Annotated in this window: 53 protein-coding genes (2 of these 53 running past the window's edge); 29 read left to right on the forward strand and 24 right to left on the reverse strand. The window is 64.5% G+C overall.

The window, feature by feature from the left end:
- Nucleotides 1-341, forward strand: the 3' portion of a protein-coding gene (locus tag F562_RS0114720; RefSeq protein ID WP_156822680.1) for an NPCBM/NEW2 domain-containing protein. The gene continues 286 nt to the left of window position 1, outside the view; the window shows 341 of its 627 coding nt (coding positions 287-627); its start codon lies beyond the left edge, outside the window; it ends in the stop codon at nt 339-341.
- A gap of 6 nt (nt 342-347) precedes the next feature.
- Here F562_RS0114720 and F562_RS0114725 read toward each other — a convergent pair whose 3' ends face one another.
- Nucleotides 348-659: a hypothetical protein gene (locus F562_RS0114725; protein ID WP_018157738.1), complete on the reverse strand. Its 312-nt coding sequence runs from the start codon at nt 657-659 to the stop codon at nt 348-350.
- On the opposite strand from F562_RS0114725, the gene F562_RS0114730 reads away from it, so the two are divergent.
- Nucleotides 643-972, forward strand: a complete 330-nt coding sequence (locus F562_RS0114730; protein ID WP_156822681.1) for a hypothetical protein — start codon at nt 643-645, stop codon at nt 970-972. The genes F562_RS0114725 and F562_RS0114730 overlap by 17 nt on opposite strands.
- Before the next feature lie 112 nt (nt 973-1,084).
- Here the strand turns inward: F562_RS0114730 and F562_RS0114735 are convergent, their stop codons facing one another.
- Nucleotides 1,085-1,984, reverse strand: coding sequence for an alpha/beta fold hydrolase (locus F562_RS0114735; protein WP_018157740.1), 900 nt, complete (start codon nt 1,982-1,984; stop codon nt 1,085-1,087).
- Entirely contained in the window at nt 1,977-2,264 is a 288-nt protein-coding gene (locus F562_RS0114740; RefSeq protein ID WP_018157741.1) for a YciI family protein, read from the reverse strand. The genes F562_RS0114735 and F562_RS0114740 overlap by 8 nt, the downstream gene beginning before the upstream one ends.
- A gap of 52 nt (nt 2,265-2,316) precedes the next feature.
- Here F562_RS0114740 and F562_RS0114745 point away from each other — a divergent pair, with 52 nt between their 5' ends.
- Complete coding sequence (locus F562_RS0114745; protein WP_026181308.1) at nt 2,317-3,540, forward strand: NAD(P)/FAD-dependent oxidoreductase; 1,224 nt, start codon at nt 2,317-2,319, stop codon at nt 3,538-3,540.
- A 409-nt stretch (nt 3,541-3,949) separates the two neighbouring features.
- Here the strand turns inward: F562_RS0114745 and F562_RS20365 are convergent, their stop codons facing one another.
- The gene (locus F562_RS20365; protein ID WP_018157743.1) at nt 3,950-4,693 is read right to left on the reverse strand and encodes a hypothetical protein; all 744 of its coding nucleotides are present in this window, start codon (nt 4,691-4,693) and stop codon (nt 3,950-3,952) included.
- A 57-nt stretch (nt 4,694-4,750) separates the two neighbouring features.
- On the opposite strand from F562_RS20365, the gene F562_RS0114755 reads away from it, so the two are divergent.
- The 5 genes from F562_RS0114755 (at nt 4,751) to F562_RS0114775 (ending at nt 9,957) form a co-directional block, all read left to right on the forward strand.
- Nucleotides 4,751-6,421, forward strand: a complete 1,671-nt coding sequence (locus F562_RS0114755) for an FAD-binding dehydrogenase (RefSeq protein WP_018157744.1) — start codon at nt 4,751-4,753, stop codon at nt 6,419-6,421.
- A 17-nt stretch (nt 6,422-6,438) separates the two neighbouring features.
- Nucleotides 6,439-7,560 carry an AI-2E family transporter gene (locus F562_RS0114760; protein WP_018157745.1) on the forward strand — a complete coding sequence of 374 codons (1,122 nt, stop codon included), beginning with the start codon at nt 6,439-6,441 and terminating at the stop codon, nt 7,558-7,560.
- A complete protein-coding gene (locus F562_RS0114765; protein WP_018157746.1) occupies nt 7,557-8,069 on the forward strand; it encodes an NUDIX domain-containing protein in 513 nt (170 codons plus the stop codon). Before F562_RS0114760 ends, F562_RS0114765 begins: the two co-directional genes overlap by 4 nt.
- Before the next feature lie 124 nt (nt 8,070-8,193).
- Entirely contained in the window at nt 8,194-9,027 is an 834-nt protein-coding gene (locus F562_RS0114770; protein WP_018157747.1) for a S1 family peptidase, read from the forward strand.
- Between the two features lie 120 nt (nt 9,028-9,147).
- Nucleotides 9,148-9,957 (forward strand): S1 family peptidase, encoded by an 810-nt coding sequence (locus tag F562_RS0114775; RefSeq protein ID WP_018157748.1) that lies wholly within the window; start codon nt 9,148-9,150, stop codon nt 9,955-9,957.
- 91 nt (nt 9,958-10,048) lie between these two features.
- Here the strand turns inward: F562_RS0114775 and F562_RS19470 are convergent, their stop codons facing one another.
- Genes F562_RS19470 through F562_RS0114815 form a run of 8 tightly spaced genes read right to left on the reverse strand, consistent with a single transcriptional unit; the run spans nt 10,049 to nt 18,227 of the window.
- Nucleotides 10,049-10,597 carry a bacterial proteasome activator family protein gene (locus tag F562_RS19470; RefSeq protein ID WP_018157749.1) on the reverse strand — a complete coding sequence of 183 codons (549 nt, stop codon included), beginning with the start codon at nt 10,595-10,597 and terminating at the stop codon, nt 10,049-10,051.
- Nucleotides 10,594-11,295, reverse strand: a complete 702-nt coding sequence (locus F562_RS0114785) for a sirohydrochlorin chelatase (RefSeq protein WP_018157750.1) — start codon at nt 11,293-11,295, stop codon at nt 10,594-10,596. The genes F562_RS19470 and F562_RS0114785 overlap by 4 nt, the downstream gene beginning before the upstream one ends.
- Nucleotides 11,292-12,191 (reverse strand): sulfite exporter TauE/SafE family protein, encoded by a 900-nt coding sequence (locus F562_RS19475; RefSeq protein ID WP_018157751.1) that lies wholly within the window; start codon nt 12,189-12,191, stop codon nt 11,292-11,294. The genes F562_RS0114785 and F562_RS19475 overlap by 4 nt, the downstream gene beginning before the upstream one ends.
- A 34-nt stretch (nt 12,192-12,225) precedes the next feature.
- Complete coding sequence (gene cobA, locus F562_RS0114795; RefSeq protein ID WP_018157752.1) at nt 12,226-13,449, reverse strand: uroporphyrinogen-III C-methyltransferase; 1,224 nt, start codon at nt 13,447-13,449, stop codon at nt 12,226-12,228.
- Entirely contained in the window at nt 13,446-14,807 is a 1,362-nt protein-coding gene (locus F562_RS0114800) for a sulfate adenylyltransferase subunit 1 (RefSeq protein WP_018157753.1), read from the reverse strand. Before F562_RS0114800 ends, cobA begins: the two co-directional genes overlap by 4 nt.
- Nucleotides 14,807-15,811, reverse strand: coding sequence for a sulfate adenylyltransferase subunit CysD (gene cysD, locus F562_RS0114805; protein WP_018157754.1), 1,005 nt, complete (start codon nt 15,809-15,811; stop codon nt 14,807-14,809). Before cysD ends, F562_RS0114800 begins: the two co-directional genes overlap by 1 nt.
- A complete protein-coding gene (locus F562_RS0114810) occupies nt 15,808-16,527 on the reverse strand; it encodes a phosphoadenylyl-sulfate reductase (protein ID WP_018157755.1) in 720 nt (239 codons plus the stop codon). Before F562_RS0114810 ends, cysD begins: the two co-directional genes overlap by 4 nt.
- Nucleotides 16,524-18,227, reverse strand: coding sequence for a nitrite/sulfite reductase (locus F562_RS0114815; RefSeq protein WP_018157756.1), 1,704 nt, complete (start codon nt 18,225-18,227; stop codon nt 16,524-16,526). Before F562_RS0114815 ends, F562_RS0114810 begins: the two co-directional genes overlap by 4 nt.
- A gap of 574 nt (nt 18,228-18,801) precedes the next feature.
- Here F562_RS0114815 and F562_RS0114825 point away from each other — a divergent pair.
- The 7 genes from F562_RS0114825 (at nt 18,802) to F562_RS20370 (ending at nt 24,872) form a co-directional block, all read left to right on the forward strand.
- The gene (locus F562_RS0114825) at nt 18,802-19,167 is read left to right on the forward strand and encodes an endonuclease domain-containing protein (RefSeq protein WP_018157758.1); all 366 of its coding nucleotides are present in this window, start codon (nt 18,802-18,804) and stop codon (nt 19,165-19,167) included.
- 78 nt (nt 19,168-19,245) lie between these two features.
- Nucleotides 19,246-19,896 (forward strand): CPBP family glutamic-type intramembrane protease, encoded by a 651-nt coding sequence (locus F562_RS0114830; protein ID WP_018157759.1) that lies wholly within the window; start codon nt 19,246-19,248, stop codon nt 19,894-19,896.
- 1 nt (nt 19,897) lies between these two features.
- A complete protein-coding gene (locus F562_RS0114835) occupies nt 19,898-21,352 on the forward strand; it encodes a tryptophan-rich sensory protein (protein ID WP_018157760.1) in 1,455 nt (484 codons plus the stop codon).
- Between the two features lie 5 nt (nt 21,353-21,357).
- Nucleotides 21,358-21,843 (forward strand): SRPBCC family protein, encoded by a 486-nt coding sequence (locus F562_RS0114840; protein ID WP_018157761.1) that lies wholly within the window; start codon nt 21,358-21,360, stop codon nt 21,841-21,843.
- 268 nt (nt 21,844-22,111) lie between these two features.
- Entirely contained in the window at nt 22,112-22,789 is a 678-nt protein-coding gene (locus F562_RS0114845) for a response regulator transcription factor (protein WP_018157762.1), read from the forward strand.
- Nucleotides 22,779-24,185 carry a sensor histidine kinase gene (locus F562_RS0114850; protein WP_018157763.1) on the forward strand — a complete coding sequence of 469 codons (1,407 nt, stop codon included), beginning with the start codon at nt 22,779-22,781 and terminating at the stop codon, nt 24,183-24,185. The genes F562_RS0114845 and F562_RS0114850 overlap by 11 nt, the downstream gene beginning before the upstream one ends.
- 57 nt (nt 24,186-24,242) lie before the next feature.
- A complete protein-coding gene (locus F562_RS20370) occupies nt 24,243-24,872 on the forward strand; it encodes a PepSY domain-containing protein (RefSeq protein WP_018157764.1) in 630 nt (209 codons plus the stop codon).
- Nucleotides 24,873-24,874: 2 nt separating this feature from the next.
- Here F562_RS20370 and F562_RS0114860 read toward each other — a convergent pair whose 3' ends face one another.
- The gene (locus F562_RS0114860) at nt 24,875-25,852 is read right to left on the reverse strand and encodes an NAD(P)H-quinone oxidoreductase (RefSeq protein WP_018157765.1); all 978 of its coding nucleotides are present in this window, start codon (nt 25,850-25,852) and stop codon (nt 24,875-24,877) included.
- A gap of 210 nt (nt 25,853-26,062) precedes the next feature.
- Between F562_RS0114860 and F562_RS0114865 the strand changes: the two genes are divergently transcribed.
- The 4 genes from F562_RS0114865 to F562_RS20380 all read left to right on the forward strand — a co-directional run bounded on the left by F562_RS0114865 (nt 26,063) and on the right by F562_RS20380 (nt 30,676).
- Nucleotides 26,063-26,911 carry a serine protein kinase RIO gene (locus F562_RS0114865; protein ID WP_018157766.1) on the forward strand — a complete coding sequence of 283 codons (849 nt, stop codon included), beginning with the start codon at nt 26,063-26,065 and terminating at the stop codon, nt 26,909-26,911.
- A gap of 70 nt (nt 26,912-26,981) precedes the next feature.
- Nucleotides 26,982-28,229 carry a threonine ammonia-lyase IlvA gene (ilvA, locus tag F562_RS0114870; protein WP_018157767.1) on the forward strand — a complete coding sequence of 416 codons (1,248 nt, stop codon included), beginning with the start codon at nt 26,982-26,984 and terminating at the stop codon, nt 28,227-28,229.
- A 72-nt stretch (nt 28,230-28,301) separates the two neighbouring features.
- The gene (locus tag F562_RS20375) at nt 28,302-29,348 is read left to right on the forward strand and encodes a phosphatase PAP2 family protein (protein WP_018157768.1); all 1,047 of its coding nucleotides are present in this window, start codon (nt 28,302-28,304) and stop codon (nt 29,346-29,348) included.
- A 245-nt stretch (nt 29,349-29,593) separates the two neighbouring features.
- Nucleotides 29,594-30,676: a trypsin-like serine peptidase gene (locus F562_RS20380; RefSeq protein ID WP_018157769.1), complete on the forward strand. Its 1,083-nt coding sequence runs from the start codon at nt 29,594-29,596 to the stop codon at nt 30,674-30,676.
- A 231-nt stretch (nt 30,677-30,907) separates the two neighbouring features.
- Here the strand turns inward: F562_RS20380 and F562_RS0114885 are convergent, their stop codons facing one another.
- The 3 genes from F562_RS0114885 to F562_RS0114900 all read right to left on the reverse strand — a co-directional run bounded on the left by F562_RS0114885 (nt 30,908) and on the right by F562_RS0114900 (nt 39,208).
- Nucleotides 30,908-32,686 (reverse strand): DUF262 domain-containing protein, encoded by a 1,779-nt coding sequence (locus tag F562_RS0114885; protein ID WP_018157770.1) that lies wholly within the window; start codon nt 32,684-32,686, stop codon nt 30,908-30,910.
- Nucleotides 32,683-37,560 (reverse strand): DEAD/DEAH box helicase, encoded by a 4,878-nt coding sequence (locus tag F562_RS0114890; RefSeq protein ID WP_040385350.1) that lies wholly within the window; start codon nt 37,558-37,560, stop codon nt 32,683-32,685. The genes F562_RS0114885 and F562_RS0114890 overlap by 4 nt, the downstream gene beginning before the upstream one ends.
- A 1,036-nt stretch (nt 37,561-38,596) precedes the next feature.
- Complete coding sequence (locus F562_RS0114900) at nt 38,597-39,208, reverse strand: TetR/AcrR family transcriptional regulator (RefSeq protein WP_018157773.1); 612 nt, start codon at nt 39,206-39,208, stop codon at nt 38,597-38,599.
- Between the two features lie 119 nt (nt 39,209-39,327).
- On the opposite strand from F562_RS0114900, the gene F562_RS0114905 reads away from it, so the two are divergent.
- Entirely contained in the window at nt 39,328-41,070 is a 1,743-nt protein-coding gene (locus F562_RS0114905; protein ID WP_018157774.1) for a CocE/NonD family hydrolase, read from the forward strand.
- Nucleotides 41,071-41,340: 270 nt separating this feature from the next.
- Here the strand turns inward: F562_RS0114905 and F562_RS20835 are convergent, their stop codons facing one another.
- A complete protein-coding gene (locus tag F562_RS20835) occupies nt 41,341-41,493 on the reverse strand; it encodes a hypothetical protein (protein ID WP_018157775.1) in 153 nt (50 codons plus the stop codon).
- 34 nt (nt 41,494-41,527) lie between these two features.
- On the opposite strand from F562_RS20835, the gene F562_RS20965 reads away from it, so the two are divergent.
- The 3 genes from F562_RS20965 to F562_RS19495 all read left to right on the forward strand — a co-directional run bounded on the left by F562_RS20965 (nt 41,528) and on the right by F562_RS19495 (nt 44,034).
- Entirely contained in the window at nt 41,528-41,923 is a 396-nt protein-coding gene (locus tag F562_RS20965) for a hypothetical protein (RefSeq protein WP_169333394.1), read from the forward strand.
- Nucleotides 41,924-42,048: 125 nt separating this feature from the next.
- A complete protein-coding gene (locus F562_RS0114920; RefSeq protein ID WP_156822682.1) occupies nt 42,049-42,807 on the forward strand; it encodes a hypothetical protein in 759 nt (252 codons plus the stop codon).
- Between the two features lie 165 nt (nt 42,808-42,972).
- Entirely contained in the window at nt 42,973-44,034 is a 1,062-nt protein-coding gene (locus F562_RS19495) for a trypsin-like serine peptidase (protein WP_018157778.1), read from the forward strand.
- Nucleotides 44,035-44,049: 15 nt separating this feature from the next.
- On the opposite strand, the gene F562_RS0114930 is transcribed toward F562_RS19495, so the two are convergent.
- Both F562_RS0114930 and F562_RS0114935 read right to left on the reverse strand, forming a co-directional pair.
- On the reverse strand, nt 44,050-44,313 hold the full coding sequence (locus tag F562_RS0114930) for a hypothetical protein (RefSeq protein WP_018157779.1): 264 nt from the start codon (nt 44,311-44,313) through the stop codon (nt 44,050-44,052).
- Nucleotides 44,314-44,388: 75 nt separating this feature from the next.
- The gene (locus tag F562_RS0114935) at nt 44,389-45,150 is read right to left on the reverse strand and encodes an IclR family transcriptional regulator (RefSeq protein ID WP_018157780.1); all 762 of its coding nucleotides are present in this window, start codon (nt 45,148-45,150) and stop codon (nt 44,389-44,391) included.
- Between the two features lie 173 nt (nt 45,151-45,323).
- Here F562_RS0114935 and F562_RS20385 point away from each other — a divergent pair, with 173 nt between their 5' ends.
- The 6 genes from F562_RS20385 to hutI all read left to right on the forward strand — a co-directional run bounded on the left by F562_RS20385 (nt 45,324) and on the right by hutI (nt 54,033).
- Nucleotides 45,324-46,796 carry an HNH endonuclease signature motif containing protein gene (locus tag F562_RS20385; protein ID WP_018157781.1) on the forward strand — a complete coding sequence of 491 codons (1,473 nt, stop codon included), beginning with the start codon at nt 45,324-45,326 and terminating at the stop codon, nt 46,794-46,796.
- Nucleotides 46,797-46,871: 75 nt separating this feature from the next.
- Nucleotides 46,872-48,437: a histidine ammonia-lyase gene (hutH, locus tag F562_RS0114945; protein ID WP_018157782.1), complete on the forward strand. Its 1,566-nt coding sequence runs from the start codon at nt 46,872-46,874 to the stop codon at nt 48,435-48,437.
- A 242-nt stretch (nt 48,438-48,679) separates the two neighbouring features.
- Entirely contained in the window at nt 48,680-50,335 is a 1,656-nt protein-coding gene (gene hutU, locus F562_RS0114950) for a urocanate hydratase (RefSeq protein WP_026181309.1), read from the forward strand.
- Between the two features lie 4 nt (nt 50,336-50,339).
- Nucleotides 50,340-51,557 (forward strand): allantoate amidohydrolase, encoded by a 1,218-nt coding sequence (locus tag F562_RS0114955; RefSeq protein WP_018157784.1) that lies wholly within the window; start codon nt 50,340-50,342, stop codon nt 51,555-51,557.
- Nucleotides 51,554-52,870, forward strand: coding sequence for a formimidoylglutamate deiminase (locus tag F562_RS0114960; protein WP_018157785.1), 1,317 nt, complete (start codon nt 51,554-51,556; stop codon nt 52,868-52,870). The genes F562_RS0114955 and F562_RS0114960 overlap by 4 nt, the downstream gene beginning before the upstream one ends.
- Complete coding sequence (hutI, locus tag F562_RS0114965; protein ID WP_018157786.1) at nt 52,870-54,033, forward strand: imidazolonepropionase; 1,164 nt, start codon at nt 52,870-52,872, stop codon at nt 54,031-54,033. Before F562_RS0114960 ends, hutI begins: the two co-directional genes overlap by 1 nt.
- A 22-nt stretch (nt 54,034-54,055) precedes the next feature.
- Here the strand turns inward: hutI and F562_RS21340 are convergent, their stop codons facing one another.
- From F562_RS21340 to iolD, 5 genes are all read right to left on the reverse strand, one after another.
- Nucleotides 54,056-54,262 (reverse strand): TIM barrel protein, encoded by a 207-nt coding sequence (locus F562_RS21340; RefSeq protein ID WP_342661921.1) that lies wholly within the window; start codon nt 54,260-54,262, stop codon nt 54,056-54,058.
- Nucleotides 54,241-54,474, reverse strand: coding sequence for a TIM barrel protein (locus F562_RS21345; protein WP_342661922.1), 234 nt, complete (start codon nt 54,472-54,474; stop codon nt 54,241-54,243). The genes F562_RS21340 and F562_RS21345 overlap by 22 nt, the downstream gene beginning before the upstream one ends.
- A 234-nt stretch (nt 54,475-54,708) precedes the next feature.
- A complete protein-coding gene (locus F562_RS0114985; protein WP_018157789.1) occupies nt 54,709-55,707 on the reverse strand; it encodes a Gfo/Idh/MocA family protein in 999 nt (332 codons plus the stop codon).
- 22 nt (nt 55,708-55,729) lie between these two features.
- Nucleotides 55,730-56,629 carry a sugar phosphate isomerase/epimerase family protein gene (locus tag F562_RS0114990; protein WP_018157790.1) on the reverse strand — a complete coding sequence of 300 codons (900 nt, stop codon included), beginning with the start codon at nt 56,627-56,629 and terminating at the stop codon, nt 55,730-55,732.
- A protein-coding gene (gene iolD / locus F562_RS0114995) for a 3D-(3,5/4)-trihydroxycyclohexane-1,2-dione acylhydrolase (decyclizing) (protein ID WP_018157791.1) crosses the window boundary here: on the reverse strand, nt 56,626-57,258 show its end. The gene runs 1,428 nt beyond the window's last position; the window shows 633 of its 2,061 coding nt (coding positions 1,429-2,061); its start codon lies off the right edge, out of view; its stop codon occupies nt 56,626-56,628. The genes F562_RS0114990 and iolD overlap by 4 nt, the downstream gene beginning before the upstream one ends.

The raw sequence follows: 57,258 nt of genomic DNA on the forward strand, positions 1-57,258 counted from the left end.
CAATTTCTATCGCGGGGACGCGCTATCCGAACTCGTTCGCCATCAGTGCCTGCACGATCTACTCCGAGCAACCGACCTACGCCTTCCCCTTGAAGGGGCGTTACCAAAGGCTGTCGGCCACGGTCGGACAGGACGACGCCTCCGAATCACAGCAGGCAGTGCTGCGCGTGACTGTTAAGGGTGACGGTCGGACGCTCGCGTCCAAGACGGTGCGCTTTGGCCAGCGGGCCGAACTCGCGGTGGCCGTGAGTGGCGTGCGTACGCTCACACTGGTCTTCACGGAGATCAGTTGCGGCTCAGGTGGTGCCGCGTTCGCCGTCGGGAATGGCCAGTTGAGCTAGCGAGAACTATGGCTTGATCTGGTCGGTGCACCAGGTGCGAAGCGTGCGGTAGGTGGAGTTGAGGCCGCCGGAGTCCACGCTCTTGTTGTTGTCGTGCGAGCCCTTCATGTCGTCCATTTCATTGGCGACAGCACGGGTACGTGAGGTGAAGCCCTTGTTGGTCGACTTGGACGCCATCGTGCGCAGATCGGCGGCCGTACGCCCCAGCAAGCCCGCGGCGTTGTCGCGCTGAGTTGAACTACCGCTGCTGACCGCCGTGTTCCATGCGCGGATGGCGCCGTTGACCTTGCTGCTCGCCGAGATGCACGACGCGATCAACTTGCCGTCCAAGGTCTTCGGTGTGGAGGCGGACGGCGTTGCCGAGGACGAACCTGACGTGGACGGCGTGGGCGAAGTCTGCGTGCTCGACGGCGACCCGCTGGTGGTGCTCGTCGAACTTGGCGGGGTGCTGGTGGAGGTTTCCGAGGTGGTCGTCGAACTCGACGAGGTCTTCGAAGCCGAGGGCGTCGCAGACGTTGAACTGGACGGAGTCGAGGTCGCCTTGGGCTCACCGTCGTCCGAGCAGCCAGCAAGGAAAACCGGCAAGATCAGCGCAACGGCAGCGAGTTGCCGAGCGGGGCGCGAGGTGTGATTCATGGGTCCTTCCAGCACAGTCCAGGGCCCCGCCGAGGGCAAGGCCTGATACCAGAGTGCCCCGCGCTGCTGGTCGGCGCAAAATTTCGGGCCTCAGGCCTACCTGTGATTTAGGCCTGGCCGAAGGCCAGAATGTGGTCTCGAACCCACTCTGGGTCCTCGAACATGGGGCAGTGCCCCAGATGTGCACCCTCGGCGTACGCCCAGTTCGGATGGCTGTGCGCCATCGCCCGTGCAGCCCCCACACTGACAAGGCGATCGTGCGCACCGTGCAGCAGTAGCACCGGACGATCGATGGAGTTGAAGACCCGGGTGTAGGACGGCTTCTTCAGGATGGTCTTCACTACGGACTTCGCCGCAGCGAGAAAGGCGGTGTCGGCATCGGCCCCGAACTTGGCCGCCCGATCCTGCGCGGTCTGTATGTGGCGGGCACGCAGCCAGGCCGGCACCTGACGGCGGTCGTGGGTGACCAGGGCGAGCATCTCGCGTACGGCCTGCTCAGGTGTCACTTTGGTCGCGCGGACCTTCATCAACCGGCGGCTCAGCGGCGGGACCAGGTAGGTGCTGAAGACCGCTGCCACGGTCGGCGACGGGCGATGCTTCGGATTGCCTGGCAGGGCCGGGTCGACCAGCACCACCTGCGCGACTGACGTCGGGTCCTCAACGGCGTGCATAGCGGACAGCATTCCGCCCATCGAATTGCCCACCAGGACGACCGGCGGCAGGTCGAGCGCGTGGATGAATCCGGTCAACAGTTTCCGATTGGCTGGCACCGACGCGTCGGCGCTCTGCGTCCACCCGAAACCCCCAAGGTCGAGGGCAAGGACCCGACCATGCTCGGCGAGCAGAGGGGCCAACGAATCCCAATTGACGAGCGATCCGCCCAGGCCGTGCACCAGCACGAACGTCGGACGCTCGTCCCCATCAGCCGGGCCGGGGAGGTCGACGTAGTGGACCGAGGTGCCGTCCACGTCGACCCAGCAGGACTCGAGAACGGCGGGCTCACCCATGAAGTGCCTCACTGTGCGGACCCAGGACCGGGTTGAAGTCACGGATCGTCTGGCTGGCGACCAATCCCTCGCGTTGAAAGGGGTCCCCGGCGAGAATGCGCTCGACTTCCTCGACGTTCTCGGCGCGCAGGAGGATCAAGGCCCCGGCCGGTTCATCGCGAAAAGGCCCAGAGATCAGCAGACCTTCCTGCGCATCGAGGTAGGCCCGGTGTTCGGGGCGGTGGGTGTCTCGGCCTGCGGAGTCGTCGGTGTAGCGGTACTCAACGCTATAAATCGCCATGCGGGTCAGTCTCTCACCACCGTGCGATCGGGTGGTGGCCTAGCCTGGATGCATGACGACGTATGTGATTGTCGGCGGCGGACTTGCTGGTGCGAAAACGGCGGAGGCTCTGCGCGAACGCGATGGTGATGCGCGCGTCGTGCTCATCTCGGCCGAGGCCCATCTTCCGTACGAGCGACCTGCGCTCTCTAAGGGATTCCTCGCGGGAAAGGAGTCCCAAGAGGACTTCACCGTCCACGAATCCTCTTGGTACCAAGAGAATCTCATCGAGGTGCGGTCCGGGACGTTTGCCGATGCAATCGACCCGGCGACCCGCACCGTCACCTTGTCTGATGGGTCTGCGGTGGCCTACGACCAGCTGGCGTTGGCCACGGGCTCACGCCCGCGCGGTCTCGGCGTCCCCGGCGTGCAGCGCCCTGGCGTGGTCACGCTTCGCACCATTGAGGAGGCCGCCGGACTCCGCGAAGTCCTCGGCAAGGGAAAGCGGCTCGTGGTGATCGGCGGTGGCTGGATCGGCCTTGAGGTCGCTGCATCCGCCCGCGAGCTGGGCGCGGAGGTCACCATTCTCGAAGGCTCCGAGCATGTGCTTTTGAAGGCACTAGGCGCCTCGATCGGTGACCGGTTCGCAGAACTGCATCGCTCCCATGGGGTGGACGTCCGCACGGGCATATCGCTGGATGCGATCGAAGGCGAGGGAACCTCGGGCGCCGTGACTGGCGTACGCCTCAAAGATGGCGAGACGATCCCGGCTGATGCGGTTCTGCTGGCCGTCGGAGCACTGCCGCGGGTCGAGCTCGCCGCTGCCGCTGGCCTCGACGTCGACAACGGCCTGGTCGTTGACGACACCCTGCGCACCAGCGACTCGCACATCGTCGCGGTGGGCGACATCGCTCACGCCGAGCACCCGACGTTGGGCCACCGGGTCCGCGTTGAGCACTGGGCCAACGCCCAGGCACAGGCCGACATCGCGGCGGCCACAATGGTGGGCGACGAGGCGCACTACGACGCGCTCCCGTATTTCTTCACCGACCAGTACGACCTCGGTATGGAGTTCCGCGGCGAGCGACCCGACGACGAGCGCGTCATCCAGCGCGGCAGCGACTCCGAGCACATCCTGTTCTGGCTGGACGCCGAAGACATCGTGCGCGCTGCCATGAACGTCAACGTCTGGGACGCCGGAGACGATATTGAGGCCCTACTCGCTTCGGGCCAACCCATCGACGCCGAGCGCCTCGCCGACCCCACTGTGAGCCTCAGCTCCCTGATTGATTCCTGATTCGGGTCGAGCACTTAACGCCGTCGAGCTCCCCTAACGCCGGTCGAGGCCCTAACGCCGGTCGAGTAGGCGAGCGCCCTGGCGCGAGCCGTATCGAGACCAGCGCCTCGTCGAGCGCCCGACTAACGCCGGTCGAGCTTGTCGAGACCCCGGTCCGTCCACCCGGCTGCGCACTGGCGCGCGCCTTTGGCGCCCGATCGGCCATCGAGTGGCGGCACATGAGGGGTCCGTACGGGCGCCCACCATGCATTTGCCGCTAGTCGATGTGTTTGGACGAGCGGGTGGGTGGTCTCGACAAGCTCGACCGGCGTGGGGCTCGACCGGCGTGGGGCTCGACCGGCGTGGGGCGCTCGACGAGGCGCTGGTCTCGATACGGCTCGCGCCAGGGCGCTCGCCTACTCGACCGGCGTTAGGGGTGGGGGTCCTTTTCGAGGGCCTCTAATGCGGCAGTTGCTGATTCCCACTCGCGGCGGGCTGCTGTGCGGCGTGCGCGGGCTTGCGCAAGTGCCGCCTCAGCGACCTCCAGGGTATGCGCGGCCACAGTGACCTTGGCCTGTGCCTGTGCGATCTCGGCGGCCGTTGGTCCCGGTGGGGTCTTGGGGGGCGCCGCCGGCGCGGGGGTCGGGTCGGGAAGGATGCGCAACGGCGTCGCGACAGAATCACCGATCTCGACCTCGCCGAACCCGGCGTACGACAGCGCCGTCACCAATTGCCCACTCGTGACAGCGAGTTCAGCGCGGGGGTCTGCCAGCGCGGCGGTCAGAGTAGCGGTGACTTGTTCGCGAATCGGTGCAGTGACCTCGAAGGCGCCGTCGCTCGTAACCGCCAGACGAACCGCCTCGGCGACGAGGTTCTCGACCAGAGAAGGTCGTTGTGCCGAAAGGGATTTCATCTCCGAGGCGGCTAGTCGTGATTGCGCCTCGCGTAGTTGTTCGCCCAACTCGGTGAGCGGGTCGAGAGCGCCGGGCTCGTGAGCCAACAGGTTGACCAGCCAGGCGGCTACCGTCGGGCGACGCAGCGCCTTAACCTGACCCGCCAGGTCGCGCGCCCCCTTCGAGCGCAGTGCCTTGACGCGAGCATCGCGCGCCCGAATGAAGTCGCCAGGGAGCTCGGCATACAACTCACGCGTGATGTCGGCCAGGTCGTCTCCCACCCCCCGATTGTGCGCTAGAGCCGCCCGACGCGACGGGAGGTTACGTAGGTTGGCCTCATGGATGCAGATGTCATCGTGGTGGGCGCGGGTCTCGCGGGTCTCGTGGCGGCGCGCGAACTCGTCGATGCAGGTCGGCGCGTGGCCTTGGTCGACCAGGCCTCTCCGGTCAACTTGGGTGGGCAGGCCTGGTGGTCCTTCGGCGGCCTTTTCCTCGTGGATACTCCCGAGCAGCGCCGGCTCGGCGTGCGCGACTCCTTTGACCTCGCCTGGCAGGACTGGCAAGGCTCGGCCGGGTGGGACCGCCTTGAGGACGAGGACATCTGGGGCGCGAAATGGGCCAAGGCCTACGTCGAATGGGCCGCCGGTGAGAAGCGGGATTGGTTGCGCGGCAAAGGCATTCGATTCACGCCCATGGTCGGCTGGGCCGAGCGGGGCGATGGGCGCGCCATGGGACACGGCAACTCCGTGCCACGGTTTCACGTCGCCTGGGGCACGGGTACCGGCGTGGTCGGTCCGTTCATCGACAGTGCGCGGGAAGCGGCCGAGACCGGTGCGATCACCTTCTATCACCGCCATCGCGTAGACGAACTCGTCACGACTGACGGTGCGGTCACCGGTGTTCGAGGAGCGATCCTCGCGCCCGATGCTGGCGCGCGGGGGGAGTTAAATCGCGATGACGCGGTGGGCGACTTCGAGTTAACCGGCCAGGCAGTCCTGGTGAGCAGCGGGGGAATTGGTGGTAATCATGACCTCGTCCGCGAACTGTGGCCGGCGCGGATGGGTGTCCCGCCGAGGTCAATGATCACCGGGGTGCCGGCATACGTCGACGGCCGGATGCTCGGCATTGCCGAGGAGTCGGGCGCCCGGTTGGTCAACCGGGACCGGATGTGGCACTACACCGAGGGAATCCGCAACTGGAGTCCCGTGTGGCCAGACCACGCCATCCGCATCCTGCCGGGCCCCTCGCCGTTGTGGTTCGACGCACTCGGACGGTTGTTGCCGGCGCCTTACCTCCCGGGGTACGACACCCTCGGCACATTGCGCTACCTGCGGACCGCGCCGGGCCTGGCTGAACACGATCACTCGTGGTTCATCGTCAGCCAGAAGATGCTGGAGAAGGAGCTCGCGCTGTCGGGTTCGGAGCAAAACCCGGACCTGACTGACCGTGACTACCGACTCTTGGTGAAGACCCGGCTGGGCTCCGGCGCACCCGGGCCGGTTGAGGACTTCCGCCAACACGGACCCGACTTCGTCACCGCAGCAACGCTCGCCGCATTGGTGGCCAAGATGAATGCGCTGACGGATGAGGCGCTGCTGGATTTCGACACGGTGCGGCAGCAGATTGAGGCACGCGACCGGGAGATGCTCAACCCCTTCACCAAGGACGCCCAGACGATGGGCATTCACAATGCGAGGCGGTACCGCGGCGACAAGCTCAGCCGAGTCGCCGCCCCCCACCAGGTGCTTGACCCGAAGGCCGGGCCGCTCACCGCGATCAAGCTCCACGTCCTGACCCGCAAGACGTTGGGCGGGCTGCAGACCGATCTGGATGGTCGCGTACTGCGTGCTGACGGATCGCCCCTCCCAGGCCTGTACGCCGCCGGTGAAGCCGCAGGTTTTGGCGGCGGTGGGGTGCATGGCTACAACGCGCTCGAAGGCACCTTTCTGGGAGGCTGTTTGTTCACTGGTCGGACGGCTGGCCGGGCTCTGTCCCGCACGATCGGCTGACCTGGCAGGCTCATCGTGTGACCGAGCCCAGCCCCACCACCCGAGATCCGCGACTGGAAGTGACCTTTGGCGTCCGCGTCGCGGCGTGGTGGTCGGCATGCTTCATCGCCATCGCCGCCGCGATCTTCTTGCTGGTGACGATCCTCAGCAAGGTCAGTCTGGTCACCATCACGGTGTCGACCGCGGTCATGATGGCGGCGCTGTTGCAGCCGGCCGTGGCGTGGTTGGTCAGCCACAAAGTGCCTCGGGCGCTCGCGGCAGTTTTGGTGTTCTTCCTGGGGGTTGGTGGGGTCACCGCGCTTGGATGGTTCGTCGCGACCAGAGTCGCCGAATCCGCTCCCGACATGACCGGACAACTCAACGAAGCAGCCGTCTCGATTCGGGATTGGCTCGTCCATGGTCCGTTGAGCCTGAAAGCCGAAGACGCTGAGCAATACACCACGGGACTCGGGGAAACCCTGAGTGACGGCAACCTGACCACCGGCCTGATGGAGACGGCCACGGGCGCGATTGGCGTGCTGTCGGGAGTGGTCTTCACGTTGTTCGCGCTGTTGTTTTTGCTCTTCGACAGCGGGCAGATCTGGCGTGGGTTCGTCGGCCTGGTGCCCCCGCACGCCCAGCCGCACACCTACGAGGCCGGGCGTGCCGCCTGGCGCACCCTGACGCGTTATATGCGCGCTCTGGTGGTGCTGGCCGCGATCAATGCGCTGGCGATGGTCCCGGTAATGATCGTGGCCGACCTGCCGATGATCGTCCCCCTCACGATTTTGCTCTTCCTGGGCTCGCTAGTCCCTCTCATCGGAATCTTGGTCGCAGGTGCCATCGTCGCGCTCATTGCTCTGGTGAGCCAGGGCCTGGCGACCGCAGTCCTGGTGATCGTTGCGTTGATCCTGGTCGTGCAGTTGTTCGGCAATCTGCTCAATCCGGTGTTGCTCGGCAAGGCCGTCGACATCCATCCGCTGGCCATCCTGGTGGGCGTCACTGCCGGAACCATTCTGGGCGGAGTGTTTGGCGCCTTCATCGCGGTTCCACTCGTCGCGGTGATCAAGAACGCCTCGCTGGCCGTACGCGACCATCACCGCGGCGAGGTCCTTGAGTTCGATGACGGTGACGAAGCGGCGGAAGCGATCTCGACATGAGCGCTGACCATCCAGGAGTTCTCCGGCGCATCGCGCTGCGCGCTTTTCGCTATATCCCGCCGCGGCCGAGCCACGCGATCGTTCGTGCGCTGAGCCCGACCTACAGCATGGGCGCGGCGGCAATCATTGAGCACGAGGGACACCTCCTGGCATTGCGCCAAGAGCACCGGTCGGGTTGGAGTTTGCCCGGCGGGCTTGTCGACCGGGGCGAGCTCCCGCACGAGAGCGTCGTGCGTGAAGTACGCGAAGAGACCGGTCTGGTGGTCACCTCAGGTGACGTGTTCGCCACCGTCGTGGATCCTGACCTGCGGCATGTCGACGTGATCTACCGAATTCGGTGCGCCACTCGACCATCCGTACACGTCGCCAGCGAGGCCACCGCAGCCGAGTGGTTTCTCCTGGAGGAATTGCCAGACCCCGATGGGCCTACCCGGCGGATCATCGCGGCCGTCCGCCACGCTGAGCGGGCACCCGAAGCGGGCTCGATCGTCGGCTCCCCAGAGGGCTAAGAGCGCCCAAGGTTGCCGTACTTGACTAAATCTTTAATGTCCCTTGAAACTTTCTTGGGTTGGCGATACCCCCAGGCTCGATAGCGTGCACCGTCCGCACTTGTTCTAGAGACTGGAAATTCTCATGACCCACACCCGTCGGTCCACAGCACTTGTCGGCGCAGCCGTCCTCAGTTTGGTCGCAGCCCACGGCCCCGCGTCGGCGGCGTCAGATGGCCCCGATCGCATTGTCGGTGGCGTCACGGCCAAGACCTCAGCCGCGCCGTGGGCGATTCAGATGTCCAACAGTGGTTCGTCGGCGGCAAGCGGCGAGTACTGCGGCGCGACGCTGGTCGCCGCGAACAAGTTGGTGACCGCAGCGCACTGTTTTGACGAGTTCGGCAAGAAGGGTTGGACCTTCATCCAGGGGCGCGACAATCTGAACAAGACCAGCGTCGGCAAGACTGCAAAGTTGAAGAGCCTGTGGATCCACCCGGACTACGACGGAGTGGGCGACGGCACGGCAGGTGACATTGCGGTCGTGACGCTGAGCCGCTCATTCACCGGTGTGAAGACCTTGCCGCTCAACACGGACGCGGACCTTGGCAATGACACCTCAGTGACCGCGACGGTCTACGGGTGGGGCGAGACGTTGGGAACCGGCGCGCAGGACATCTTGCGCAAGGTGAACGTCCCGGTCATGGGTGATGACGCCTGTGATGAGGCGTACTACGACGGCCGGATTCAAACCTCACCGTACGGCGACTTCACGGTGGACTATGACCCCAGTGGCGAGGTGTGCGCGGGCTACCCAGACGGCGGCAAAGACGCGTGCCAGGGCGACAGCGGTGGCCCGCTGGTCGCGAACGGCCGCCTGTTGGGCGTGGTGTCCTGGGGTAACGGGTGCGCCGAAGCCGGTGAACCGGGCGTCTACTCCGAGGTCGCGACCTACGCCGACGACATCAAAACCCACCTCTAAATCGGCCTCGATGACTTTTGGGTCAATCCATACCAAGACTTGAAAGTTACTTGACGTTCCGGTGACCTACTCGCGGTTAACGTCGTGTGGTCCACATCACGTCTGAGGAATGGATTAGTCATGAAGTTCAATCGTTGCGGCTTGGCACTCGTAGGAGCCGCCCTCCTGACCGTTACCACCGCGCAGGGCGCTGCCCAGGCCGTCGACGACCCCGACCGCATCGTGGGTGGTGACATCGCTAAGACGGCTGACACCCCATGGGCCATTCAGATGTCCAACAGCAACTCACCGGCACCCAACGACGAGTACTGCGGCGCCACGCTGGTCGCGGCCGACAAGCTCGTGACGGCGGCGCACTGCTTCGATGTGGTTGGGCGCGACGGGTGGACCTTCATCCAGGGCCGTGACAAGCTCACTGACAAGAGCACCGGTAAGACATCGGGGTTGAAGGACCTGTGGGTCCACCCGAAGTACGACGGCAAGCTCGGAGATAACAGTGGCTATGACGTTGCTGTTGTGACGCTGAGCAAGCCGTTTACGGGTGTGTCGACCATGGCGCTGAACGAGGACAAGAGCCTCAGCGAGAACACGTCCGTCACGGCCACAACCTACGGTTGGGGAAACACTAAGGGCACCGGCCCCGCGGATACCTTCCAGAAGGTCAGCGTCCCGGTCCGCGGAGACGCTCCGTGCGAGAAGGCCTACTACAACGGCCGCCCGCACTTGGACTATGACCCGGCAACCGAGGTCTGCGCTGGCTTCCCGGAGGGCGGCAAGGACGCCTGCCAGGGTGACAGTGGCGGTCCGCTGATCGCCAACGGTCGACTACTCGGCATCGTCTCCTGGGGTGCTGGTTGCGCCGTGGCTGGCGAGCCCGGTGTCTACTCTGAGGTCGCGGAGTTGGCTGCCGACATTAAGCCGCACCTCTGATCGAATCTGACTGACGCAGAGACGCGTTCGGCGTACTCCGAGATCTCTCGGGGTACGCCGAACGCATGTCTGGGCGCTCGCCACGTCTCGGCTAGAGGTACTGGCCCGTAGGCCCGCTCTCCTGAGGTCCGGTGGTGGCAGATCCCGGAGCCTGAGTGTCGGACTGGCCGCGCGGTAGCCCGCGTTGCATCGCTTGAAGTTGTGTCTGGGCCGCCATCTGCTGCGCCACCATGGCGGCCTGAATGCCGTGGAAGAGCCCTTCGAGCCACCCCACTAGTTGGGCTTGAGCAATGCGCAATTCGGCGTCACTCGGAGTGCCATCAGTAAACGGCAGCGCAAGCCGGTCAAGCTCTTCGATGAGGTCCTCGGAAATGCCGTCCTTGAGTTCGGCGATGGAGCGCTGGTGAATCTCCGCGAGACGTTTGCGCCCAGCCTCATCCAGGGGTGCGTCGCGTACTTCTTCGAGCAACTGCTTGATCATTGAACCGATACGCATCACCTTGGCTGGCTGCTCGACCTGGTCGGCCGGGGTGCGCTGGTCTTCATCTGGATCGGTCGGCGCGACACCCATGCCGTCCGGTGTCAGCACGACGATGCGCTGTTCGGGAGAGGCGGAATCTTGGTTTGCGTCATCACTCATGTGTCCATCCTGCCTGCTCCGGCAGCGACCGCGGTGCGATAGCGCTCCACGACGACGGCAGCGACGGCCGGGTGGCTTCCAAGTGGCCCGGTCGCCCGCAGTCCCAGCGCGGCGGCGGTCGACTCCAGCTTGGACTGGAAGTAGCCCGGCGCGAGCAGGTGCGAGGCGACCACCACGCGACCACTCAGACCGGTATACGCCTCCGCCATCGTGGGTGGTGACGCGGAAAGAAACGCGTGCCGGACGGGAACACCCAACCGCTCAGACAGCAGCTCGGCCGCCGAGGCGACCTCGGCCCGCGCCGCGTCATGGGAGGAACCGGCTCCGGTCAGGATGACTGCGTCTGGTTCTGGGTCCGCCGCGAGAACTCGGTCGCGCAGTGCGTCGGCGATGGCCGCGCCTGAACCCACTGGCGCAGTCGAGATGGCGCCGAGCACGGCAGCGACCGCCTCGGGAATATCGGTACGCACGTGGTAGCCCGAGGCGAGAAACAGCGGGACGACGACCGGTGCAGAGAGCCCGCCCATGGTCTCGGCCGCGGTGGGGTGGCATACATCGACATAGCCCAACCGCGGGGTGAGCCCGAGCGTATTCGCCGCAGCGACGGTGACCTGTTCGAGCACGGTGCGGCCCGCTGCGTTATCTGTGCCATGGGCAAGGACCACGAGCGGGCGGCGTTCTGGTGCAGCTGAACTCATGATCCGGTGGTGGCCTCTTTGGGGTTCTCCGCCGAAGCCTTGTCGGCTGAGCCGGCACGTACCTTGGCGATGGCAATCGCAATGAACACCGCGGCGAGCGCAAACAGCCCGACATAGACCGGAAGCGACTCGGCATCCGAAGCCTGGAGCAGCGTTCGGCTGTTGGTGATGATGATGACGCTACCCACCAGGGCGCCCAGGATTGGGAGGGAAAGATGCTTGACCAGGTAGGCCGCGAACGGCGCTGCGATGACGCCACCGACCAGCAGACCGCCGATCACTCGCCAATCGAGCGCTTCATTGCCCAGACCGATCAAGAATCCAACGCTTGCCGAGACGGTGACCACGAATTCAGAAGCCGACATGGAGCCGATGACCTTCCGCGGGTCGAGCGTCCCGCTGGCGATCAGGGTCGGAGTGGTGACCGGCCCCCAACCACCACCGCCGGTGGCGTCGACAAAGCCACCGAACAGGCCGAGCGGGGCGAGTAGCTTCACGGTCGGGCGTTGGCCGGGGAGGACGACGGGCGGCTTGCCAAAGACGAATCGAGCGATGAGGTAGATCCCGATGAGAAGCAGCAGGCCGGCCATCCACGGCTTCGCGCTCTCCGTGGACAGATTGGACAGCACCGTCGCGCCAAGGAACGCACCGATGGCGCCTGGGCCAGCGATCTTTCCCACGGTCCGCCAATCGACATTGCCGAGACGCCAGTGGGAGAGCCCGGAGGCCAACGTGGTGCCGACTTCTGCGAGGTGTACCGACGCGGAGGCAACCGCGGGGGCCACATTGGTGGCGACAAGCAGGGTGCTGGCGGTGACGCCGTACGCCATACCGAGTGACCCATCAATGGTCTGAGCGAGAAGTCCAACGAACGCAAAAACGATGAGTTTTTCCATGACAAAGCCTTACGAGAGAAAGGAGTTGGGCCGATCAGTCGAGGCCGGGCGTGGGCTCGTTGGCGAGGCGTACAACGTCGCCGATGACGACTACTGCAGGCGCCTGCACGTCTCGCGCAGCAGCAAGATCAGCGATCGTGGTCAATGTCCCGATCGTGGTGCGCTGCGTGGGCTGGAATCCGCGCTCGACAATGGCGACCGGACACTCCGGGTCCCGTCCGTGAGACATCAGAACTTCAGCTGACCGGCGAAGGCCGGCCACCCCCATCAGCAGGACCAGGGTGTGGTCGCGGCCGACGGGAAGGGCGGGGAGTTCGTCGTGGCCGGTGACCACCGTAAAACCACGGGCTAAGCCCCGGTGGGTGAGCGGGATCCCGGCGGCGGCCGGAACCGCGATCGCTGACGTCACGCCTGGCACCACTTCGACTGATACGTGGTTGTTTTCGCAGAACTGGCGCTCTTCGCTTCCACGGCCAAGGACGTAGGGATCGCCGCCTTTGAGTCGGACCACACCATGCCCGCGCTGTGCCTCGTCAACCAGGATCTCGTTGATCTGATTTTGCGGGATCGGGTGGTGGCCCGGGGTTTTGCCGACGTTGATGACGCGCACGGTTTCGGGAAGTCGGGACACGACGCCCCACGGGGCGAGCCGGTCGATCACCACGACGTCAGCGGACGCGATCAGTTCATGTGCGCGTCGGGTCAGCAGCTCATCGTTGCCGGGGCCGCCACCCACGAGCGCAACCCAACCCGAACTACGGGCTCGATTGCGCTGCAACGGTATGCGACCGTCACTGAGGGCGTCTTCGACGACCTGGGCAACTGCAGTCGCTGCGGTCACCGCTGTACGCGGGTCCCCTCCGACGTGGGTGGCCACGGTGACCTTCCCATCGGGAGTGTTCACCGTCGATCGCGCTGGGACGGCCGCAGCGGTGTGCTTGGCGGAGGTAGCGTCGATGCACCAGATTCGGGCCGCGTGAGCGTCCTGCGACACGGCGTGGTCAGTCGCCGAGTCCCCGGTGGCGGTATGCACCAGCCAGGCGTCGGTCAGGTCGAGGGGGCCGGCGTAATCCCTTGCCACCCAGTCGATCTGCTCGGCATGGACGAAGTCGATGAGGTCTTCGCACAGCCACGGTGCGATGACCTGAACCCGGGCGCCCTCGTCAAGGAAGGCCCGCACCCGGCGCGCGGACACCGGACCGCCACCGACGGCCACGACGAGGCGGTCGGTGAGGTCGAAGACGAGGGGCAGGCTCATATGACCCAGGCGTCTGATTCGGAGTCGACGTCTTCGTCGGTGCCCAGGTCGGCCCATGTGGTCGATACGCCGACCATCCCGGCGGCCAAAGTGGAACCGCTGGGCGGGTCGATCACCAGGAAGGAACCACTACGTCGTGAGGTGACATAGGGCTCGACCGGCAGCGGGCTCGCCACACGGAGGGTGACACGACCAATGTCATTGAGTTCCAACTGATCTGCGTCGACGAGGTTGAGGTTCTCAAGGTCAAGCCGCCGGTGAACCTTGTCCACGATCGCCTTGACGGTTCGGGCGCCGTGCTTGACGAAGACCTTCGCGCCTGGGCGAAGCGGCTTTTCGTGCAACCAGGCTACGAGAGCCGAGAAGTCTTTGACTGGCTCGGGCGCGTTACCCACCGCTGCGATGACGTCGCCACGGGAGACATCGAGGTCATCGGCGAGGCGTACGGCAACGGACTGCGGCGCGTAGGCCTGCACGACGTCGTCTTCCCCGATGTGAATGGCCTCGACGTGAGTGCGTTTCCCCGAGGGGAGGATGACCACCTCGTCGCCGACCGTGACAACGCCTGCGTTGACCTGACCTGCATAGCCGCGGTAGTCCACGAGTTCGCTTGTGGGAGCAGCAGATTGTGGGCGGAGGACGTACTGCACGGGCATCCGGAAGTCTTCGTCACTTGGGTCGTCGGCGCCCGGCAGCTCCTCAAGGAGCTGGAGGAGAGCCGGGCCGTCGTACCACGGCGTGCGCTCCGAGCGCTCGACAATGTTGTCACCTTCAAGAGCGCTCACCGGGATGGTGACCGCGTCGGGAATGCCGAGTTCGCGCGCGACCTTCTGCACGTCGGAGTCAACCTGCGAGTAGACCTCCGCGGAGTAGTCCACAAGGTCGATCTTGTTGACGGCGACGATCACATGCGGGACGCGTAGGAGCGCCACGACGGCCAGGTGGCGACGAGTCTGCTCCAGCACCCCATGACGAGCATCCACCAGCAGCACCACCACATCTGCGGTGCTCGAGCCGGTCACCGTGTTGCGGGTGTACTGCACGTGTCCGGGGCAATCGGCCAGAATGAATGACCGGTTGGCGGTGGCGAAATAGCGATAAGCGACATCGATCGTGATGCCCTGTTCGCGTTCGGCGCGAAGGCCGTCAGTCAGGAGCGCGAGGTCAGCAGTGGTGAGCCCGCGGTCTCGAGAGACTTTCTCTACGGCAGCCAATTGGTCAGACAACACGGACTTGGTGTCGTGCAGCAGGCGTCCAACGAGAGTGGACTTGCCGTCGTCAACCGAACCGGCTGTTGCTAGACGCAGCAAGGTGTTCTTGGTCGCGAGTGTGGTCGCGGCTTCCAGGGTGGGCGGCATTAGAAGTAGCCCTCCTTCTTGCGGTCTTCCATGGCCGCCTCGGAAATGCGGTCATCGGCCCGGGTCGCCCCGCGCTCGGTCAAGGTGGAGGCGGCGACTTCGACGACGACGTCGTGGACGGAGCGGGCGGGGGAGTCAACGGCGCCCGTGCAGGACATGTCGCCGACGGTGCGATAGCGCACCAGTCGCTGCTCGACCTGCTCGTCATCCTTTGGCTGGCTCCATGGGCCAACCGCGAGCCACATTCCGTTGCGGGAGAAGACATCTCGCTCGTGCGCGTAATAGAGCGGCGGAAGCTCGATCTGCTCGCGCTCGATGTATTGCCACACGTCCAACTCGGTCCAGTTGGAGAGTGGGAAGGCGCGGACGTGCTCGCCGGGGCGGTGACGCGGGTTGAAGAGCGACCATAGTTCGGGACGCTGGTTCTTGGGGTCCCACTGCCCGAACTCATCACGCAAGGACACCACTCGCTCCTTGGCGCGAGCCTTTTCCTCGTCGCGGCGGCCGCCGCCGAAAACGCCATCGAACTGGTGATCGCTGATTGCGTCGAGCAGCGGCTGGGTCTGCAGCGGGTTGCGGGTCCCGTCAGCGCGCTCCTGGAGGCGACCGTCATCGATGTAGTCCTGTACTGAGGCAACGACGAGGCGCAAGCCCAGGCGGCGTACGGTCTCGTCGCGGAACTCGAGCACCTCAGGAAAATTGTGCCCGGTATCGACGTGCATGACCGGGAACGGAATCGGAGCCGGCCAGAACGCCTTTCGCGCCAGGTGCAGCATGACCACGGAATCCTTGCCACCACTGAACAGCAGCACCGGACGCTCTAACTCCGCAGCGATCTCGCGGATGATCAGAATGCCCTCGGCCTCGAGTGTGTCGAGTTGAGAGAGGGCGAACGTCGGCCCCGATACCTCCGCCGGTCGAGCCACGTCCGCCGGTCGAGCCCCGTCCGCCGGTCGAGCCCCGTCCGCCGGTCGAGCTTGTCGAGACCCTTCGGCGATGCTCATGCGTGCAACCCACATTCTGTCTTGGCGAAGCCAGACCAGCGTCCGGCTCGCGCGTCTCCACCCTCGACAACCGCCTGTGTGCACGGCTCGCAACCGATGGATGGATAGCCATTGGTCACAAGCAGATTCACGGGCAGACGGTGCTCGTTAGAGAAGGTCAAAAGGTCTTCCAGGCTCCACGTCACGAGCGGATTGATCTTGACCAGGCCAAAGGCCTCGTCCCAGGACACCACGGGAGCGTTGGCTCGCGTCGGCCCCTCATCGCGGCGTACACCGGTCACCCAGGCTTCGTACTCACCGAGCGCCTTGCGCAACGGCTCGACCTTGCGCATCCGGCAGCACGAAGCGGGGTCGCTCGCAAAGAGATCTTTGCCGTACTTCTCATCTTGCTCGGCCACCGTCAGGGTGGGCTTCACGTCGACGATGTTGACGTCCAACGTCTCGGCCACGAGTTGGCGTTCCACGTAGGTGTCGGAGAAGTGATAGCCGGTGTCGAGGAAGAGCACGTCGACGCCGGGCGCCTGCTGGGAGATGACGTAGGGCAGCACCGCGTCAGCCATGGAGCACGCCACGGTGAGTTTGCCCGGGAAGTTCTCGGCTGCCCACGCGGCGATCGCATCGGCATCATGATCGAGTCCGGCGAGGTCGGCCGCTCCCTGCTCAGCCAGAGCCTTAAGTTCGGCGTCGGTGCGTCGGGTTGTGGTGTCGCTACTCATTGCAGTGCCTCCTCATCAGCGCGGTGCGCCCAGGTCGCGAAGGACTCCTTGCCGTCGCGTTCGTCCAGAAAGCGGCGTACGACGCGCTCGGTGTAATCGGCGAGTTCGGTTGCGGGAACTTTGAGTCCGCGCACGGTGCGGCCTAAGCCGCCGTCCTCGCGGGTCGTGTCGGCAAGCCCTCCGCCAAGGTGGACCTGGAAGCCCGGAACCTGTTCGCCCTCGACCGTGATGATCTGACCCTTGAGGCCGATATCAGCCGTCTGAATGCGGGCGCAGGAGTTGGGGCATCCGTTGACGTGCAACGAAATTGGCTCGTCGGCGGACAGTCCGTCAACGTCGGCGAGGCGCTGCTCCAGTTCGGCGATCACCGAAGCCGCGGTGTCTTTGGTGTCGACGATCGCGAGCTTGCAGAATTCGATGCCAGTGCACGCCACGGTTGAGCGTCGGAACGGGCTGGGCTTGGTGGACAGGCCGATGGTCTCAAGCCCGGAGACGAGCTCGTCCAGGGTTTCGCTCGGGACGCCGAGGACGACCAGCTTCTGGTGCGCGGTCAACCGGATGCCGCTAGCACCGACCCGTTCGATCAGTTCGGCGATGTCCGTGAGGGTTGAGCCGCCGACTCGGCCGACGACGGGTGCGGCGCCGACGTACCAGTTGCCGTCCTTCTGCTCGTGAACACCAATGTGGTCACCGGGGACGGTGGACTTCGCAGGCGGCGGGCCGTCGGCGAGCTGATAGCCGAGGTATTCGGTTTCCAGGACCTCGCGAAAACGCTCCGGGCCCCAGTCGGCCAACAGGAACTTCAGGCGGGCCTTGTTGCGCAACCGGCGGAAGCCGTAGTCGCGGAAGATCTGAACGACACCGTGCCAAACATCGGGCGCCTGCTCCTCGGTGACGAAGGTGCCAAGTCGTTCGCCAAGGCGTGGCGCCGTGGACAGTGCGCCGCCGACCCAGAGGTCGTAGCCGGGGCCGAGTTCAGGGTGGACGACGCCGACGAGCGACACATCGTTGATCTCGTGGACAACATCAAGGCTGGGGTGACCGGTAATGGCGGTCTTGAATTTGCGGGGAAGATTCGCCAGTTCCGGGTCGCCGATGTAGCGACGCTTGATCTCGTGAATCACCGGCGTGGGGTCGATGATTTCGTCAGCAGCGATGCCTGCGACGGGAGAGCCTAGGAAGGCGCGCGGGGTATCGCCGCAGGCCTCGGTGGTCTCGAGGTTCACGGTCTCCAGGCGGCGCCAGATTTCGGGGACGTCCTCGACCGAAATCCAGTGGTATTGGATGTTCTGGCGGTCGGTGATGTCGGCGGTGCCACGGGCGAAGTCGGTGCAGATGCCACCGAGTACGCGAAGGGCCGCGGGGTCGAGGATCTGGCCGTCGCTGCGTACCCGCAGCATGAAGTACTTGTCTTCGAGTTCATGCGGCTCCAACTGCGCGGTGCGGCCGCCGTCGATGCCAGGTTTCCGCTGGGTATAGAGGCCCCACCAGCGGAACCGACCATGCAGGTCGTCATCGGCAATGGAGTCGAATCCCTCGACCGCGTAGATTTGCTCAATGCGCTCGCGGACGTTGAGACCGTTGTCCTCGGCCTTGAACTCCTCGTTGTGGTTCAGCGGTGTGGTGCCGTCGACCTTCCACTGACCATTGGAGCGATTGCCGCGTGAGGGGCGGACGCGTGGAGCACTCTCGACGGTCATCGGATGACTCCCCAGTGATTAGCAGACATGATGAAAACCATAACGTGCCATTTGGGTGGCCTCTTCCGGTGGGTCCACCATCCGGACCCAGGCGAGCCTCACTCGTGCCTGTGGACAACGTTTCGGCGGCCCGGAGTCCTCCAGGCTGATCTTCGTGGAGGATTCGATCGCGTCAGTGCTTGCTCTGCACGGCGGACGAATGTCCTGGCTGGAACTCCGGTCGCGATACTCAGCGCACGCGATTCGTGCAGCCGTCGCCGCCGGTGCGCTCCAGCGGGTGCGACGTGACTGCTACGCCTTGCCGGGACTGGACGCCGCGAGCAGCGCGGCAGCACGGGTTCGCGGCGTCGAGAGCCACCGCAGCGCGAATGGCGCTCCATTTCCGCGATCTGACGCCGGGCGACGTCATCGACAATGCGACGGGCCCGGCGCGCACCGCGGTGGACTGCGCCCGGGATCTGCCGTTCATCGAGGCATTGGCCGTCGTGGATTCCGCCCTGCGTTGCGGCGCGGTGACGCAGGATGAGCTCGATGCGATGCCCCTGCAACGTACGGGCGGGCGAAGGCCGAACGCGTGCTCAGCGCGGCGAGTGGGTTGGCAGCCAATCCGTTTGAATCTGCACTGCGCGCGCTCGCCATCGAATGCGTCGGTCCGATGTTCACCCCACAGGTCGCGGTCGAGGTTGACGGCGTCGAGCTGCACCCAGATCTGGTTTGCGAAGACCTCAAGATTGCGGTCGAGGCGGACAGCTTCGAGTTTCACACCAGCCGCGTACAACTCGACCATGACTGCTGGCGCTACAACGAACTCACCCTCGCTGGCTGGCTGGTGCTGCGCTTCACCTGGGTGCAGTTGCGTCATCGGGCGGCTTGGGTGCGCGGCACGATTCAGCGAGCCGTGGAGTCGCGACAGAACTACTGCAGTTCGTTTGCCTGGTGATATCAGTTCGCCGATCCCGTGGTCGTCGACCTGCAAACTGCCGTCGTTGTGCTCGTTCGGATGTGACACCGTGAGGGCATGACCCCCGCCGCGCGGAGCCGCGCGATCTGTGCCGTGGCGCTCGTGCTCGGCGCGGCCGCGACGGCATGGGGGTTGTCACTCCCTGCGGGAGACTCGCGCTTCTACCTCGCGACCGGTGCCCTCGCCCTGGTCTGGCTCGGCGGGGCGTTGCTTGCGCGACGGTCGAGCGGTCGGCCGCTGCGGCGAGTGGTCCCGACTGGGCGGTCGGCACGAGGCGACGTCTTGCTCGGCGCCGCGGTCGGTCTCGGGATGACCGTGGTTTTTCTCCTCGGGGCCGGGCTGGTAACCCTGCTTCCGGACTTGCGCGCGCCGGTCGAGGACCTGCTCGCGCACGCCACCGAGGGGGCGACCGTGCTCGTGCTGACCATCACCGTCGTAAACGGCTATGCCGAGGAGTTGTTCTTCCGCGGTGCACTATTTGACGCACTCGCCGACTGGTGGCCGGTGGTCACCACGACCGTGATCTATACCGTCGTGGTTCTCGGCACTGGCATTTGGTTGCTTGGCCTAGCGGGGGTCGCCGTCGGTGCGACGTCCGCCTGGTTGCGGGTGCGAACGGGCGCCACAACCGCAGCGATTGTGAGCCACCTCATCTGGTCGGTCTCGATGTTCTTCCTGCTCTCACCTGTCCTCGAACTCTGGAGTTGATATGTCCGAATCCCGATCTCGTCTGGGCTTGGTGACCGGCGCCACGGGGCACGTGGGCGGCCGGGTGGTCGCCGAACTTATCGAACGAGGATGGCGCGTACGCGTCCTGAGCCGCAGTGCCGCCAAGGTCAGAGGTCTGGACTGGGGCAACCATGTGGTCGCCGAAGGAGAGAGCGCCGGCCCGGGGCAGGTCGAGGTGGTCGAAGGCAACGCCGATGCCGCACAGGACGTCGCGCGTGCGCTCGAATCCGTCGACGTCGCCTGGTATCTCCTGCACTCGATGGGAGCGTCATCCGACTTCGCGCAGGAGGAGCGGGAGATGGCCCAGGTGTTCGCGCGTGAAGGTGAGAAGGCGGGCATTTCGCGTTTCGTCTACCTCGGCGGTCTGCACCCCGATGGCGAACTGTCCGAGCACCTCGCCTCCCGTGTCGAAGTCGGCCGCGTGCTGCTCGACTCGTCCGTCCCGACGGCTGCGCTGCAAGCCGGACTGGTGGTCGGCGACGGGTCGTCGTCCTTCGCGATGATGCGGCACCTGTCGGAGCGGCTGCCGGGGGCGGTGGCGCCGCGTTGGGTACGCAACCGCATCCAGCCGATCGCCATCGCCGACGCGGTGCACTATCTCGTGGCGTCCGCTGATCTGGGTTCCGAGGTGAACCGAGCGTTCGATATCGGCGGGCCGAAGGCCTACGAATACGCTTCTCTGCTGAAGGAATACGCGCAGGCAACCGGGCTGCCGGGCCGTGTCGTACTCACTGCGCCGGTGACGACTCCGCAACTTGGTGCGCACTGGGTCGGGCTCGTCACGCCGGTCGAATCCACGCTGGCTACCCCGCTGATCGGGAGCCTGCTGCACGACACGGTGGTGCATGAGCGTGACATCGACGATCTGGTCGGGCCACCCCCTGGCGGCCATACACCCTTGCGCGCGGCGATTCGCAGCGCCGTCGAGGGCAAAGACACTCGACGTTGGCGGCGGACACTTGCCAGCACCGTCGCGGCCGTGACGGTGACTGCCGTGGTCGGCGGTATGGCCACGGATCCCACGACCTGGTGGTACCGCTCCCTGCGCAAGCCAGCGTGGGAGCCGCCGGGCTGGGCGTTCCCCGTCGCGTGGACCGCGCTGTATGCCGACATCGCTGTCGTCAGCGCGCTCAGTCTCGCGGACCTTGGCGAGAAGGAACAGGCGGCGCAGCAGCGCTCGTATGCCATAGCCCTTGGCGCCAACCTGGCGCTCAACGCGGGCTGGTGCGTGTTGTTCTTCGCGCAGCGTCGCCCGGTGCTCGCAACGGTCGAGGCAGTGGCGCTCGCCGCGAGTTCGGCTGACCTGGTGCGCCGTTCGCACGCGGTGTCGAAAGAGAAGGGTATTGCGTTGGCGCCCTATGCCGCCTGGACGACCTTCGCGGCAGCGCTGTGCGGCAGCATTGCGCGGCGCAACCGCCGTTGGCCCCTACGGTGAGAGTTATGGGAAGAGAACTGACTGTTTCCGATCACGTCACCATCGCCGTCTCGCCACTCGTGGCTTGGGAAGCGGTCAGCGATGTGACACAGATGGGCCGCTGGAGCCCGGAGAACACGGGCGCGAGCGTTGACACCGAGGGCGAGGTCTCGGTGGGAACCACCTTCGTGGGTCGCAATCGGCGCGGACCGGTGCGCTGGGCGACCGGCTGCACGGTGACTACGGCTGCGCCGGGCGAACGCTTCGCCTTCCAGGTGCGGCGGTACGGACTCAGGACCCCGAGGGTTCCGGTACGGATCGCGACCTGGGCCTATGACTTCGAGCCGGTCGAAGGCGGGACACGTGTTACTGAGACCTGGACCGACGACCGCCGCTGGCCGGACCCAGTCGCAGCGGCCTTCGATCGGCTCGCCACCGGAACCTCCTTCGCGCAGTTTCAGCAGGGCAACATCCGGCGCACGCTCGACCGCTTGAAACTCGAGCTGGAGTAGGCCCCCACGCTGGTCGAGTAGCCCCCCCACGCTGGTACCCCTCCCCAACGCTGGTCGAGTAGCCCCCCCACGCTGGTACCCCTCCCCAACGCTGGTCGAGTAGCCCGGAGCTTGCGGAGGGCGTATCGAGACCATGTCGCAGGCCCCCGTGGAACTAACTGCGTTAGGTGCCCTTGACTGGGAAATTTCCGCGTCACGGGGCACGTAACGCAGTTAGTTCCGCCGGTGGGAGGGGCGTGCCTGCCTGCGCATCAAGCATGATGGCGCCATGCGAGTGCTCGTGGTGGACGATGAAAAGCGCCTCGCCCAATCGATTCGGGTCGGGCTGGAGGCGCAGGGCTTTGCGGTCGATGTGGCTCACGACGGAACTGACGGGTTGTGGCTGGCGCGCGAGCACGATTACGACGCGATCGTGCTCGACCTCATGCTTCCGGGCATCAATGGATATCGGGTTGTCGCGCAATTGCGTACGGAGAAAATCTGGACTCCGGTGTTGATGCTGACGGCCAAGGATGGCGAATGGGACCAAGTGGAAAGCCTGGACTCGGGCGCGGACGACTTCCTGACGAAGCCGTTCTCCTTTCCGGTGCTCATCGCGAGGTTGCGGGCCATCAGTCGGCGTGGAGCACAGGCGCGTCCGACGGTCTTGGAGGCCGGTGACCTGACCTTCGATCCGACTGCGGGGCGGGCATGGCGCGGTGAGGTGGAGATCTCGCTCACGGCCAGAGAGGCGGCCATGCTGAGCTACCTCATGCGGCACAAAGGCGACCTCGTCTCCAAGCAGCAGATTCTGGAAGGTGTGTGGGACATGGCGTTCGACGGCGACCCGAACATCGTGGAGGTCTACATCCGGCACCTGCGCAACAAGGTCGACCGACCCTTTAGCCGCAACGCGATCGAGACCGTTCGTGGCGCTGGCTACCGATTGGCCAGCCATGGAGGCTGAATCCTCGCGCAGCAGGCTGCGACGCCTCGGGGCGTCCGTACGCGTCCGCGCCACACTCGGAGCGACAGCGGTGGTGGCAGCCGCTCTGCTGGTCGCCGCGGTGGCCCTGGTGTTTCTGCAGCGCTCCAGCCTGGAGCAGAACGCGCAAGACATTGCTGAGGCGCGCGCGGCTCAGGTGGCCTCCCAGGTAGCAGCCTCTGGGCCACCCAAAACGCTTGCTGGAGAAGGCGATCCGGACGAAGTCGCTGACCCGAATGAACGGGATGATGATCGAGAGCCGGAGTCGGTCGTCATCCAGGTGCAGCGCGCGGGGAAGGTCGTCGTGTCCTCTCAACGGGACATTTCACTCCCCGCCGAGAGCGGTTCCACCACGCTGACCGGCGGCGAAGATCCATACGTCATCGCCACCTCCGACGCGACCTGGCAGGGGCAGAACTTCGAGGCAGTGGTGGCGGTCTCGCTCGAAGACGCCGAGGAGTCGACCGGCGCCTTGATCCCGTTGCTTGTCATGGGGATTCCGCTGTTGCTGATCGTCGTGGGCGGCGTGGTGTGGTTGGTGGTCGGACGGGCTTTGCGACCGATTGAGCGCATGCGGGCCGAGGTTGCGACGATCTCAGACCAACGGTTGGAGCAACGCGTCCCGCTGCCAGGGTCGCGGGACGAGGTGCAACGCCTCGGGGTCACGATGAACGAGATGCTGCAGCGGTTGCAGGAGTCACGAGACCGTCAGCGGCGTTTCGTGTCGGATGCATCGCACGAATTGCGTTCTCCTATCACCGTATTGCGGCAGACGGGTGAGGTCGCCGGCGCCCACCCTGAAGCGATACCGCCAGGCGAGTTGGTCGAGGTGATGACGTCCGAATCGCTGCGCCTGCAGCGGTTGGTCGATCAGCTTCTGCTGCTGACACGTACCGATGAGCGCGGCCGACAGTCGACGGAGGAAGTCGACCTGGACGACGTGGTGTTCGCCGAAGCAGCACGGATACGGGCCGCCCTGCCCAATCTCCGAGTCGATACCTCCGGTGTGAGCGCGGCCCGGGTTCGCGGCGACTACTCGGCGCTGAGCCAGGTGTTGCGCAATCTGACTGACAACGCGATGCGCCACGCGCGCCACGAGATTCGCTTCACAGTGGCCGCGACGGGCACCTCAGTGACCTGCACGGTCAGTGATGACGGTGTCGGGGTCCCAGCGGAAAGCCGGGAGCGAGTGTTCGAACGCTTCGTACGGCTCGATGAGGCACGCGCTCGCGACGACGGCGGGAGTGGGTTGGGCCTGGCGATCGTGGCTGAGATCGCGGAATCTCACGGCGGCCGGGCGCGGGTGGTCGAAGCCTCAGGCGGAGGCGCGCAGTTCGAGGTCGAGTTGCCGTTCGAGCCTGACGCCGGTGTTTCCTGAACGCTTCTTCAGGAACGTTCAGCCTGGCTTCAGGCAGTCCCCGGCAGCATGAGTGTCATGAATCAGATTGAGTCCTCCGACAACCCGAAGCCCACCACCTCCAAGCGCACCAAGTTGAAGTCCAAGAAGATCCTGGTCCCGGCGATCGCCACGGTCGCCGTCCTGGGAGTCGGCGGGGGCTTCGCCGCCCACGCGGTCGCCAGCGACGGCAACTCGAAGGTGTCTGGCCCAGACCTCGACCGGGCCTCCAAGGCAGCGCTTGCCAAGGTTGGTGGCGGCAAGGTCACCGACGTTGAGCGTGGCGACGGTGACGACATCGAGGCGTACGAAGTTGAGGTCACCCGACCCAACGGGAGCGAGGTCGACGTCAAGCTTGACAAGAGCTTCCGCGCCATCTCGGCGACCGCCGATGACCGGGATGACAGCGACGACGGCAACGACCACCGCGGCGAGAAGAGTGACCGTGATGGTGACGACCGGCCGGTGAGCAAGGCAGACCAGGCCAAGGCATCCGCGGCGGCGCTGAAGTCGGTGCCGGGCAACGTCCTTGACGTCGACTCCAGCAACGCTCGGATCGGCTCAAAGACAGCCGCCTACGAGGTCGAGGTTCGCGCCAAGGGTGGCGTCGAGTGGAATGTCCACCTCGACTCGAACTTCGGCGTCGTCGGCACCGAGCGCGACAACTGAGCTTAGGTCGTCAGGAGCACCTTGCCGATGTGCTGACTCGCTTGGAGAGCACGGTGCGCATCAGCCGCATCGGCAAGGGGCAACCGGTCCTGGATGATGGGGCGAACCTGGCCGGATTCGATGAGGGGCCAAACGTTTTCGCGTACGGCCCGAACAATTTCCGCCTTGTTGTCGCGCGGTCGCGCGCGCAGGGATGTTGCCGTCACCGAGGCACGCTTGGCCAGCAGAGTGGCGAGATTGACCTCGCCTTGGACCCCGCCCTGCAGGCCGATCACTACCAGGCGGCCGCCAGTCGCCAACGCATCGACGTTGCTCGCCAGATACTTCGCCCCGACGACGTCGAGGATGACGTCCGCACCTCGCCCGTCGGTGGCGTTCTTGATCTCGTCGACGAAGTTCTGCTCGCGGTAGTTGATGAGGATGTCGGCACCCAAATCGCGACAGGCATCGAGCTTTGCGGACGACCCGGCCGTGACAGCAACGCGGGCTCCCTTGGCTTTCGCCAACTGAATCGCCATCGTGCCAATGCCGCTCGAACCGCCATGAACCAAAAGGGTTTCGCCCGGCTGAAGCGCCGCGACCTGGAAGACGTTGGACCACACCGTGCAGGTCACTTCGGGCAGCGCGGCGGCGTCGACAAGGTCCATGCCCTGAGGTACGGGAAGCAGTTGGCCGGTCGGGACCACCACCTTCTCGGCATACCCACCACCAGCGAGCAGCGCGCATACCTGCTCGCCCACGCTCCAGCCCGTGACGCCATCACCGAGCTGCGCGATGGTGCCGCTAACTTCAAGTCCGGGAAGCTCAGACTCGCCGGGTGGCGGGTTGTACATCCCTTGCCGCTGCATCAGATCCGCACGATTGACCCCTGCAGCCGTCACCTCGACCAGCACCTCGTCGGCACCGGGCTCAGGGGCTGGCACGTCGGCCAGGGTCAATACGTTCTCGTCGCCATACTCCGGAATCGTGATTGCCTTCATGACCCCGAACCTACTCCGGGGCATCTCACGGGCCGACCTGGCCGTGACTGACCGGAAATTCGGTTGTGGCGTCCGCGCGGTGGCACCCACACTGGTCCCTGCATGTGGGCGCCCGCATGCGCCAACCCGTTGAGAGGAGCTCTGACATGTCAATGACTGTCCTGGGCCTGCCCGTGACCGCAGCCCCTACTTCTCACTTCTGGAGCATCCGTGACTTCACCGGAGCAGTACGACGGGATTGACCCGTCTTTCGTTTTCAATTTCAGCGCCTACAGCGACGACCTCGAACCAGGTCAGCGCTGGTCGACCTGGCTGGACATCGAGCCACTTTCGCGTGGCCCCGAGCCACGTCCCGACTGGGTAGTGACCTCCCAAGGCGCGATCGATACCGAGCTGGGAGTTCTCAAGACTGGCAAGGAAGCTGAAGTCTTTCTCTTAGAGCGGGCAGACCCGCAAGACCCGGACAACGGGGTGGTGATGGCCGCCAAGCGATACCGCGACGCCGAGCACCGCAACTTCCACCGTGCGGCAAGTTATACCGAGGGGCGCTCGATGAAGCGCTCCCGTGACGAGCGTGCTCTCAAGCGCAAAAGCACCTGGGGTCGCGTCGTGGCCGCGGGGGAGTGGGCGATCTCGGAATGGCAGATGCTGAACCGTTTCTGGTCAGCTGGGCTGCCTGTGCCCTATCCCGTGCAAGTCGACGGCACCGAGATCCTCATGGAATGGATCACGGTCGGCGGCGAGACTGCGCCCCGGTTGGCGCAGACCCGACCGGACGCAGATCTGTTGGAGCACTACTTCGAGCAGTTACGCGAGGCGTTGGTGCTCATGGTCCAGAACGGGCTGGTGCACGGTGACCTGTCGGCGTACAACATCCTGGCCGCGGGCAACCGCCTCGTCATCATCGACCTCCCGCAGGTCGTCGACCTGGTCGGCAACGCGCAAGGAATGGACTTCTTGCTGCGCGACTGCGCGAACATCTGTGGATGGTTTCGCTCCAAGGGGTTGGAGGTGGACGAGCAGGAGGTCTTCGGCGAACTGATGGCGCACGCCTTCTGAAGTGTCGGCGCTGACCACCCGTTGAACGCGCCGGGCTTCGCGAGTGCGGTCCGCTCTAACGTGGGGTCTCGTGGATTCACACTTTCACCTTGACTCTCGAGCCGCCGCGCGGCGTATTGCCGGGCTCGCGGCGCCGACGCCATTGCAGCGAGACGCCCGACTGAGCGAGCGCACTGGCGCTGATGTCTTGCTGAAGCGCGAAGACCTGCAGCCGGTGCGGTCGTACAAGATTCGGGGCGCGGGCAACCTCATCGCGTCCCTGTCGCAGCAGGAACAGCAACGCGGAGTGGTCTGTGCGAGCGCGGGCAACCATGCACAGGGCGTGGCCCGCGCGTGCGCCCAGCTTGGGGTCGAGGCGCGAATCTATCTGCCGCGCACCACTCCTCGGCAGAAGCGAGAGCGGGTAGCGGCGCTTGGCGGTGATGCAGTCTCGCTCATCATCACCGGCGACACGTACGACGACGCGGCGGCTGCGGCTGCCGACGACGCGGCCGCAACAGGGGCCACCCTTGCACCCGCGTTCGATCACCCGAAGGTGATTGAGGGCCAGGCGACGGTCGTACGCGAGATCTTGGATGAACTGGGCCGCGCCCCGGACGTACTCCTCATCCCCGTGGGCGGGGGCGGGCTGCTCGCGGGCGCGCTCACCGCGCTCGCGGAAGATGGCGCGACCAACACGCGGGTCATCGCCCTTGAGCCCGCGGGCGCGGCCAGCCTGGCTGCCGCGCTCGAGGCCGGGCACCCGGTCACGCTCGACAGCGTGGAGACCTTCGCCGACGGCACGGCGGTGCGCCGGATTGGGGAGCACACATACCCGATCATTGAGCGGGGAAACGTCGAGGTCGTGAGCGTGCCCGAAGGCGCGATCTGTGTGGAGATGCTGGACCTCTACCAAGTCGAAGGCATTGTTGCGGAGCCGTCAGGGGCGATGGCGACCGCTGACATCGCCGCGCGCGGAATCAAGCCTGGCGAGTTGGTGGTCGCGGTGCTGTCCGGCGGCAATAACGACGTCAGCCGGTATGCCGAAGTGATCGAGCGAGCGCTCGTGCACGAAGGGCGCAAGCGTTATTTCTTGGTGGAGTTCCCGCAGGAACCGGGCGCGCTGCGGCGCTTTCTGCACGACGTGCTCGGGCCCGATGATGACATCACCTTCTTCGAATACGTCAAGCGCAGCAATCGCGAATACGGTCCCGCACTGGTCGGGATCGAGTTGGGCGACCCCACGTCGTACGACGACTTGATGGCGCGCTGCGATGGCTCTCCCTTGAAGGTGACACCGGTACCGCCGGACAGCCCGCTGTTCCGGTTCTTGCTGTAGCGCGGGCGTCCGCACCCGCCAGTTGACTGGACGTCGTGCGTGCCTCACGCATGCGTTGCCTAGAGTTCACCTATGGCTGGGCAGGTGGTGGATCGCGTTGAGGACGGCATGGACGTCCGTTGGACGCGCGTACGGTGGGTCGCCCTTGGCCTCTTTGCCACCGTTCTCCTCACGGTTTCACTCACCGCTGGCGTGTCGATTGACCGCGTGGGCGTCACCCTATGGATCCTGACCGGGCTGAGCCTGTGGTCCATCGGACGTGGGTGGTCGACCTGGCTGCGGCTGCTGCGGGACTGGGGGATTTTCCAGGGCCTGCTGCTGCTGTACGACTACGGCTACGGCCTCGCTGGCCGCTACCGCACGGGCGGGGCGCTTCCGAGCGAGGGGGACCCGAACGTGCTCGGGATTCCGTTGCACGTGACCTGGCCGATCAAGGCAGACGAGTTCTTGTTTGGCGGGGTGCTGCCAAATCAATGGCTCCAAGAACAATTGGGTGCCGGAGTTCCATGGTGGGCGTGGATCGTGACGCTGACCTATTGCAGTCACTTTTTCGCGGCGCCAGTTCTCGCGGTCGTGTTGTGGGTTCGTTCACGCGACCGCTTCCACGTGTGGGTGCGGATGATGTTTGCGATGGCAGGTGCGGGCATCACCACCTATTTCCTCTATCCGATGGCGCCGCCGTGGCTGGCGTCAGATCAGGGCTACATCGAAGGCACCGCGATCGTCCGGCAGACCGGTGAGGGGTGGACCCAGCTCGGGTTCCATCTTGCGAGTCAGGTGTTGCAAGACGGGCAGAATCGATCGAACCCGGTCGCGGCAATGCCGTCGTTGCACATGGCGACTGCCGTGCTGGTGGCCGGCTTCTTGATGGTCGGTGCGCGGCGATGGGTGAAAGCACTGTGGATTCTCTACCCGGTGCTGATGGCCTTCACGCTGGTCTACACCGGTGAGCACTACGTCATTGACGTCATCATGGGCACGCTGTTGGCGGTCGTGATCCTGCAAGTGTGGTTGTGGCTGCGACGGCGACGGTTGGCGCGTGAGGCGTTGGGGGAGGCCGAGGCGGTGGTTGCGGGCGCTGAGGATGAGGCCCTCCGCGCCCCCGATCTCGTGCGCTAGGACGCTCGCCGGCTCGACCAGCGTGTTCCCCGCATGGGATGCCGCGAGTTGGTTAAACAATAGGAATTCCGCCCGCATTGTCAGTGGACCGGCAATAGTTCCGGCAATAATTCCGACTATCGGCAAGCTTTTATATCTGACCGGCAACCATCCGTCTAAAGCATTAACTTTTCCTTACCCTTTCAAAAGATTCTCCGGGCTATGTTTTGGATATGCCACTCGGGCAGATCTAAAGGAGATCCAAGATGAAACGACGTATCGCTCTGACCTTGGGCGCGACCGCAACGGCTGCGGTCGCCGCGGCATCGATCGGGGGCGTACCGGCCTCCGCGGCAGGCGACAGTGCAGAGATGCAGGGCGGGGCCATTAGCGCACCACTGGAGTCTGGTCAGCAGGCTCGCGCCGGCGGCAGCACCGGGTGGACCGCGAAGCAGATGCGGGCCGCGATCCCCGTCGAGCGCACTTTGTCGGCCACTCAGCACGCGAAGGTTCAGGGTGCGAAGGTGGACCTCGGGCGGTCGGTGACCATTCAGGGGAAAACCGTTGCGACCGCATCGAAGGGCTCAGCTAAGACCGCCGCGGAGCAGGCGTGCTCCCTTCCGCCGACCAACACCGGCAGCTTGTATCAGGGCTGTGAGCAGTTTGGCCACTACAAGCAGCAGGGGAAGATGTTCTTCCTCGACCCGAGCAAGCCCGCCCCGAAGAACCGGTTCGTCTGTTCAGCGACCTCGATCACCGCGGGCAACAAGTCGACCGTGCTGACCGCCGGTCACTGCCTGCACAAGGGCTCCGGCGGCACCCAGGCCGGGTTCATGAAGGAGGTCGTGTTCGTCCCTGCCTACAAGGATGGCGCCGCGCCGTACGGCCAATGGAAAGGCGTCAACGCCAGCACGACCAATGCCTGGGCCACATCTGCAAACTACGCCGGAGACGTGGCGTACTTCACTGTCGGGAAGGTCGGCGGCAAGACCCTGGCCGACACGGTCGGCACGACCGGCATCGCCTTTGGGGCAACCCATCAGGGCAGCCAGACCTACGCGTTCGGCTACCCGGCCGACGCACCGTTTGACGGTTCCGACCCCTACTTCTGCTCGGGCAAGTCGTTCGCTGGTCTGTCCGCCGGGACGAAGGGTTTGAACTGTCGCATGACGGGCGGCGCCTCCGGTGGCGGCTGGGAGGTTGGGCTCAATGTGTCCACCGGTGCTGGCAGCGCGATCTCAGTGAACTCCTACAAGAACAAGTTCGACGTGAGCCGGATGTACGGACCGCACTTCGGCCAGGCGGCGCAGGACACGTACAACCTGATTCAGGGGATCGCCGTCCCCTGACGTTAGCTCTCGCCAGTTGAGCTAGGGCCGTCCTGAGGCGGTCGGACGGTTGAAGACCACCAGAGCCGGGCTTTCCACGGGAGCCCGGCTCTGGCATGTGCTGGGGTGGCTGCCGGTTGCCCGGTGAGACTCTTGGGTCAGGTTGCCTGAACCGCTGACAGTCGGGCCGGCTGAAGAGGTCAATTGCGGCGTGTGCTTAACCTCGTTGCGGCCGCACTGTAAGCGCGAGGTTCATGCGGGCAGCGGGAATCGGCGAAGGACCTGTTCGGCGAGCCTCAGTGTCCTGGAGTCGATGTCCTCGGCGCCCCAGCAGTCCAGGACGATCAACTCTGAGTTCAGACTGAGACCGTTCCGATAGCCGATGTTCCGGCCGTTGGAGTCTTGCCGATCTCGTTTCTGTTGAAAGGATTTGTTTCCGAGGTTGCTGTTATACGCGGTGATGGTCAGGTTCCCAAGTCGGTGCTTGTGTTCCTCCTGGACGATTGCTGCGGTGGCCTCACCGCCCAGCATGTCTTGCCACGACCGAGGCAAGTTCGACCCCTGGGGGAGGATGTGCTCGATCGTCCAGACATAGCCGTTCGAGTCCTGAGCCCACAGGTCCACCGACGTCTCCCGGGTCATGCCGTCCTCGGCGAGCGTAGTCAGGATGAAGCGCGTGACGTCGACGTTCTCCTCATAAATGCGCCCCTGCAGGCGCTCACGGAACAGTTCGTCGCTGGAGGAAACTGCCAGTAGGTTGGACTTGATCTGTCTGACGACTCCATCGCTGCGCGCATCGCCCATCTTTTCGATCGTCGTCATGAAGAGTTTTGCAAGACCGTATGTCTGCGGATACCCGGTCAGATTGCGACGGACGAAGAAGCTGGTCAATACATCGACCACCTCGCTGAGGTGGGATTCAGTGAGTTCAAGCGTTTCTCTGCGCGACATCAGCCACAGGACCAAGACATACGACGGAGTTCCCTGGGCGCGAATCAGGCGCTGAAAAGCCTGATCCAAGGGAGCAGGATCGTCGCGCTCGGTGATGCAACTGATCCGGCCATAATCGGCGCTTGCGCTTGCGAGGGACTCAAGCCTGACCTCGAGGGCATCGCTTAGGACGCCTTCGTAGATGCGTATCAGGTTGGATCGGGTGGCTACGCTGGCATTGCGGACTTCGGGAAGGTCGGTCTTGAATGCGTTGTAATAGTGCCGCAGGAATCGCTCGTGTGTGGCGTAGGCGTCGCCAAGATTGGTGAGCATGGTGTTCCAGCGTTCAAACGCCTCTTCGACGTTCATGACCGCTCGGCGCTCAGATTCGGCCAGTAGGTGGTTCTTGATGAGATCGACCGGGGACAGCGGGACGCCCCGGTTGTTGAGCGATTCGAATAGGACGAATGCGTCTGCGCTGCTCGGCACCTCGATCTTTACCAGGATGGCGCGGGTCGCCGCGAAGCGAATCCGTTCGGCGGCTGAGGCCGGAGTGAGTTCCTGGTCCGCCGCGAACTGTTCGATCGCGGAGCTGAAGTACCGATAGCACTTGGCGATGCGACGGTTGCCATGGTGCCGCTGCCGGTGCGCGTCCACCTCAAGTCCCGCGTCGGCGAGCACCGTGCAGAAGTCGTCAAGGTTCTGGCCTTGGCGTTGGGGAGTGACTCTAGGCTGGCGAGTTGTTCCGCGGACCAACTGGCGGGAGAGATTGAGAAGGTTGAAAGCGTTCTCGGCGTCGAGACCCTCGCGGTGTTCGTCAAGCACGGAGTGGGTCGCCGCAAGGAGTATGGAGAGTGTCGTGAGCCGTTGCTGCCCATCGATAACTTCGACCGTCCGCTGGAGGGAATCTCGGGTTCGGTCCAGGATGATGATGGTGCCGAGGAAGTGTGCACCGTCAGCGTTAACGAGGTCGTCGAACAACGCCTCCCATTCGGATCTCCGCCACGAATATTCTCGCTGGTACGGCGGGACGCGGTAGGACACGTCCGTGTCCGGGCTGAGAAGAGCGTGGACGGGGTACTGCTCTGCGGAGTTGATCATTTCGCTCCTGGCGAGGGCATACGGATGTCGAGCGAAGGAAGGGCATCGACGATCGTGTTGGTCTCGACGCTGACGGTCACGACGCGGGCGAGGAGGTCGAGGATGTAGCGCGGGTCGCCGACCTCGCGGGACCAGTCGTTGGGGTCGTTGACGATGCCCGATGGCTTGTCGGTCTTGATGTAGTAGCGGGCGATGATCCACTCGATCGCGGACTTGGAGCCGAGCATGTATCGGTAGGCGTCTTCGGGGATGCCGGTCAGGGTGATGTTGGTGTTGTACGTAATCGTCGAACGGTCGTCTGCTGCCTGACGTTCGGCCGGCTCCTTGGGGAGTTTGCCGAAGCGCATCTCCTTGTTGCCGACGGCGTAGTACTCGTACGGGTCGCTTCCCTGCGGCGGCTCGGCGTCGAGTCCTTCCAGCGGGTAAGGCTCGACAGTCTCGTACGCGAGGTGGATTTCGGACAGTCGACGGCCGGCGTCGATGAACGGTTGCGCGTCCGCGACGAGCGGGATGCGCGGGAGGGATTTCTTCAGGTCGGCGGCGTAACGGGTGCGGTAGTCCGGGGCGTGCAGGAGTCCGTAGACGTAGTTGAAGATGTCGTCCTTGGTGATCCGCTCGCCGTAGGCGCCCTGGAACTGGCTGAGTGCATGGTCGGTGATGTTGTCGATGCGCAGATACCCGTCGATCACCTCGCTGCTGGAGCTGCTGGAGCTGCTGGTGTCGATGCTGAGCGTGCCGTCGGCGTCGTCGACCTTCTCGTAACGCCATCGAGCGAAGAACTGGCCCGTGTATGAGTAGAAGGACAGGTCTGGGATCTGGTCGACCATAAGCACTGCTGGCGTCGCCTCGACGCGGGGTGCGATGGCGACGAAGCCGTGGTTGGGGTGGCCAGGGGTGGGGAAGAGCTCGTTGAGCCGGTAGACACTGTTGTTCCAGGCCCGGTCGAAGTAGAGGCTCGTCTTGGTGAAGGGCCGATAAGTCGAACTGCGGATCACGTTGGAGTCGAAGCTGGTACGGCGACCACGTTGGACGTCCTTACGGTTCTTCTCGTCCCAACTGATCTTGCTGGGGTCGGAGTGTTCGCCGAGAGAGAAGAAGTCCGGGCTAGGGCTCCCGGCGTAGTCATTGGTCAGCTGGTTGCAGAAGTCGATCGTCCTGCGCATGTTCTTCGCGACAGCCCGCGCATGGAAGTTGTAGACCCATGCGTCGCGGTTAGTCTTGACCCCACCCGAGTAGAGACCGAAGACCGCACGGTCTGGGTTGTCCTTATCGCCGACCGCCATGAAGGTCGGGAAGTCGATGCTTCTCTGGTTGAGCCAGTCACCGTCGGTGTTAGGGGTAATGGCCGTGGCGTCAAGGTGCTCGATGGACCCGGCGTGCGAGATGCGCTCGAGTTTTTGTTCGCGGGTGAGGTAGTCGCCGATGTCGGTGTAGTGGATGCGGGCGGGTCCGGTGTGGGTGGGGTCTTTGATCAGGAGGGTGATGGCGACGGTGGCGCGGGACCCGGCGCCGAAGATCTTGCCGCCTTCCTTGCGCGATTGCTCGCCTGCGGTGCGCTGGTTGCCGCGGAGGTTGTATACGTAGATGTCGCTGAACTCTTCGGCGAGGCTCTTGCGCATGCCGTCTGCGCTGTTGGAGTCGAGCCAACCGCCGTTGGTGACGTAGGCGATAACACCTCGGTCGTGCAGGCGCAGCGATGCCCATTTGATCGCACGGATGTAGGAGTCGTACAGGCTGATCTTTAGCTTGGCGGCCGAGCGTGTCGCGTACGTCTGCTCGATCGCTTCGTCGAGGTCGGGGTAGGACTCGTTGGCGTTGTTGTCGTTGGCGGAGTCCTGCCCGGAGGAGTAGGGCGGGTTGCCGACGATGACTTGGATGTCGAGCTTCTTGAGCTCTTCGAGGCGCTGGTTGTTCTGCTGGAAGACGATGGTGTCGAGGCGGTCACCTTTCTCCCAGGACTGGAAGGTGTCGGTGAGGATCAGCCCGGGAAACGGCTCGTAGTCGCCCGTCTCGGCGAGGTCGCCGCGCAGGTCTTGGTAGGTGGTTTCGATGTTGGCGGCGGCGATGTAGTACGCCAGCAGCAGCATCTCGTTGGCGTGCAGTTCGCGGGCGTATTTGCGGGCCAGGTCCTCGGGTGAAATGAGGCCAAGTTGAAGCAGCCGGACGATGAAGGTGCCGGTGCCGGTGAACCCGTCCAGGACGTGCACGCCCTTGTCGGTGATGCCGTGCCCGAAGTGTTCGCGCAGGACGTGGTCGGCCGAGCGGAGGATGAAGTCGACGACCTCGACCGGGGTGTAGACGATGCCGAGCTTGTCGACGGTCTTGCTGAACGCGGTGGCGAAGAACTTGTCGTAGAGCTCGACGATGATGCGCTGCCGGCCTTCGGCGTTGTCGATCCCTTCGACGCGGGAGCGGACCGAGTCATAGAAGCCGCGCAGGTCGGAGTTCTCGGCATCCAGGGAGTGCTCGTCCAGGGTGGCGAGCATTGTCTCCATGGCTTGGGCGACGGGGTTGTGTTTGGCGAAGTCGTACCCACCGAACAGGGCGTCGAAGATGGGGCGGGTGATGAGGTGTTGGGCGAGCATCTCGACCGCATCAGTTTGGGTGATGCCGTCGTTGAGGTTTCCGCGCAGCCCGTGCAGGAACGTGTCGAAAGCCTGTGCCGCGGGCGAATTCGGGTCATCGAGGATGCCGTTGATGCGGGCGATGTGCTGCCCAGCGATGGTCGCGACGTCGTTGGCCCAGGTCTCCCAGTAGCGCCGCTCACCGACCTTTTGCACGATCTTGGCGTAGATCGCGTCCTGCCACTGACTGAAGTCCAACTCCAGGGGGCCTTGTGTTGCCTTGGATTGTTCATCGCCACTGTGGACCTGGCCGGTGCTGTCGACGGAGCCGATGCCCAAGCGGGGGTTCTTCTTCGATTTGTTCAGGTCGATGGTGTTGATGATCGAGTTGAACCGGTCATCGTGGGCCCGTAGTGCGCGCAGGACCTGCCACACGACTTGGTATTTCTTGTTGTCCGCCAACGCTTCCTCGGGCGGGGTGCCGCTGGGCACTGCGATCGGCAGGATGATGTAGCCGTAGTCCTTGCCCGGTGATTTGCGCATCACTCGCCCGACGGACTGGACGACATCAACCTCGGAAGAGCGGGCGGTCAAAAACATGACCGTGTCCAGAGACGGGACGTCGACACCTTCGGACAGGCATCGCGCGTTAGACAACACCCGGCAGGTGCCCTCGGCGGGTTCTTCTTTGAGCCAGCTCAGCTTCTTGTTGCGCTCCAACGCGTTGTAGGTGCCATCGACGTGCTCGCACTCCACCCGCAAGTCCGACGATCGATGGCCGCGGTCGTCGGCTTCGGGTTCAGTCAGGTCGACGGTGTCGACGTGCCGATCCACGATCGTGGGGAACGCTTCAGCAACGGACTTGCTGGTCTTGATGTCTTTCGCGAACGCTACGGCCCGTTTCATCGGAGCCCTGGACTCACCTTCGAGGGTGTCGAAGTGCTTCGCCAACCCGTTCCAGCAGCCGACCATCCGCGCCGCATCCCCGAGGGGAATTTCACCGAGTTCGGCGAGCTCTTGTTGGAACTGGCTGGTGACGTACTTTTCGTCAACGGTCAGGATCAGCACCCGGTAGTCGGTCAGCAGGTTCTTTTCGACCGCTTCACCGAACCCGAGTCGGTAAAGCTCCGGCCCGAACTTTTCCTCGTCATCCATCGACGCGATCTGCGCAGCGCCTTCGGCCGCCTTCTTCTTGGTGTCTTCGCCAAACAGGCGAGGCGTCGCGGTCATGTACAACCGCTTGGTGCCTGGAAGGAAGTCGTTGTCGTGGACTTTCACGAACGACGACTCATCCGCTCCGGCGATCGTGACACCGGTAGTGCGGTGCGCTTCATCGCAGATGATCAGGTCGAACGCGCCCACTCCGGCCGCCTTCTGGGCGTTGGAAACCACATCGATCGACTGATACGTCGAGAACACCACGGTCATCGAGTCGTCCTCGGCGAAGGCGTTCTTCAACTGCGGGACCAGCCGTTCCACATCCGTGGTTGCCGGTAACGGCAGGTCAACCGCGGAGATGTCCTCGTTCACCGCCTTCGACCGGGTCGTGACCTTACGGTCCGAGCACACCGCCAACGCTGTCATCGGCGCATGCGCCTCGGCCGCCCACTCCGTCAGCGTCTGAGACATCAAACTGATTGAGGGGACCAGGAACAGCACGCTCTTGCCCGGGCCGGCGTACTGCTCGGCCAGACGCAACGAGGTGAACGTCTTGCCGGTGCCGCAGGCCATGATCAACTTGCCCCGGTCATGCGCAACGAACCCGGCAGTGACCTTCTCCACCGCTTCGGTCTGGTGCGGGCGCAACTTCTTCTTCGCCAACTTCGACAACACCTGTGGCAGTTTCCAGTCGAAGTCATCCCAGTTGACGACCGAGTGCTCCAAGTCCGCCATCCCCACCCGGGTAACTGGGACCTGCTGCCCCTGGATCGTGTCCTCAGCATGCTGGTTCCACTTGTCCGTGGTCGAGACGATCATCCGCTCGGTGAAACCAGCCTTGCCCGACGCTGAGAGGAACGTGTCAATGTCGGCCTTGCTGATCGTGGACTCCGGCGCATAGAACTTGCACTGGATCGCGACTGTGCCGCCGCTGACCTTGTTTGTGGCCACAAGGTCAATACCTGTGTCGTGCTTGCCCTCCCGGCCAGGCCAATCATTCCAGTGCCACACCTGACTGAACTGGTTCGCATACACCGGGTCCGTCCGCAAGAACTCCTCAATCAGGCGCTCAAACTTAGACCCCTTGTCCGCCTCCGACGTCGACTGCGCGCGCAACTCGTCCAACACGTCATACACCGTTGCTGTCCCCATGGGGAGATCCTGCCTCATAGGGCCTAGTGCGATGGGCGAGGTGCCCCAATTTGCTCTGGGTGTCGGTTGGTCAGCCGACGGGGCTGGCTAGCGCGTAATGGCCCTCCGTCGTCACGCACTCCTTATGTCTCCTTCGAGCGTCATGTCAGTGGTCCCTAGGAGCCTTCGTGCATGGATGGGTTACGCATTTGGGAGCGTGCTAGGTCCGCTAGCTCGGAGATCGAGAGCGAAGTTGCCTGGTGGCGTGGGCGAGCACCCACGTTCTTCTGGCGGTACACAACGCTCCCGTTCCGACTTTGGCCAGTCCTTGTCGTTGCGGTCTTGGGCCTCGCGCTCGCAAGCGTCCCCTGGGCGTTGGCTATGGACCCTGCTGCCAAAGCGATCATCCCCTGGATGGTCGCGAGTGCTGCTGCACTTCTGACGTGCGCGACTACGGTGCTTGTTGCTTCCTTTGCTTTGGTGCAGGTCCTGCACGGGTTGATCGGTATCGAGTTCTTCTCGGGTGTGCGACTCACAGCGCATGAGCTCGGCCGTATCGTCCAAAGGTCGTCGACACTGGTCGGTCGAGTGAGCGTCGCGGTCGTGCTCACCGCGCCGGCCAGCATGGCCCTCGCTGAGTCGTCAACTAGTCGCATCACGATGGCCCAGCCAAAAGTCGTGGGTGCAATCGGCCTGGGTCTTGCGGTGGTGGTGCTGTCGGCAGCACTTGTCCTCTGGACTTGTCTCGCGGTTTGGGCCCTGCTCGCCACGATTCCGCGACTGTCGAGGCTCGCCATTGCAGTAGGGGCGCCAACGACGTTCACGGCGATGATGCCGGGCCTCGCGCAGTCCGTTATGAGGCACGTTCTCCCCCAATGGCTTCCGGGCGAAACGGCCGGCTACACGGCCCAGCAGCTCGCCGACGAGCTGGTGCGGAACACGCCCATGCCAGGCGGGCTAAGCGTTGCTCTCGTGACCGCATTTACCTTGGCGATATACCTAGGACTGTCGAATAGGGGGCCGCAGCGACCATGTGGCGAGGTATGCACCCGCGTGGCTAGTTGTAGCGACCCTCCAACAGCTCCTGAATCGCCGGGCCCATAACCCCCACGAGTTCATCGATGTCGGCATCAACAAGCGTGGGGACGCCGACCATCCGTCGTCCCACGACCACGCCGACCATCATGGTCGCGGCGAGCCCCGCCCGCAGAGTGGCGTCGCGGCCACGACCGGCCATGCCGTGGGCGAGGCGGGACTCGATGAACTCGCGTAGTTGGGTGCCGGCTTGTTCGTTGACGACCGCGCCGCGCAACATCGCCATCAGCGGCTCGGACTCTGCCGCTGGGCCTTCCCAGGCTTCGAGATAGGCGCGGACGACCCGCTCACCCAGCCGTTCGCTGGGCCCCTGGAAAGCGGTGTCGAAGCGCTCAGTGGCCGAGGCGGGAATCTCCATCGCGGCCGCAAAGAGTCCGTCTTTCGAGCCGAAGAACTGCATCACCTGCGAGGGGTCGACGCCCGCGTCGGTGGCGACGCGGCGAATGGTGGTGCCCGCGTATCCGTCGGCGGCGAACCGAGCGCGCGCCGCCGCCAGGACGGCGAGTCGAGTGCTCGCAGGTCCGGGTCGGCGTCCGACGCGGGCCGGTTGGGGACTCTGCTGTGGGGCTGCCATGTGCCAACGGTAGCCGCATCTCGATCGGTTCTCAACACGTGTTGAGTTTGTCTGTTTTTGGTCGTACGCTCACCACGTTCTCGGATACGTCGAGGACTTTGTGAACCTCAGGAGCACTCATGGCCGATCAGAAGCTCTACACCGATTCCTCGCCGCTTCCCGCTCCCCGTGCGGGCGTCCTAACTCCGTATGAACCGGGCACCCGAACACTCAAAGCTGGCTTCCAGGTCGCGCCCCAGTTCAAGCCACTGCCGGTCGATGTGGTGCTTGAGAAGGACATCCCGGTTCGCCTGCGCGATGGCGTCACGATTCATGTCGACGTTTTCCGCCCCGTTGGAGCTGAACCGGTGCCGGCGATCGTGGCGTGGAGCCCGTACGGCAAAGGGCAGGGCAGTTCGGCCAGCGTGATGGGCGTCTTTGGACTCGTCGGCTTAGACAACGGAATCGTCTCGGGTCTAGCGAAATTCGAAGGCCCGGACCCTGCGTATTGGTGCGCGCAGGGCTACGCCATCTGCAACCCCGACATTCGCGGCATCGTCGACTCCGAGGGCAGCAGCGTCTTGTGGGATCGGCAGGAAGGGCGCGACTGCTGCGACCTGGTCGAATGGCTCGCGGAACAACAGTGGTGCACCGGGAAAGTTGGGATGAGCGGAACCTCGTATCTCGCTGTCTCGCAATGGTTTACCGCTGCCGATCAACCGCCGCACCTTGCCGCGATCAACCCGTGGGAAGGCGTGAGCGACGTGTACCGGGACCTCGCCGTCCGCGGCGGTATGCCTGACACGGGTTTCGCGCGGCAGCTCCAAGAGGGCAGTTTCTTTGGCAACAATCAGAAGGAAGACATCCTCGCTGAGGTCGAGAAATACCCCCTGATGTGTGAGCTGTGGGAGAACAAGATCCCGGAGTTTGGGGCCATCACTGTTCCTGCGTACGTCGTCGCCAGTTATTCCAACACCCTGCACACCGCTGGTACCTTCCGCGCGTGGCGGCGGATGGCTTCGCCGGATAAGTGGCTGCGCATTCACAACAGCCAGGAGTGGCCCGACTATTACGACGAGGCCAACGTCGAGGACCTGCGCCGATTCTTCGACCACTACCTCAAAGGCATCGACAACGGCTGGGATCAAACGCCACGCGTGCGTTATTCACTGTTGGACTTGGAAGGCGGCGACCAGGTCGATCTGCCCGCCGACACGTTCCCGCCCGCTGATGTCGTGCCGACCAAGTACTACCTCGACGGAACAACCCGCGCACTGACGACGGAGGCTCCGACCGACGAAGTGCCCGTGACCTACCAGGTCGGCGGAAACCCGGACGCGGCCTCGTTCATCACCCGCTTCGATGAGGGATGCGTTCTGGTCGGGTACGCGAAGGCCCACCTGCAGGTCGAGGCGAAGGGCTCTGATGACATGGACCTGTTCGTGCTCGTGCAAAAACTGGACGCGTACGGCACCCCGCTGCAGGCGTTCACCGTGCCGAACCAGTCACCGATGGCCCACGATCTCACCGATCGCGGTGCGACGATTCTGCGATACAAAGGCAGTGATGGACGCCTGCGCGTCTCGGCCCGCAACCTTGATCTGAGCGCGGCGACCGATGACGTACCGGCCCATACCTTCGACCGTGTCGAGAAGCTCACCGAAGGTGCCATCGTCGATGTCGAGATCGACCTCCTGCCACTTGGGCTGGTCTTCTATCCAGGAGAGCAGTTGCGGTTCATGGTGAGTTCTCGCAATCTGCTCGGCCCCCTCATGCCGGGAATTCTCGAATATGTCGGAGCGAACGCGGGGGCGCACGTCATTCATACCGGCGGCGCTGGCGCTTCCTACCTGCAACTGCCCGTGAAAGGTGCATCCGCCTAGGGGGCTTGAAATCGGGTTGTGGACAACTCTCACCATCGCCTGGGCGAGTTGGGGCATACTCACTTACGCGTTCGGTGCGGTTGGTGGGTCCGGCTCTGAGGGGTTGGCGCGCGGACCGGCGCCATTCACTCAGGAGGATTCGATGTCGCTGAACCGTGTACGTGTGGCCACTGTTGTGGGGGCATTCGTTGCTGCCTCTGTGCTGGGTTCGTGTGGTGGCTCTGGGGAGGACGGCCCGACGACGCAGTCGGTCGATGAGTACGCGAGCACTCAGGCTGCGAAGGCCTCCGAAGCAAGCGGTACGCCCAGTGGGACGTCGTCGGCGCCGCCGTCGGGGACGGCCTCGGCGACGGCTTCTGGGTCGGGCTCGACGAGTTCGGGGAGTGGGTCCGGGTCGAGTAGCGCGTCGAAATCGACGGTCACGGATGACCTGCCGGGGGTGATCAAGGATAAGAAAGTGACTGAGCCTGCGATTAAGTTCGTGAACAAGTACGTAAGTACTCTGAACGCCAGCCTTCGTGACCCGGATAAACTTAAGGACCTCGATTCGTTAATTGGCGAAGGTTGCGCGGCGTGTAAAGACCACCGCGCCACGGTTGTGTCACTAAAGAATGCAGATCGGCGGCTGCAAGGGACGCCGGTGGAATTCACGGTGACAGAGGTCAAAACTGCAGACCAATCTGGAATGATCAGAGTTTTCGGAATGTTGGACCAGCGTAGCGTGTCAATGGTCGATCCTAAGGGTAAAGTTACAAGTCGCACGAAAGACACCCCGGCGGACGAAGTCGCGTTCTTTGTAAATGATGCGCCAATGGACCGCAAAGTGCATGCAGTAAAGGCGGTTGTGGGGTGACCGTTAAAAGGGGGTCCTTAATTTTCATGGGGGTCGCGTTTGTAGCGATCTCACTTTCGCCCAATGCCGTCTCAGCCGAGGGCGACCCGAAAGTTGAGATCGGTAGCAATGGGTCGACAACGAGCATGAGTGAGGGGGAAACTCGCGACCTTCCTGCGCGCCCCAGCGGCGGCGGCGGAGGTGGCCAGTCCGGAGGCCCGCTAGTGCTCTACGAATACCGGGCCGTCGACTTGTGCGGTGGTGGCGGCGAGGACTGCCCGCGACAGTCGGCATACGACACCGATTGCAACGAGACCGAAGGCCGGGCGCCGGCGTCCATGGTCGAGCGCCGCATCGTCTCAGCAAACGGCAGCGCCGGGAATTGGGAGCAAGTAGGTATCACGTGTTTCACGGACCAAGTGCCCGGCTCCGGCAGCAATCCGCAATTGACGCTGGCCATGATTCGCGAGGCCGCCTTCAGGACACCGTTTGCGAAACCCCAACTGTCGATGCAGCCGGTGGGAAATAAGACGCTGGTGACGCTCCCTGCGTACTTCAAGCTCAATTGGCCGTCGGCTGGGTTCGAGCCGGACGAGGTGCACAGCGTCACGTTGTTGGGCTATGCGTTGCGAATCAAGCCAACGTTCATGTCAAACACGTTCAAATATGGTGACGGATCGTCGTCTGGGGCGACTAAGTCGTTGGGCGGAGCGTACCCCGATGGTGATATCAAGCACCCGTACGACAAGAAGGGTTCGTACCGCGCGAACGTATCGACCAGGTATGGCGCGCAGGTTTCGCTCGAGGGGGGCGAGTGGATGAATGTCGATGGTTCCGTCGACATCGCGGGCCCAGCACTTGAGTTGCAGGTCGTCACGGCTAAGAACCGTCTCGTCCGCCCGTAGGTCGTGCTGCCTAGCCGGCGGGGACCGGCAGCAGGCGGAGGGAGACCGGCAGTATTGCGGACGAATGCAGGAAATCTCATGACCCTTTCCAGAGGATTCTCGGCCTAGCGTTTAACTCACGGCAATCGGGCCGATTCCACAGGGAGAACTATCATGAGAAATCGCATGGCGGTTAGTTTCGGGGCAGCCGCAACTGCGGTGGTCGCTGCAGCATCTCTCGGAGGCGTGTCGGCGTCAGCTGCTGGCGAAGCCTCGAAGATGCAGGAAGGGGTAATCGGCGCTCCACTGGAGTCTGCGCAGCAGGGTCGCTCCGGCAGCGGTGCCAAGTGGACAGCGGCGCAGTTGCGGTCCGCGATTCCGGTCAAGCGCACGGTATCGGCGGCACAGCACAAGAAGGTGCAGGCGACGAAGCTCGACCTTGGCGCAGGGCTCACCGTCCCGAGCACGTCCGCGTCGTCGAGCGTCAAGCGGTCGGCCGCGGAGCAGGCATGCTCTCTCCCGGCAACGAACGCGAGCGGCCTGTATCAGGGATGCGAGCAGTATGCCCACTACAAGCAACAGGGCAAGATGTTCTACATCGACCCACGCAAGCCGGCGAATGCAAACCGCTACCAGTGCTCGGCGACTGCGGTGACGGCCGGCAACAAGTCAACCGTTCTGACCGCGGGCCACTGCATGCATCAAGGATCCGGTGGTATCAAGGGCGGATTCTTCAAGAATGTCGTGTTCATTCCGGCCTACAAGGACGGCGCGGCACCGTATGGGCAGTGGAACGGCGTCTGGGGAGGCACGACTATCGCCTGGGCCAACTCCTCAACCCTTGCCGGTGACGTGGCGTTCTTCGCTGTGGCCAAGAACGGTGGCAAGACTCTGGGAGACACCGTTGGTTCGGCTGGAGTGGGCTTCGGTGCGACGCACCAGGGGTCGCAGACGTACGCGTTCGGCTACCCGGCCGCAAAGCCGTTCGATGGGTCGGACTCGTACTACTGCTCGGGTAAATCCTTCGCGGGCGCTTACGTGGGAACCAAGGGTCTAAATTGCCGTTTGAACCAGGGCGCCTCAGGTGGTGGCTGGATGGTCGGACTCAACGTCGCCACCGGTGCCGGCACCGCGATCTCGGTCAACTCCCACCTTGTCAACATCTACCCGGGGCGCATGTTCGGCCCGCACTTCGGTCAGGCCGCCAAGGAAGCCTACGACCTGGTGAAGGGATACGCCGTCTCCTGACAACACTCACGTACGTCAGCGACGAGAGGCGAGCCACGCGACCAGGGGCGTGCCAACGGTGCCGCGCGCAAAGCCGTAAGCCCGCGCCAGCGCGTACGCCACGATCAGCAGGTCGATACCACCGAAGAAGTATGAGCCCTCGCCGAAACTGTTGATGGCGAGCGCGACGAAGAAACCTGCAAACAGCAGGAAGGCGACCGTTCCGCCGACCTTGACGATGGCACGGTCGCGGGCGGTGGGTCCCCTGGTTTCGGCTGCCGTTGTGCGTACTTTCCTCATGTCTCATTTCCTCCCGTGCGGCAGGGTACCGAGGGTCGTGCCCAGGGGACAGGTCTCGATCCTCAATCGATGGTCTTACGCGCGATGACCCAACCGCCGCGACAACTCACCCGTCGCGCGATGCACTTCGTCGACGAGAAGCTTGCGCTCGCCGGCGTCCACGTCGTCATGCGGGTAGGTGATCGCAATCCCGGCTGCGGGAAAACCGTTGTGGTCCAACACTGCTCCGGCAACGGACGTCAATCCGGGCGTGACGGAACCGTCTTCGAGCGCGTACCCCCGCTGACGCACCTGAGCCAGCTCCGAACGCAGCGCCGTGAGCGATGACACTCCGTGACCGTCCCGCTGTACGAATGCCTCCCGCGAGGGGAACAGCGCGCGTACCTGCTGCGTGGGTAAGGCGGCGAGAATGGCCAGGCCGGAAGCGGTCAGAGATGCCGGGAGGCGTACGCCCACATCCGTGACGAGCGACGGCCGCCCTGGCGCGCGTTCCTCGACGACGTAGAGCACGTCACGCCCGTGCAGAACGACAAGGTGAGCGTTGTGGGTCGTGGCGTCGACGAGTCGCCCCAGGATGGGGCGCGCCATCCGCTGCAGCGGCGCTTGCCGGCTGTATGCCGATCCGAGTTCGAACGCGGCCACGCCTAGCCCCCAACGCCTTTCGTCTGGCAGGTGGTGCACGAAGCCGGCATCGCGCAGCACCGCGAGGAGGTGATAGGTCGAGGAGCGGGGCAGCCCAAGCTCGCGCGCGATCGTGGCCGCGGCGGCAGGCTCGGCATGCTTGGCGAGTAGGCGCAGCACCTTAAGCGCATGCGCGGCAGCGGGCGCATTTGTCATCGACGTCGTCTCCCGAGGGTCATGAGACGACGGTATGCCGCGCTCCTGACTGGCTCCCGTGTGCAGGTGCAATTCGACCAAGAATTTGGGGATCTAACCCTTGACTATTATCGAACACGTGTTCGATAATGAAGGTACGTCGAACCCATCAATCATCGTTGGAGGTGTCGCCAGTGAATGCTCACAGTTCGCCGCCTGCTGGTGTGGGGGCCGAGTTGGCGATGAGCGCCGCTGAGTGCGCGCGGCTCGTGCTCGATGGTCTTGCTGGGCTCGCGACGGTGGGTACCGTTCGGCACCAATTAGGTACTCGCGATCTCGCTGTCTTCACGCGAAATGTGTTGGCGGTGCTGCAAATTGCTGAGACTGCGGCGGTGGCGTTGGTTGCTGAGGCGATTCAGCGTGGCGTCGTGGTCGAATCCACTGCGGCGGGTGCTGCGCAGTGGGTTTCGCGACTGAGCACGGGCGAGGCAATCGAAGGTTTGTTGCCTTCGACCAGCCCCGGGACCGCTGGGCCGCTGGTGCGTCTTGATGGCGCCCTGGAAAGCCCCGTGGCAGAAGATGCGGACCCCTCGGAAGGTGGGGCGCCTGCTCTCCCGGGGGTAGAGCCCGCGGTGGCGACACGGATCGCTAAAGTCGCGTCCGCTTGCACCGAGCCCCGCAACGAGTTGTTGGCGACAGCGCTTGCCACTAACCACGTTGGGGTGGCCGCCGCGCGTACGGCCTTGATCGAGGTCGACAAGGTCATGCCCGTCCTGCCCGGGGGTACGCGAGACGCGGTCCTCGGGCATTTTCTGTCGCTCCCTGCTGGCTCGGGGGCTAGGGCGATCCGTGAGCTTTCGGGGCGGGTGATCGCAACCTATGCCGACGAGAGCTTCCTTGAAGACCTTGACGACAAACTGGATGCCGCAGAGTCCGTGACGTGGTCTGAACTGCCCAACGGTATGCACCGTCTAACCGCCGAACTCGGGCCGCTGCACGCGGCGCAGGTGAAGCACGCGATCGACGCGCTGTCCGCGCCCGCGATCGGCAGCACGTGTTGTGACGACGTTTTCCATCGTCACGCGGGTGGTGAGAAGACCGGTGAGATCGACACGCGTACTGCTGGCAAGCGTCGCGCTGATGGGTTGGTGCTGCTGGTCACTCGTGGCAGCGCGGCCATTGATGACGACGGCGCGACCGCGACGAGCGGATCCGCCCGGATCGTCGTCACCATTGACCACGACGTGCTCGCCGGTCGGCTTCGCGGCCACGGTCGCACCGAGACTGGCACCTCCCTGAACGCACACCAGGTTCGCCGACTCGCGTGCGACGCCGACATTCTGCCCATGGTCCTGGGGTCCCGGGGTGAACCCCTCGATGTCGGGCGATCCAAACGCCTGGTCACCCGAGGTCTTCGGGTGGCCGTCGCCGAACGCGATCGATGTTGCACCTACCCAGGATGCGACCGGCCGCCAAGTTGGTGCCAGGTCCACCACATCGTGCCCTGGTCTGAGGGGGGCCCGACCTCACTGGACAACTCTGCCCTGCTCTGCCAGCGACACCACACCGTCGTGCACCGCGAGGAATACACCGCGAAGGCAGACGCGGTCGGTGTCACCTGGGATCTGCGGCCTGGCTCGATGCGCCACCTCCGGCGTGCCGCGTGACGCGCTGTCTCAAATCCGAGATAGAAGATGGTCCCTTGTGGACTTTTCTGGCTCAGAAGCCGGTGAAATGAATCCATGACCAGCACCACAGCGCCGGGAAGCGTCCTCGTCACCATCGGCACCGGCAAGCCCTCCTTCGACGGCGTCGTCGCGGTGGCTCGCCATGAGGTGCCCGTCGCGCTGTCCGACGAGGCGGTCGCGGCGATCGAGCGCGCTCGCACTGTCATCGAGCAACTCGCGAGCGACACCGTCCCGCATTACGGCGTCTCCACGGGGTTTGGGGCCCTCGCGAACCGCCATATCCCGCACGACATGAGGGCGCAACTGCAGCGCAGTCTCGTACGATCACACGCTGCCGGGTCCGGACCCGAGGTGGAGCGCGAGGTCGTCCGCGCGACGATGCTCTTGCGGCTTTCGACGCTCGCGACCGGCCACACCGGGGTGCGCCGCGAGACTGCCCAGGCCTATGCCGATCTGCTCAATTCGGGGCTGACCCCGGTCGTTCACGAGTACGGCTCGCTTGGCTGTTCTGGTGATCTCGCGCCGCTCGCGCACTGCGCGCTTGCTGTCATGGGAGAGGGGCAGGTGCGAGACCGCGATGGTGAACTGCTCGATGCTGGCGAGGCGCTCCAGCAGCACGGCATCGTTCCTGTTGAACTGCGCGAGAAGGAGGGGCTCGCGTTGATCAATGGCACCGATGGGATGCTCGGCATGCTGGTCATGGCGATCAGCGATCTACGCCGCCTCCTGGTGACCGCCGACATCACCGCGGCGATGAGCGTTGAGGGTCTGATGGGCAGCGACGACGTCTTTGCCGCCGATCTGCAGGAGATCCGGCCGCACCCGGGCCAGGCAGCGAGCGCCGCCAACTTGCGAAAGCTCATGGCCGACAGCGCAATTCGCGAGAGTCATCGTGATCCGCATGAGTGCACTCGTGTGCAAGACGCCTACTCCTTGCGTTGTGCGCCCCAGGTGGCTGGTGCCGTACGCGACACGGTCGACCATGCCGCGTCGGTCGCTGAGCGCGAACTCGCCTCCGCCATCGACAATCCCGTCGTCACACGAGATGGGCGAGTCGAGAGCAATGGCAATTTCCACGGGGCGCCGGTGGCATATGTGCTCGATTTCCTCGCGATCGCCACCGCCGACTTGGCCAGCATCAGCGAGCGCCGCACCGACCGATTCCTCGACGCCGCACGCAACCATGGCCTCAACCCATTCCTCGCTGATGATCCGGGGGTCGACAGCGGCCACATGATCGCGCAATACACCCAGGCTGCGATCGTCAGTGAGCTCAAACGTCTCGCCAACCCGGCAAGCGTCGACTCGATTCCTTCCAGTGCCATGCAGGAAGACCACGTTTCCATGGGCTGGTCTGCCGCGCGGAAGCTGCGCCGGTCCGTCGACGGCCTCACCCGCGTGCTCGGCATCGAACTCCTTACCGCGGCAAGAGGACTCGACCTGCGGGCCCCGCACGCGCCGTCCCCTGCGATCGCCGCCGTGATCGCGGCGCTACGGGAAGACGTCGATGGCCCTGGCACCGACCGGTACCTCGCACCCGAGATCGAGCATGCGGTTCAACTCGTCGCGACCGGAGCCGCAGTCACGGCCGCAGAGTCTGTGACAGGCACGCTGTCATGAGCGGCTTGCTTCATTACTGGTTGAGCAGTCCCGATGAGCACTGGGTCGAGTAGGCCGGATGAGCGCCGGTCGAGTAGGCCGGAGCTTGCGGAGGCCGTATCGAGACCAAGTGCGGCGACCGGCGAGGGCCCAACGCCCGCGCAGAACTCCTTGCACCTGCCCGGTGGCGGACTTGACTTTGGAGAACCGTTCGCTGAGGGCTTCCGCACGCATTCGACCGACGTCTGAAAGGACGACACATGATGGAAGGCGCCCGCCCCGTACGATCCCCGCGTGGCACGCAACTGACCGCTCAGTCGTGGTCGACCGAGGCCCCGCTGCGGATGCTGATGAACAACCTCGACCCCGAGAATGCTGAGCGCCCAGACGATTTGGTCGTCTATGGCGGAACCGGTCGTGCCGCGCGCGACTGGAAGAGCTTCGATGCGATGGTGCGTACCCTCACCACGCTTCGCCCCGACGAGACGATGCTCGTGCAATCCGGCAAACCGGTTGGCGTGATGCAAACCCACGAGTGGGCGCCGCGAGTCTTGCTTGCGAACTCGAACCTTGTGGGGGACTGGGCGACGTGGCCCGAGTTCCGCCGCCTGGAGCACCTCGGACTGACGATGTACGGCCAGATGACGGCCGGGTCGTGGATCTACATCGGCACCCAGGGCATCGTGCAAGGGACCTACGAAACCTTCGCCGCGGTCGCGGAGAAACGCTTCAACGGCACCCTCAAGAACACCCTCACGCTCACCGCTGGCTGCGGAGGCATGGGCGGTGCGCAGCCGTTGTCGGTCACCCTCAACGACGGCGCGTGCCTCGTGGTCGACGTCGACCCGGCTCGGCTGAAGCGCCGCGTTGAGCACCGCTATCTCGACGAGGTCGCCGACGACCTCGACGATGCGATCAAGAAGTCCGTTGCCGCCAAGAATGAGGGGCGCGCCTGGTCGATCGGTGTGGTGGGCAATGCCGCCGACGTGTTCCCTGAACTGCTGCGCCGCGGCGTACCCGTCGACATCGTCACTGATCAGACCAGCGCTCACGATCCGCTGTCCTACCTTCCCGAAGACATCGACCTTGCCGACTGGCAGGAATACGCCGAGAAGAAGCCCGAGGAGTTCACCGAGCGCGCGCAAGCCTCCATGGCCAAGCACGTGCAAGCGATGGTCGAGTTCCAAGACGCCGGTGCCGAGGTGTTCGACTACGGCAATTCCATCCGCGACGAGGCGCGTCAAGGCGGGTACGACCGCGCGTTCGAGTTTCCCGGGTTCGTGCCGGCATACATTCGACCGCTGTTCTGCGAGGGCAAGGGCCCGTTCCGTTGGGCGGCACTTTCGGGCGACCCGAAAGACATCGCCGCGACCGACAAAGCCGTGCTCGACCTGTTCCCCGACAACGACCGGCTGCACAAGTGGATCCGCGGCGCGCAGGAGCGAATTGCCTTCCAGGGATTGCCTGCTCGCATTTGCTGGCTCGGCTACGGCGAGCGTGACAAGGCAGGGTTAGCGTTCAACGACCTGGTCGCCTCTGGTGCAGTCAGCGCCCCGATCGTCATTGGCCGCGACCACCTTGACTGCGGTTCCGTGGCATCGCCCTACCGCGAGACCGAGTCGATGGCCGACGGCTCCGACGCGATCGCCGACTGGCCGCTGCTGAACGCGATGGTCGCGACCTCCTCGGGCGCCGACTGGGTGTCGATTCACCACGGTGGCGGAGTGGGGATCGGTCGGTCCATCCATGCCGGGCAGGTTTCGCTGGCCGATGGCACGGCACTGGCCGCCGAGAAGTTGGCCCGGGTGCTCACCAACGACCCCGGAATGGGCGTCATCCGCCACGTCGACGCGGGATACGACCGCGCAGAGGAGGTCGCGCGCGAGCGGGGCGTACGCGTCCCGATGCTGGAAGGATGAGGTCGTGACCGACGCGCTGCGTGAGTTTGACCGCATGTGGGCCGAACTCGAACCCATTGGTCGAGACGCGCGCACCGGTGGCTACCACCGCTTCGCCTGGACCCGGGAGGACCACACCCTGCGCGAGTGGTTCGCGGGTGAGTGTGCTCGGTTGGGGCTCGACCTCACCCAGGACCGGATGGGCAACCAGTGGGCATGGTGGGGTGACCCTGACGCAGCCCCTGGCATCGTGACCGGGTCACATCTGGACTCCGTGCCAGACGGCGGTGCCTACGACGGGCCCTTGGGTGTCGTGAGCGCGCTGGCGGCAGTAGATGCGTTGCAACAAAAGGGTTTTCAGTCCACCCGTCCGATCGGCGTCGTCAATTTCGGAGACGAGGAGGGTGCGCGTTTCGGCGTGGCGTGCGCTGGCTCTCGCGTGATCACCGGCGCGCTCTCCGCTGAGCGCGCGCTCGGTTTGTCCGACGCTGATGGTGTGACCATGGCCGAAGCACTGAGCGCAGCAGGACGGTCCACCTCGATCGGCCCCGACCCACAGACGCTGGCGCGTATCGACGCGTTTGTTGAGTTGCACGTTGAGCAAGGTCGGGCCATGGCCGATCCGCAGCAGTACGACCAGAGCACCTCCGCCGTCGCTGTCGCCACCGACATTTGGCCGCATGGCAGATGGAGAGCGGAGCTTCCTGGAGTCGCCAATCATGCCGGAACCACTCGTCTAGAGGACCGCGACGATGCGTTGCTCAAAGCGACTGAGGTGATCACGGCGGCGAGGTTGCGAGCGGCTCAGTACGGGTGCGTCGCAACGGTCGGGCGAATGTCCCTGCAGCCCAACGGGATCAACGCCGTGCCAGCGCACGTGACGGCATACCTCGATGCGCGGGGACCTGATGCTGATGCTGTCCAGCGGACGATTGCGGATCTCGCCGCGCTCGTGCGTGATCTCGGCGGTGAGTGGCACGAAGATTCCTGGACACCGAGCACACCGTTCGACGACGAGTTGTCCGCGCGAGTGCGGCGCACGCTCGGCGAGTCGACTCCGGCGCTCGGAACGGGAGCTGGACACGATGCAGGCATCCTGGCTAACGCGGGAGTGCGTACGGCCATGCTGTTCGTGCGCAACCCGACGGGCGTCTCGCATGCACCGAGTGAGTTTGCTGAGCCGGTGGATTGCCATGCTGGTGTCGAAGCACTGATCACCGTGCTGGAGGACCTCGCATCGTGAGCGTCTACTGGGCCGAAAACGCTTTCCTGCCAGCGGGGCTCGCACACAACGTGCGCTTCGAAATCGACAAGAGTCGCTTCGTCACGATCACTCCCGACGTTCCGCAGGATGAGGCATACAAACTTCCTGGCGTGGTTCTTCCCGGGCTCGCCAACTGCCACAGCCATGCCTTCCATCGCGCGCTGCGCGGACGTACGCACCATGGCGGTGGAACGTTTTGGACCTGGCGCGAGCAGATGTATGCGATCGCTGGTCGGCTCGACCCGGACACCTACCTCACCCTCGCGCGAGCCGTCTATGCCGAAATGGCGTTGGCCGGGATCACCAGCGTGGGGGAGTTCCACTACCTGCACCACGCACCGGGCGGCGGACAGTATGCCGACCCCAACGACATGGGTGAGGCGCTGCGGCAAGCGGCTCGGGACGCCGGGGTCAGACTGACGTTGCTCGACACCTGCTATCTCGCAGGGGGATTGAACGCCGATGGACACCTTCCGCTCGTGGGCGTTCAGGAGCGGTTTGGCGACCGCGACGCACACGCCTGGTCGACGCGGGTGTCTCGGTTGCGCGAAGATGACCAATTTCGTGTGGGCGCAGCGGTGCACTCGGTGCGCGCCGTTCCCCGGGAACACCTGGCGACGATTCGCGAGGCTGCCGCGGGGCGGCCGCTGCATGCGCACGTGTCTGAACAACCAGGCGAGAACGATGCCTGCCACGCTTTCTATGGACTCAGTCCGACTGCGCTATTTCACGAGGCCGGCATGGTCGACGACCAGTTCAGCGCTGTTCATGCGACTCATCTGAGCGACGCTGACGTCCGTGCGCTCGGATCTGTGCGCGCCACCGCGTGCTTTTGCCCGACGACCGAACGTGACCTTGCCGATGGCATCGGGCCGGCACGTGGCCTGCTCGACGCCGGGGCGCAGCTCAGCCTCGGTTCGGATCAGCATGCCGTCATCGACATCCTCGAAGAGGCGCGCGCCCTTGAAATGCATGAGCGACTGAACACGCTGCAACGAGGGCGGATTCAGCCTGATGAACTGTTGTCTGCGGCTACCGCACACGGCACGATTGGCTGGCCGGAGGTGGGGCGCCTCGCGGTTGCCCAGCGCGCCGATCTCGTCGCCGTCCGACTCGATACCGTTCGAACGGCCGGAGTGGATCCGGCTCAGATCGTGCTCGCGGCGAGTGCCGGTGACATTGACACCGTCATCCGGGATGGTGAGGTCGTCGTCTCGGGCGGCGAGCATCGCCTTGGTGACGTGGGGCGAATGCTGAACGACGCGATCACACCCCTCTGGACGGAGAACTGATGACCAGCACCGTCGTCACCAACATCGGCGAGCTCCTCACCAACGACCCCGAAGCCGGCGAGGGCGAGCTCGGTCTGGTCAACCAGGCCGCTGTCGTCATCGACGCCGATGAGATCGTGTGGGTCGGCCTCGCGGCTGAGGCTCCGGCGGCAGACCAGCGCGTCGATGTCGAGGGGCGTGCAGTCATCCCGGGCTTCGTCGATAGCCATGCGCATCTCGTCTTCGCCGGCGACCGCTCCGCCGAGTTCGCCGCGCGTATGACCGGCGAGGCGTACGACGGCGGTGGCATTGCGGTCTCAGTCGCCGCGACTCGGGACGCCTCGGATGATCAGTTGCGGGCGCTCGTCACCCGTCGAGTTGCCGAGATGCGTTCACAAGGAACGACGACGGTCGAGATCAAGAGCGGATATGGACTGACCGTCGAAGACGAGGCACGAGCACTACGAATCGCTGCCGAGTTCACCTCCGAGACGACGTTTCTTGGCGCGCATGTTGTCCCGCCCGAGATGCGTGCCGGCCGGGATGCCTACGTCGACCTGGTCGTCGGCGACATGCTCACCGCGTGCGCACCGCACGCCCGCTGGATCGATGTTTTCTGTGAGCCGCACAGCCCGCATGCCTTCACCGAGGATGAGTCCCGAAGGGTGCTACGCGCCGGGCAGGAAGCAGGTCTACTGGCCCGGGTCCACGGCAATCAGCTGGGCGAGGGACCGGGGGTGCGCCTTGCGGTGGAGGTTGGCGCCGCGTCCGTTGACCACTGCACGTATTTGGCCGACTCTGACATTGATGCGCTTGCGGCGAGCGACACGGTAGCCACCCTTCTACCTGGCGTGGAGTTCTCGACCAGATCGCCCTACCCCGATGCCCGCCGGTTGATTGACGCCGGTGTCCAGGTCGCGATTGCGAGCGACTGCAATCCGGGAACCTGCTATTCCAGTTCGATCCCCACGGCGATCGCCCTCGCCGTGCGCGAGATGGGCATGACGCCTGCCGAGGCACTCATAGCTGCGACCCTCGGCGCTGCGGCCTCGTTGCGCCGAGACGACGTCGGGCGCGTGAGTGTCGGAGCGCGCGCCGACCTCGCGGTGCTCGACGCGCCGTCGTACCTGCACATTCCGTACCGCGCGGGTGTGCCCATCGCGTCGACGTTGGACGTCGGGTAATCCGCAGGCTGCACATACGCTCTCACAGCGTGAACGCGTAGCGAAAGCGTTCGAGCGCGACCTCCGGCTCACCGCTCGCCCAGGACTCAAGTCCAATGGTGCCGCGATATCCCGCGTCGGCCAAGGCGCGCGCCACCGATGAGTAGTTGATCTCGCCAGTGCCCGGTTCGCATCGACCTGGTACGTCGGCGACCTGAATCTCGCCGATCATGGCAGAGCGCTCCGGCACAGTTCGATGAGATTCCCCTCGCCGATCTGAGCGTGATACAAGTCGAGCATCAAACGCAGGTGGGGGATGTCGACCGCCTTGACCAACTCAGGGCAGTCCGACGCAAGGGCAAACGGCGTGCCTGGGTGGTCGACGGCCGTGTTGAGATTCTCCAGGACGAACACCACATCGTGCTCCCGCGCGAGATCCGCAAGTCGCTGAAGGATTTTCACGGCAGCTGGCCGCATCGGCCCGGTGACGGAGTTGACCGGTGTGACAGCGTAATGCCTCCAGGTCCTCGAGGTTGTGTTTGGTCCAGTTCCAGATCTCGCACTGGAAGCCAAGATCAGTGATGCGGCGGATGCGTTCGGCCATCGGCAGGTCTAGGAAGATCATCTCCGCGCATGCGGCAAGCGTGAAGGGCATCGGCGCGGTAGAGGTCACGAGTCAGCCTTGAGCACTATCGATCACTCGACTTCGGGCAGCGAAACCGAAACAGGGCGTCCGGAGGCGAGTGACTCCATCCCGGCCGTGCACACGACGGTCGAGGCAAGGCCGTCCCACGCGGTAGGGCCGACCACTTCACCGCGTCTGGTGGCCCCGACCCACGATTGCACCTCGCGGTCGTAGGCATCGGCGAAACGCACCCTGAAATCGTCGGGAATGCTTCCGCCCCAACGGTTCTGTGAACGGATCAACGTGCCACCGCCCAAGCCGACCGTGAGGCTGCCATGCTCAAGCGTGGCCTCACAGCGCACTTCATAACCGACCTGGCAGTTCACGAACACCTCGTTGGTCACCATGCCGCCGCCAGCCATTTTGAAGATCGCGATCTGCGGGTCGACCATGCCGTCGTGGGCGAGCGATGACGGCGCGGGCGAATGCACGGTGATCTCGGTGATCTCTTGACCAAAGAGCCACCGCACCGTGTCGACCTCGTGCACGAGTGAGTCGCGGACCGCCATCTCGGACAGGAAGTCCGTGGGGACCGCCTTATTGCGATGCACGTTGTGCACGAGGAGAAGCCGACCGAAATCGTCGTCGTCGATGTGGCGCTTCATCTCGAGATACTCCGGATCGAAGCGGCGCATGAACCCGACTTGAATCAGCGGTGTCCCGCCCGCTCGCTCGGCCTCGACCACGCGGCGTGAGGACTCCGCGTCCATCGTCAGCGGCTTCTCGCAGAGTGCGTACTTGCCCGCGTCGATACAGGCCAGCAGTTGTTCCTCGTGCACAAAACCGGGAGAGGCGATGATCACGGCGTCGACGTCTTCATCGGCGATCAGTGCCAGTGGGTCGGCAAAGGCGCGGACTCCGTATGCCGTCGCCAGCTGCTCCGCCGTGGTGGTGTCTGGATCGGCCACTGCCGCAAGCACTGCGCCACCGAGAGAGGAGGTGACGCGGTCAGCGTGGTCGGCGCCCATCTTGCCGACGCCGATGACACCGACGCGCAGAGGGTTGGTCATGGGGTGCTCCTGGATGGTCGGGTTAGCGGAGTGGTCCGCAGGACTGCAGATACGACAAGGTGCGGGTTGCGATGGGCAGGGGGACGTCCGGCTCGCAGGGGTACAGATCCTGCTCGACGATCGCGAAGAGCTCGACGTGATCTAGTGCTGCCAGCGCTTCCAGCACGGGCGGCATGGGCGGTATGCCCTGGGGTGGCTCGCACATCGCGCCAAGCTTGACCGCCTCGCCGAAGCCGAGGCCCTCGGCGCGTACCTTCTCCATGATCTTGGGGTCCACCTGCTTGAGGTGGGCATACCCGATGCGCTCGGGGTAGTCCTGGATCAGTTTGAGGTTGTCACCCTCGCAGTAAGAGATGTGCCCGGTGTCGAGGCAGATCGACACGTGCTCGGGGTCGGTCTCGGCGAGGAATCGCTCGACATTGGCATGAGTGTCGACGTGTGTGTCGGCATGTGGGTGGAACTGGATCTGAAGGCCAAACTCCTCGCGGATCCGTCGGCCGAGTTCGTTCATGCGCTCGGCATACGTCGCCCACTGCGCATCGGGCATGGCCTGGTCCTCGAGTACCTCCCCACTGACAGGGTCGCGCCAAAACTCTGGGATGACCACCAGGTGCTTTGCACCCATGGCAGCGGTGAGCTTGGCGGCAGCAGAAACGTCGTTCCACGTTGAGTCCCAACCGCTTTCGCGATGCAGGTGCTCGAAGATCGTGCCTGCAGTCACGGTCAGTCCGCGCTGGTCGATCTCGTCCTGAAGCCGCTTGGGGTCGGTCGGGAGGTAGCCGTAGGGACCGAGTTCGATGCGTGTGTATCCGGCCTGTGCGACCTCGTCCAGGAAGCGCTGCCAGGGCACCTGCACGGGGTCCTCGGCATTCCAGACGCCCCAACTGTCCGGGGCGCTTCCAATGAGGGCGGGGTTGGTCATGGGTTCTCCTTTGGGGTTTCGACAAGCTCAACCGGCGTGGTTGGCCGTACGTCGGTCGAGCCTGGCCGTACGTCGGTCGAGCTTGTCGAGACCAGGTCGGGTGGGGTCGGTGTGTTGGGCGGAGTCAAGTACGCCCGCTGGCCGGACTGGTGCTTGAGGTATTCCTCGTAGGCTTCGCGGGTGCTGTCGAGTTGTGCTGTCTGGCTCACGGGCACGTCCCACCATGAGCGCGAATCGGGCGCATGCACAAGGGGATCGGTTTCGACGTGTATGACGACGGGACCGCCGTTGTCTGGGGCCGCTTTGGCCTCAGCGATGGCCTGCTCCAACTCAGCTCGGCTGTGCACCTCGATCACCGTCGCTCCGAGACTGCGAGCGTTCGCAGCCAGGTCAACGGGCAGAACGTCGCCACCCAGTCGTCCCTCGGGATCGCGATAGCGATAACTCGTGCCGAACCGCTGCGAGCCGAGGGACTCCGACAAGGAGCCAATCGAGTGAAATCCATGATTCTGGACCAACACAACAATGACCTTGATTCGTTCCTGAACCGCGGTCACGAGTTCGGTTGGCATCATGAGGTATCCGCCGTCACCCACCATCGCGAAGACGTCCCGGTCGGGGTCGGCGAG

This window comes from Demetria terragena DSM 11295 (assembly GCF_000376825.1).
In the GTDB taxonomy this organism is placed as follows: Bacteria; Actinomycetota; Actinomycetes; order Actinomycetales; family Dermatophilaceae; genus Demetria; species Demetria terragena.

Bases quoted from the DNA above. Each gene is read 5' to 3' on its own strand.
- F562_RS20375 (WP_018157768.1), top strand. From the start codon at position 28,302: ATGGCTGGGCAGGTGGTGGATCGCGTTGAGGACGGCATGGACGTCCGT.
- F562_RS0114845 (WP_018157762.1), top strand. From the start codon at position 22,112: ATGCGAGTGCTCGTGGTGGACGATGAAAAGCGCCTCGCCCAATCGATT.
- F562_RS0114785 (WP_018157750.1), bottom strand. From the start codon at position 11,295: ATGAGTTCAGCTGCACCAGAACGCCGCCCGCTCGTGGTCCTTGCCCAT.
- F562_RS0114885 (WP_018157770.1), bottom strand. From the start codon at position 32,686: ATGATCAACTCCGCAGAGCAGTACCCCGTCCACGCTCTTCTCAGCCCG.
- F562_RS0114735 (WP_018157740.1), bottom strand. From the start codon at position 1,984: ATGGGTGAGCCCGCCGTTCTCGAGTCCTGCTGGGTCGACGTGGACGGC.
- cobA (WP_018157752.1), bottom strand. From the start codon at position 13,449: ATGAGCCTGCCCCTCGTCTTCGACCTCACCGACCGCCTCGTCGTGGCC.
- F562_RS0114800 (WP_018157753.1), bottom strand. From the start codon at position 14,807: ATGCCGCCCACCCTGGAAGCCGCGACCACACTCGCGACCAAGAACACC.
- F562_RS0114755 (WP_018157744.1), top strand. From the start codon at position 4,751: ATGGATGCAGATGTCATCGTGGTGGGCGCGGGTCTCGCGGGTCTCGTG.
- F562_RS0114935 (WP_018157780.1), bottom strand. From the start codon at position 45,150: ATGACAAATGCGCCCGCTGCCGCGCATGCGCTTAAGGTGCTGCGCCTA.
- F562_RS20380 (WP_018157769.1), top strand. From the start codon at position 29,594: ATGAAACGACGTATCGCTCTGACCTTGGGCGCGACCGCAACGGCTGCG.
- F562_RS0114815 (WP_018157756.1), bottom strand. From the start codon at position 18,227: ATGACCGTCGAGAGTGCTCCACGCGTCCGCCCCTCACGCGGCAATCGC.
- F562_RS19495 (WP_018157778.1), top strand. From the start codon at position 42,973: ATGGCGGTTAGTTTCGGGGCAGCCGCAACTGCGGTGGTCGCTGCAGCA.
- F562_RS0114835 (WP_018157760.1), top strand. From the start codon at position 19,898: ATGTCCGAATCCCGATCTCGTCTGGGCTTGGTGACCGGCGCCACGGGG.
- F562_RS20370 (WP_018157764.1), top strand. From the start codon at position 24,243: ATGAATCAGATTGAGTCCTCCGACAACCCGAAGCCCACCACCTCCAAG.
- F562_RS0114730 (WP_156822681.1), top strand. From the start codon at position 643: ATGCACGACGCGATCAACTTGCCGTCCAAGGTCTTCGGTGTGGAGGCG.
- hutU (WP_026181309.1), top strand. From the start codon at position 48,680: ATGGAAGGCGCCCGCCCCGTACGATCCCCGCGTGGCACGCAACTGACC.
- F562_RS0114745 (WP_026181308.1), top strand. From the start codon at position 2,317: ATGACGACGTATGTGATTGTCGGCGGCGGACTTGCTGGTGCGAAAACG.
- hutI (WP_018157786.1), top strand. From the start codon at position 52,870: ATGACCAGCACCGTCGTCACCAACATCGGCGAGCTCCTCACCAACGAC.
- F562_RS0114830 (WP_018157759.1), top strand. From the start codon at position 19,246: ATGACCCCCGCCGCGCGGAGCCGCGCGATCTGTGCCGTGGCGCTCGTG.
- F562_RS0114810 (WP_018157755.1), bottom strand. From the start codon at position 16,527: ATGAGTAGCGACACCACAACCCGACGCACCGACGCCGAACTTAAGGCT.
- F562_RS0114985 (WP_018157789.1), bottom strand. From the start codon at position 55,707: ATGACCAACCCTCTGCGCGTCGGTGTCATCGGCGTCGGCAAGATGGGC.
- F562_RS0114890 (WP_040385350.1), bottom strand. From the start codon at position 37,560: ATGGGGACAGCAACGGTGTATGACGTGTTGGACGAGTTGCGCGCGCAG.
- F562_RS0114850 (WP_018157763.1), top strand. From the start codon at position 22,779: ATGGAGGCTGAATCCTCGCGCAGCAGGCTGCGACGCCTCGGGGCGTCC.
- F562_RS0114900 (WP_018157773.1), bottom strand. From the start codon at position 39,208: ATGGCAGCCCCACAGCAGAGTCCCCAACCGGCCCGCGTCGGACGCCGA.
- F562_RS0114840 (WP_018157761.1), top strand. From the start codon at position 21,358: ATGGGAAGAGAACTGACTGTTTCCGATCACGTCACCATCGCCGTCTCG.
- hutH (WP_018157782.1), top strand. From the start codon at position 46,872: ATGACCAGCACCACAGCGCCGGGAAGCGTCCTCGTCACCATCGGCACC.
- F562_RS19470 (WP_018157749.1), bottom strand. From the start codon at position 10,597: ATGAGTGATGACGCAAACCAAGATTCCGCCTCTCCCGAACAGCGCATC.
- F562_RS0114905 (WP_018157774.1), top strand. From the start codon at position 39,328: ATGGCCGATCAGAAGCTCTACACCGATTCCTCGCCGCTTCCCGCTCCC.
- cysD (WP_018157754.1), bottom strand. From the start codon at position 15,811: ATGAGCATCGCCGAAGGGTCTCGACAAGCTCGACCGGCGGACGGGGCT.
- F562_RS0114920 (WP_156822682.1), top strand. From the start codon at position 42,049: ATGAGTGAGGGGGAAACTCGCGACCTTCCTGCGCGCCCCAGCGGCGGC.
- F562_RS0114990 (WP_018157790.1), bottom strand. From the start codon at position 56,629: ATGACCAACCCCGCCCTCATTGGAAGCGCCCCGGACAGTTGGGGCGTC.
- F562_RS19475 (WP_018157751.1), bottom strand. From the start codon at position 12,191: ATGGAAAAACTCATCGTTTTTGCGTTCGTTGGACTTCTCGCTCAGACC.
- F562_RS0114765 (WP_018157746.1), top strand. From the start codon at position 7,557: ATGAGCGCTGACCATCCAGGAGTTCTCCGGCGCATCGCGCTGCGCGCT.
- F562_RS0114775 (WP_018157748.1), top strand. From the start codon at position 9,148: ATGAAGTTCAATCGTTGCGGCTTGGCACTCGTAGGAGCCGCCCTCCTG.
- F562_RS0114860 (WP_018157765.1), bottom strand. From the start codon at position 25,852: ATGAAGGCAATCACGATTCCGGAGTATGGCGACGAGAACGTATTGACC.
- F562_RS0114770 (WP_018157747.1), top strand. From the start codon at position 8,194: ATGACCCACACCCGTCGGTCCACAGCACTTGTCGGCGCAGCCGTCCTC.
- F562_RS0114740 (WP_018157741.1), bottom strand. From the start codon at position 2,264: ATGGCGATTTATAGCGTTGAGTACCGCTACACCGACGACTCCGCAGGC.
- F562_RS0114930 (WP_018157779.1), bottom strand. From the start codon at position 44,313: ATGAGGAAAGTACGCACAACGGCAGCCGAAACCAGGGGACCCACCGCC.